Origin of the sequence: Polynucleobacter sp. MWH-Braz-FAM2G, assembly GCF_018687635.1 — a bacterium.
Taxonomy (GTDB): Bacteria; Pseudomonadota; Gammaproteobacteria; order Burkholderiales; family Burkholderiaceae; genus Polynucleobacter.
Genome location: NZ_CP061300.1, coordinates 1,836,524 through 1,894,194 on the forward strand (window position 1 = coordinate 1,836,524; position 57,671 = coordinate 1,894,194).

The following is a 57,671-nucleotide window of genomic DNA, read 5'->3' on the forward strand; positions in this document are numbered from 1 at the left end:
TTAATGATTCCCAAAACGCCATACACCATGGTGTATCCCAACGCAATTAACGCATAGATGCTACCTAGCACTAAGCCGTTAATAATCTGTTGAAGAAGGATATCCATTAAGTAAAGGAATATTAGTCTTAATAAAAAAATAGCACCGCAGTAGCGGCGCCATTTTTTCTTAAAAAGTCACTACATCTTGATGACATCAAAAACCGTTTTCTTCTTATCTTTAAAGTCGTACAAAGTAATCACGCCTTCCTTCATATCTCCCTTGTTATCAAATGCAATATTACCAACGAGACCTTGCATTTTGGTGTCAGGCATTACCGCCAATATCTTCGCCGGATCAGTTGAATTTGCACGCTTCATGGAGTCAACTAAAACATAAACAGCATCATATGTGAAAGGTGCATAAATCTGAACATCTGAATTAAAGCGTTCTTTATAACGTTTCTGGAAGTCGGCGCCTTGCGCCATCTTAGATAGAGCCATACCCGCTTCAGAGCAAGTCACATTAACAACTGCTTCACCTGCCAATTCAATTAACTTCTCGGTGCACATGCCGTCACCACCAACTACCTTGGCTTGTATCCCAAGCTCTGCCGCTTGCTTTGCCAATGGACCACCTGTAGCATCCATGCCGCCATACATAATGACATCAGGCTTACTGCCTTTTACTTTAGTCAAAATCGCTTTGAAATCAGTTGCTTTGTTATTGCTTGCTTCGCGCGTTACTACCTTTAAACCAGCTGCCTTAATAGTTTTTTCAAACTCGTCAGCCAAACCTTTTCCGTATTGAGTTGAATCATCAATGATGGCAACCGTTTTTGCCTTCAAAGTATTAATAACGTAATTCGCCAATGCGGGGCCTTGCTGCGCATCTGTGGCTACCAAACGATAAGTAGTTTTAAAACCTTGCTTTGTGTAGTCAGGGTTAGTTGCAGATGGAGAAACCTGAGTAATTCCTGCATCACTATAAATTTTTGAGGCCGGAATACTAGTGCCAGAATTTAAATGCCCCACCACTCCAGCCACCTTAGCATCAACCAATTTTTGGGCTACTTGAGTTGCCGTTTTAGGATCTTCCGCGTCATCTTCAGGAACTAGGGTAAGCACAACTTTTTTTCCATCAATAGTTAGCCCTGATTTATTAATTTCCTCAATCGCTAAGCGAGCACCATTCTCATTGTCTTTACCCAAGTGGGCAATTGGTCCCGTTAGAGGGGCGACATGTCCAATCTTTACCTCTACTGCATCAGCAGGAGTTGCTGCAGTTTTATCGCCACCCTTACCGCAGCCTGCCAAAATCAAAGTCGCTACCGATATTGCAATAGCACTTTTCATAAAAATTACTTTTGACGCTTTTAAATGAGTCATGTAAAGCTCCTCTGTTATGAATAAATACTTCAGTCAACTAAATTTTTAGGTAATGAAAAAGTGACATCCTCTACCACTCCATCCAAAGCACGAACCTGTCTTGGGCCAAACTCTTGAATGCGTTGAACAATAGATTGGGCCAAACTCTCTGGAGCCGAAGCACCGGCCGTTAAACCAACGCGCTTTTTGCCCACAAACCACTCAGGCTTTAATTGCTCGGGGGAATCCACCATGTAAGAAGGAACGCCTAGCTTTTCAGAAAGTTCACGCAAGCGATTGGAGTTCGAGCTAGTCGCACTTCCCACCACAATGACCACCTCAACTTGGGGCGCCATAAATTTGACCGCATCTTGACGGTTCTGGGTGGCATAACAAATATCTTGTTTGCGAGGCTGAACAATATTGGGAAACTTTTTCGTTAGTGCTTCAACAATTTCTTTTGTCTCATCTACTGAGAGTGTTGTCTGGGTAACGAAAGCAATCTTCTCATCGGCAGGGAACGGCAAAGAGTCGACATCGCCAACCTTCTCGATTAAGAAAACACCTTCCTTAACTTGACCCATGGTCCCTTCAACCTCAGGATGCCCAGCGTGACCAATCATCAACACTGTATAGCCATCCTTACACATCTTAACGACCTCAAGATGAACTTTAGTCACCAAAGGACAAGTTGCGTCATACACCTGCAAACCTCGCTCCTGAGCATCTTTGCGCACCTCTTGAGAAACGCCATGCGCACTAAATACAACAATGCCACCCTTGGGAACTTCATGCAATTCATCAACAAATACTGCGCCCTTCTCCCTCAATTCATTCACAACATAAGCGTTATGAACAATCTCGTGACGAACATAAATTGGCGCACCGAAACGATTAAGAGCTTCATTCACAATATTGATTGCACGATCTACGCCCGCACAAAAACCACGCGGCTGAGCCATCAAAATTTCAGCGTCATCAGAATGCATCATCACTTACAGAATCGCCACAATTTCTGCTTCAAAGGTCACGGGCCTGCCTGCAAGAGGATGATTAAAGTCAAACCACGCACCCTCTGCATCAATCGATTGCAATACACCCGCATATTGAGCACCACCAGGTGCATTGAATTCAATCACATCACCAGGATTAAATTCGACATCATCATCGCGACCTTCTTTAAGCGCTTTCAAAGAAACCCACTGCACTAAGTCTTCTTTACGCTCGCCAAAACTTTCTTCGGGCGCAAGTACTGCACTTTTTTTCTCGCCAACACCTAAACCTAGCAATACCTTTTCAAAACAAGGAGCAAATTGTCCAGACCCCATCAAAACCGTAGCAGGACGATCAACAAAGGTGTTGATGTAATCCTCCCCATTAGGCAGAGTGAGCCGATAGTTGAGAGTCAAATAGGAATTAGGCAAAACAGTAAGCTTAGTCATAAGGTGATTGTATCTAGGCACGCGGCAGATGTGCATTCCCCGATAAGCAACTGGCCAAAAAATGAACAACCCAGAGAGAAATTACGCCTAAATGGGGCAGCAACACTCTCAGACGCAGAATTATTGGCCATCTTCTTGCGAGTGGGGGTCAAGGGCAAAAGCGCAGTAACTCTAGCCAAGGATCTACTCCATCATTTTGGAAGCCTACCCAGGCTACTAGCGTCCACCCCTGAAGAATTAACACGCATTCACGGCATGGGAATCTCCAAATGGTCGCAAATTCAAGCTGCCTATGAACTGGTTAAGCGCAGTCTTAAAGAAAACTTGAGTACAGACCCTATTTTTTCCTCACCAAACCATGTTAGAGAGTTCTTGCAGGTCAAAATTGGACGACTACCCCATGAGGTATTTCTGTGCCTTTATTTAGACTCTCGATTACATCTCATTGAATGTGATGAACTTTTTAGGGGCTCCATTACCCAAACAGCTATTTACCCCCGAGAAATCCTCAAGGAAGCCTTGGCTAAAAATGCCAGCGCCCTGATCGTGGCTCACAATCACCCCAGCGGCAATCCTCTTCCTAGCGAAGCAGACCAAGAACTCACCAAGGTGCTTATTAATGCCCTGCAATTAGTAGATATTCAGCTTTTGGATCACTGCATTGTGAGTGGTAGCGGATTTTTCTCGTTTTCCGATGCAGGCCTTATGAATAATTAGATAAATTGAAAGTGATTACTAACTTATAAGACTTTTTTGCCAGTATTGACCCTTTTCGCATGCAATTCCCACTAAACAAGCCTAATTAGGGCTAGCCCAAAATACCTTAGGACTGATACAATCTTCTTTTTTCGCAATTAATGGAGTTATGTCATGGCAAAAGTTTGCCAAGTCACTGGGAAGAAGCCGATGGTTGGCAACAATGTATCCCATGCAAACAATAAAACAAAGCGTCGCTTTTTGCCGAATTTGCAAAACCGTCGTTTCTGGGTTGAATCTGAAAACCGTTGGATTAGCTTGCGCTTAACCAATGCTGGTTTGCGCGTAATCGACAAGAACGGCATCGATGCTGTGTTGTCTGATCTCCGTGCACGTGGCGAAATTTAAGGAGCGCACAAATGGCTAAAGGCGGCAGAGAAAAAATCAAGTTGGAGTCATCAGCAGGTACTGGTCACTTCTACACTACTTCAAAAAACAAGCGTACTAAGCCTGAGAAAATGGAGATCATGAAATTTGATCCAACCATTCGCAAGCACGTCGCTTACAAAGAAACAAAGCTCAAGTAACATTACTTACAGCAATAAAAAACCCGCTAAGTAGCGGGTTTTTTATTGTCGAGAAAATATAAAAATTATTACTGGCTATGACTTGCTTTTAAGCTCAAGCGTAGCGACGCAACCTCAGAGAGAAATCGCGCAAGTTACTTAAACCACTTTCTTCGGCGCGTTGACACCATGCATGTAACTGCGCAAGAAGCTGCTCTCTCGAAGCCGAAGAACGGCCCCAAATTGCTTGCAGTTCACGGCGCATTTCAATCATCTTGCGTAACTGAGCATTAGTTGCCATCAGCTCTTCAAGGTTTGCCTTCTCTTGCTCAGTCAAACGAGACTCGTCTTTGGCCAACCAGGTGCGTGCATCGCTTAAATGCGCTGCCAAAACCTGCATATGCTGAACTTCATTGCTAAAGAAGCTGCGTAGCGTCTTACTATAGCGCGCCATGATTTCATAGCGGTTTGCAATGATGGCTTCTAAAGTATTTTGATCTGCTGGACGTAAATCGCTTAGCACAGGCTTAGGCGGAGTCTTCTTCACAGTAGCCAAGCCAACAGCGCTCATGAGCTTGATGTACATCCAACCAATATCAAATTCGTACCATTTGTTTGAGAGCTTTGCACTTGTTGCAAAAGTATGGTGATTGTTATGGAGCTCTTCACCACCAATCAAAATTCCCCACGGCACAATATTTCTAGAGGCATCTTCGCAATCAAAATTACGATAACCCCAATAGTGACCGATTCCATTAATGATGCCAGCGGCAGTAATTGGAATCCATAGCATTTGAACCGCCCAAACAGTTAGGCCAATCGCACCAAACAACACCACATCAATGATGAGCATGATGGCTACACCCTGCCAAGAAAACTTGGAATAAATATTGTGTTCAAGCCAGTCGTCTGGAGTGCCATGGCCATACTTCTCTAGAGTCTCTTTATTTTTTGCTTCTTTTTTATAGAGCTCAGCACCTTGGTAGAGAACGGTATTAATCCCTAAAACTTGTGGACTATGGGGATCATCAACAGTTTCACATTTAGCATGGTGCTTGCGGTGAATGGCGGCCCACTCTTTAGTAACCATCCCCGTGGTTAACCAAAGCCAAAATCGGAAGAAATGAGAAACAACTGGGTGCAGGTCCAAGGCGCGATGCGCCTGGCAACGGTGCAAGAAAATAGTGACTGCGGCAATCGTGATGTGGGTTGCTACCAGAGTAAAAATGGTAATTTGCCACCATGACCAATCCAAATATCCATTAGCAAGCCAGTGGAGAAACAAATCAAAACCTGAAACTGTATTCAAAAGGGAATCCCTCAAGAGGTTTAAAGTTCTATTTTAGTTCTTCAGCAGACTTCTTGTTTTTGACCTTAGTCGTCTTTTGATCATCTTTATTCAATATCGACGTCTGAGCTAAAGCCTTCTTTTGAAAGACAGCGCCAAAAAAACCATCTGTTCCGTGAATATGCGGCCATAACTGCCACCAAGGATTATCAGGAATGCATCCTAAAGGTAATTTATCCTTTGGAAACAATGGCTTAAGAACTTCTGCTGCTGGAACAGCCTCAAATTGCGGGTGTTTTGCCAGAAAGTCCTCAGCAATAGCTTGATTCTCCTGAGGCAATAGACTACAGGTGGCATAAACCAAGCGTCCACCAGGTTTTAATAAGCGGGCCGCAGAAGACAATATGCTCATCTGCTTTTGATTGAGCTCTAAAACCCCATCGGGAGTTTGGCGCCACTTTAAATCTGGATTGCGTCGCAAGGTGCCCATGCCACTACAAGGGGCATCAACTAGAACGCGGTCAATTTTTCCAGCTAGACGTTTGATCTTGGCGTCATTTTCACTATCTATCCACACAGGATACACGTTAGAAAGCCCGCTGCGCGCCTGTCTTGGCTTCAAATTGGCCAAACGACGCTCCGATGTATCCAAAGCGTACAAACGACCTGTAGAGCGCATAAGCGCTCCAATCGCCAAGGTCTTTCCACCGGCGCCAGCACAAAAGTCCACAACCATCTCACCACGTTTAGGCGCAAGGAGATAGGCCAGGAGTTGACTACCTTCATCTTGGACTTCAAACATGCCAGCCTTAAATCCAGCAGTGTTTTGTAAAGCAGGCTTACCCATAATGCGTACACCATCAGGTGCATATGGAGTGGGGATTGCCTGATAACGTCCACCCAATGCATTCATCTGCGCCAACAATTCCTCGCGATTGGTTTTCATGGTGTTCGCACGCAAATCTAGGAGAGCTGGATGCATTAAAGACTTCGCTAATTCCTCACGACTTTCTTTGCCGGGATATTCACCAAATGCATCCCACAACCATTCAGGTAAATTATTACGAACGAGCGGATTTAATGCGGCGGGATCAACCATTGCAAAACGCTGCAACCATTCATATTCACCTGGCTTCAGTACATGCGCCAAATCAGCAATAGCACTCTCTGCCCGATTCGCGGAACCTAAGCCACCTTCAGACAAAGCAGACAGCAAACCCAATAGAGCTAAGCGTCTAGCCTGAGAACCCTCGCCACTGGAGGCAAATTGAGAGAACTCATTTTTTCGACGCAAAATAGCAAATGCACTTTCAGCAATCAAAGCACGATCGCGGTTACCAAGCTGAGGTTCTGTTCGGAAATAACGGCTGACTACTCGGTCGGCAGGCTGATCAAATTTGAGCAATTCGGGCAGCAATCGCTCAAGATGAATCGCATGCTGCGGCAAAGCTTTTGCGTTTGAAAAATTCTTTTGGCCTTCTGGTGCAATCAAATTACCGCTGGCATTACGACGTTCGGGACGTCGCAATGGATCTTTCGATTTCGCTGCGTAACTTTTATGCGGAGCAAGTCTCTTGCCGGGCTTACGGGTTGGACGTTCTGCGCTCATAATTTAAAAAATTGCGATTCTGGGGGTTGTAACTTCACTTGATTACCTTCTATTCGCAATCGTCCATCAAGGAACCATTTTACGGCCCGCGGATATATTTGATGTTCAGCAGCCAAAACACGGGCTGCCAAGACGTCCGGATTATCGCCCTCCAGCACTGGAACTGAGGCCTGACAAATAATAGGACCCTCATCCACCCCCTCATTGACAAAGTGGACAGTAGCCCCATGCTCTTTCACTCCAGCCTCCAAAGCGCGCTCATGAGTATGCAAGCCAGGGAAAGCAGGCAATAAGGCGGGGTGAATATTGATTAATCGGCCCTCAAAATGACGAATAAACCCAGGTGTCAAAATTCTCATAAAGCCTGCTAGAACCACCAAATCAGCCCCTAAAGCATCAATCTGCTCAATTAGAGCCCTATCAAAGGATTCTCGACTCGGATGCTCCTTATGTTCAATTACATAAGCTGGAATGCCCTGAGAGCGAGCAAAATCAAGGCCTTTAGCCGCAGAATGATTGGCGATCACCCCCGCGAAAGTGACTGGCCAATGCTCTTTTTGAGCGGTTTTGACAATGGCTTCGAAATTAGATCCGCGGCCTGAGATTAAGGTAACGATAGAAGGCATGCCCACAATATAATTGATGGCTACCCTGAAAGCGATTTTGTGAACGTATTCCGTGGCCCCAACCAGTTTTCTGCAGGACAAGCTTGTGCCTTAACCATCGGCAATTTCGATGGCGTGCACAGGGGTCATCGCGCCCTACTCAAAGAGCTAGTGGATGGCGCCAAGGAACGCGGCCTGATAAGTTGCGTGATGACATTTGAGCCGCATCCCAAGGAATTCTTTTCTCCAGAGCAAGCCCCACCACGCATTCTCAATTTGCGCGATAAATTAGCTGCACTTGCAGGGCTCGGCATCGACCGAGTTGTAGTGGAGCATTTCAATACGGCTTTTTCGAAACTCTCACCTGAAGAGTTTGTCGCCGAAATTATTGTGAAGCGCTTAAATACAAAATGGATTTTGATCGGTGATGATTTTTGCTATGGAGCAAAACGTGCTGGTAATTTTGCAAGCTTAAAAGCTGCTGGTGAAAAATTTGGTTTTGAAGTTTCTAGCATCCAAACTGTTCAAGAAAATGGCGAGCGGATTTCAAGCTCTGCTTTGCGTTCTGCCTTAGCCAATGGTGATATGAAATTAGCCGAAATATTATTGGGTCGCCCTTACGCAATTTCTGGACATGTGATTCATGGTCAACAGCTTGGGCGTCAATTGGGCTTTCCAACCCTAAACCTAGCAGTAGCAAACCATCTGCATCATCGCAAACCAGCGACTACAGGTATATTCACTGCGCAAGTAGTAGGTTTGGCTGACAATCCCCTGCCTGCCGTGGCTAGTTTAGGAGTAAGGCCTACTGTTGAAGATCAAGGTCGCGTACTTCTTGAGACGCACATCTTTGATTACCAACAAGATGTTTACGGAAAAATTATCACCGTTGAACTCTTAGAAAAAATTCGTGACGAGGAAAAGTACGACAACCTCGATGCGCTTACCAATGCTATTGCGGCAGATGCAAAGCATGCCAGAAATTATTTCCAGAAAAAAGCTTATGTCTGATAAAGAAAACTCTTATCCCGTAAACCTGCTTGACACATCGTTTCCAATGCGCGGAGACCTTGCAAAACGTGAACCGCAATGGGTAGCGCAATGGCAAAAAAATAAGATTTATGAAAAGATTCGCGCAGCCCATGCAAATCAACCAAAGTTTATTTTGCATGATGGGCCTCCTTACGCCAACGGTGATATTCATATTGGTCATGCCGTAAATAAGATTTTGAAAGACATGATTGTCAAATCTCGCTGGCTCATGGGCTTTGATTCCGTCTACGTTCCTGGCTGGGATTGCCATGGCATGCCAATCGAGATTCAGATTGAAAAAGAATTTGGCAAAAATCTACCGACCGCAGAAGTTCAATCTAAAGCCCGTGCTTATGCGCACGTTCAGGTAGAGAAGCAGAAGAAGGATTTTGAGCGCTTAGGAGTTTTGGGAGATTGGAATAACCCATACCTCACGATGAACTACCGTAACGAAGCTGATGAAATCCGCGCATTAGGCAAGATTTGGGAAAAAGGTTATGTTTTCCGCGGACTAAAACCGGTGAACTGGTGCTTTGATTGTGGTTCTGCACTTGCAGAAGCTGAAGTGGAGTACCAAGATAAAACTGACCCCACGGTCGATGTCGGTTTTGCTTTTGATGATGCGCAGCGTCCACTACTAGCCAAAGCTTTTGGACTCTCCGAGCTTCCCAATAAACCAGGTCAAATTGTGATCTGGACAACTACTCCGTGGACCATTCCTGCTAACCAAGCAATGAACGTCCACCCTGAGCTCACATATGCTCTCGTTGATGTTGGTGATAAGTTATTGATCCTCGCAAAAGATCGCGTAGAGCCTTGCTTACTAGACTATGGCTTGGAAGGTAAAGTAATTGCTACTTGCAACGGCGCCCAACTAGCTAACATTTCTTTCTGGCACCCCCTTGCATCGTTACATGATGGCTACAAGCGCCTCTCTCCAATTTATCCGGCTGAGTATGTCACCTTAGATACTGGTACTGGTATTGTGCATTCGGCGCCTGCTTATGGCGAGGAAGACTTTAAGTCTTGCAAAGCAAATAAACTTGCCGATAAAGATATTTTGAATCCAGTAATGGGTAATGGCGTGTATGCATCATGGTTACCTCTTTTTGCCAATGAGTACATCTGGAAGGCGAATCCCAAGATTGTCGAAGCTATGCGTGAAGCTGGCAGCCTGCTTAGAGATAAAACCTACACTCACTCTTACATGCATTGCTGGCGCCATAAGTCGCCCATTATCTATCGCGCAACCTCGCAATGGTTTGCAAGTATGGATAAAAAACCTTCAGATGGTAAGGCTAGCTTGCGGGAATCGGCCTTAGCAGGAATTGATAGCACCGAGTTTTTTCCAGCTTGGGGCAAACAACGCCTTCACAGCATGATTGCCAACCGTCCCGATTGGACCCTTTCTAGACAACGCCAATGGGGCGTTCCAATGGCCTTCTTTGTGCACAAGGAAAGTGGTGAGCCACATCCACGCACTATTGAGTTGCTTGAGGAAATTGCCAAGCGTGTAGAAAAGGAAGGTATTGAAGCTTGGCAAAAATTAGAGGTTGCTGAACTGCTTGGCGAAGAGGCAAATCAGTATGAAAAGAACCGTGACACTTTAGATGTGTGGTTTGACTCTGGTACAACGCACTGGCATGTGATTCGCGGTTCGCATCGCGACGAGTTATTAACTGCAACTGCAGAAACCCCAGACGGTCGCTTAGCAGACTTATACCTAGAAGGCTCAGATCAACATCGCGGCTGGTTTCATTCATCATTACTGACTGGTGCGATGCTCGACGGCAAGCCGCCATACAAAGCACTCCTCACTCATGGCTTCACCGTGGATGGTCAGGGTCGAAAAATGAGTAAGTCGGTAGGCAATGTCATCGCCCCACAACAAGTCGCAGACAAGCTAGGCGCTGAAATCATTCGTCTTTGGGTAGCCTCTACAGACTACTCGGGTGAAATGACTATCTCCGATGAGATTCTGAAGCGAGTGACTGAAAGTTATAGACGTATTCGCAATACCTTGCGCTTCTTGTTGGCCAACCTATCTGATTTTGATCCTAGCCAACATACGATGTCAGCGGACCAATGGCTTGAGATTGATCGCTATGCGGTAGCCCTTGCGAATGATTTGCAAAACGATATAGAAACGCATTACAAAGCATATGAATTCCAGCCTGCGGTTGCACGCATGTTGACTTTCTGTTCTGAGGATTTAGGCGGCTTCTATTTAGACATTCTTAAAGATCGTCTCTACACCAGCGCACCCAATTCATCTGATCGTCGCACTGCTCAGAATGCTCTATTTCATATTACTCGCAACCTTTTGAAGTGGCTGTCTCCATTTCTTTCCTTTACTGCTGAAGAAGCTTGGAAAGACTTTCCACATGGGTCAGAAAACAAACCTGCTGAATCCATATTTATGGAAGAATTTGGCCAGTTCCCAGAAATTACTCATGCTGATGAACTACTTGCAAAATGGAATCGCATTCGGGAAATTCGATCCGAAGTTACCAAAGCAATCGAAATAGAGCGTGAGGCAGGTAATGTTGGATCATCTTTACAAGCTGAACTCACAATTAAAGTGGGTGATGTAGATTTCGCTATTCTCCACTCGCTGGAAAATGACTTGCGTTTTGTCACGATTACTTCTAGCGCCAATATCGAACTTAGCAATCAAGGTCTAGAAGTTTTGGTGCGCGGCAGCCAATACAAAAAATGTGGTCGCTGCTGGCATCACACTAAAGATGTTGGGAACAATACTGATCATCCTGAATTATGCAGTCGCTGTATTAGCAACTTATTTGGTGATGGTGATCATCGCCTCTTTGCCTAAGAATGCTCTTAATGAATAGCCTAACCCTGCTTCGCTATCTCGCAATTGCCACGATCGTGCTCTTGCTTGATCAACTTAGCAAGTGGTCAGCGCTAAGTTATTTGCAAATGGGTGTACCCGATCCCGTACTACCTTTTATGAACTGGTTGCTTCTTTTTAACCCAGGTGCAGCATTTTCATTTTTAGCTCAAGGCTCTGGTTGGCAGCGCTGGTTCTTCACCATTCTTGGCATAGGCGCATCTATCTACATTATTTATTTGCTCTACAAAAGCCAAAGCGACAAACTACTCTGCATAGCCTTAAGCCTGATCCTAGGTGGGGCGCTTGGTAATGTCCTTGATCGATTCATGTATGGCGCAGTAGTGGACTTTATTGACCTCTATTACGGTAACTGGCATTGGCCAGCATTCAATATCGCTGATAGTGCTATCTGTATTGGTGCCGCCCTCATTATTTGGGGGGAGTTGCGCAAGTCATTTGGCAAATCTGCCCAATCCCATTAAGCTGGCGCCATGCAATCACTTTTAAATAAAAAGATCGTTCTTGGAATCTCTGGCGGCATCGCAGCCTATAAGGCTCCCGAACTTGCACGTCAATTGATGCAAGAGGGCGCAACCGTTCAAGTGGTGATGACCGAAGCTGCACAGCAATTTGTAACTCCCGTGACAATGCAGGCCCTTACTGGAAACCCAGTTTATTTAAGTCAATGGGACAGCACTATTCCAAATAATATGGCGCATATTGAGTTATCGCGCTCTGCCGATGCCATTTTGATTGCGCCTGCGAGCGCTGATCTGATGGCTAAGCTTTCATTAGGTATAGCTGATGACCTATTAACAACGCTTTGTTTGGCGAGAGATTGTCCCCTGCTGCTAACCCCAGCAATGAATAAACAAATGTGGGAACATGCGGCTACCCAAAGAAGCGCAAAAAGACTAATGGATGATGGCGTTGCCCTTTTAGGCCCCGCAAGCGGCTTTCAAGCATGTGGGGAAGTGGGTATGGGCAGAATGCTCGAGCCATCAGAAATTACTGAGCAAGTCATTGCCTATTTCCAGAAAAAATCGCTAGCTGGCAAAAAGATATTAATAACAGCAGGGCCCACGTTTGAGGCAATCGATCCAGTACGAGGCATCACCAATCACAGCTCAGGAAAAATGGGTTTTGCTATTGCACGAGCTGCTATTGAAGCTGGCGCTCAAGTCCATCTAATTGCGGGTCCTTGCGATCTTGAGACCCCGCTACTGGCGACCGGACAAATTATTCGCACGAATGTCATCAGCGCAAAAGAAATGCATGCGGCTACGCTTAGCGCAACCGACTATGATGTCTTTTTTGCAGTAGCCGCTGTAGCTGACTGGGGCATCGCCAAACCAGCAAAAGAAAAGATGAAACGCCAAGGCAATCAGGCGCCCACCCTCGAATTTGTTGCCAACCCAGATATTCTTCTAGATGTCGCAAAAACAGTGAAGACGAAGTCAGGCAAACCTTATCCTTACTGCGTCGGTTTCGCGGCTGAGTCAACTGATCTTGAAAAACATGCTACCGAGAAACGCAAACGCAAAGGCATTCCAATGGTTGTTGGCAACATTGGCCCAGATACCTTTGGCAGCGATCTCAATCAATTATTGGTCGTTGATTCTGCTGGTAGCAAAAAAATTGCTAAGGCTGAAAAACTTCAGCTTGCCCGTCAACTCATTCAGTTAGTTGCCAAGAAAATCTAAATTCAATTCTTTGTAGTTCATTTTTTACCTACCTGCTTTAGGACATCTCATGCAATCACTTCAAGTCAAAATTCTCGATGAACGGATGCGCGATCAGCTACCTACTTATGGCACCCCTGGTAGTGCGGGATTGGATTTACGCGCCTGCATAGATGAAACAATTGAAATTGCGCCAGGTCAAACAGTTTTAGTACCTACTGGTTTGGCAATCTACGTAGAAGATCCACGCTACGCTGCATTTATTCTTCCTCGCTCAGGCCTTGGCCATAAGCACGGCATCGTCTTGGGCAATCTCGTAGGCTTAATCGACTCTGACTATCAGGGGCAGTTGATGGTAAGCACCTGGAATCGCGGATCTACGCCATTCAAGCTTGAACCCATGGAGCGCTTGGCTCAGTTAGTTGTAATGCCAGTTCAACAAGTCGAACTTAAGGTTGTTGAAGAATTTACCGAGAGCAGTCGTGGCGCAGGTGGATTTGGTAGTACTGGGCGGGGCTAACTAAAATCAACCAGCCCTAGTTAACGCTCTTTTGCGATTTAGTACTAAAGGCAGAAAACCCAAAAGTAGGCCACCAACCCCCATCATGACCGTAAACGAATCAAATGTAGGGATGCTGTAAATTGCAACAAAGACCATAAATATGCCGGAAGCGCCTGGCCATAAGACATGTACTATGGCCGAACCCAAACCAGCATTTAATCTCTCTCGGTAATGCCATGCACAAGCAAAGCCAGTGAGACTCATGTAAAAACAAATCTGAAAACCTATAGCCAAAATTGAGCTAGTCAAGATAGCTTTAACAGAGGGCATAAAGGAAGAAGAAAAAAGCAAAGTCACACCCAAAAACCAGATAACAAAAGTTGCAACCCACGGCGTTTTATATTCCTCATGAATCCTTGCGTAGATAGGGTGCAACATACCATCACGAGCCATAGCAAACATGCTGCGGCTAAACTGCAATATCTGTGTTTCTATCGTCCCTACCGTACTTAATATGGTGCAAAAAACAGCCAGATAATTCCATGGAGTCGGAAATAATTTGCTGGAAATTGCAAAAAGTATATTTGTTCCAGATTCAGCAATCTCTTTATCAGTCAGTGCTATTAGAACTACAACCATCATCAATACAAAAAAGAGCATCATATTTAAGACCGACCAAAAGGCTCCTTTGCCAGCAGCTCCATCCGAATTCTGACCCCCTTCCTTACTCTCCTCGCTTAAATTCATAGTGACATCCCATCCCCAAAAGAAAAAGATGGCTGTCAAAGCGCCTGTAGCAAATACCTGTGGCGTAAATGAGAGTGGAGAAATCCATACAAAAGAAGGTGGATGCGCAGGAGTTGACCAATAGCTGATTAACCCACCAACAATAAGCGAAATTAAAATTAAAGACTCAAAAAGAGTGAGGGTAATTTGCATGAAGCTGGAATGTTTTATTCCGCGACCAACGATCAGAGAAACCATGGTTAACCAACCAGCAGCTATTACCGCAATGTATTTCGTGTTCTCAGCATAATCAGGGGCAATTAATAATAAGGTAGAGCTAGCAGCAGGAATAGTGGCCGACACCATAAAAAATATAGAGGCTATCAATAGACCCCAGCCAGCGAAGAACCCCCGAGTTGGCCCAAATACATGACCAACCCAAGCATATGCTGCGCCAGCATTTGGCTGAATTCGGCTTAAATTAATAAAGGCCAAGGTGATACCAAACATGATTAGGCCGCAATACAAAATACTGCCTACAGATAAAACGCCTACAGAAGCTACAATCGCAGCGCTTGTCACAGCTACACTAAATGCAGGTGCAGTCCCTGCAATCCCCATAATGATTGACTCAAATACACCTAGAGAATTTTTTGCCAAGCAACCAGATGTACTCATATATCAAAACCATCACGCAAGTTGTCTAAAGGTGAATTCTATTGGTAATTAATAAGAAAAAATAAAAAAGCCACCCAGAGGTGGCCTTTTTTAAATACGCATGCTTATTTACGAATATGCGCTTTGCGAGCTGCATCTTGTGACATGCCAGCACCAGCGCCTTCACGAGACTCTTTTTCAGCAGTAATTTCCTTGCGGCGCTCCTTGCAAGATCCAGCAATTTCTTGCAAAGCCTTACGAGCACGGGCAGCAGATGCTTTAATGCCTTTACCTTGAAACTTTTCGTTTTCAGCCTTGTAAGTTTCAAAAGCTTCTAATAATTTATCGTGATGAGACATATTTTCCTTTTTGGTTTTATCTATTCAATTCGTTAATCAATTAAATTTCTTCGGCTGGTGCTACATCAGCTTTTGTTGCCTTTCCTGGCAATATAGGAGCATCAAAATTCAACAGCACCTTACCATCGGCATCAATATCAACATCTACATGTCCACCTTGGGCCAACTTGCCAAACAAAAGTTCGTCGGCAAGGGCTTTACGAACAGTATCCTGAATAATGCGCTGCATTGGTCTTGCGCCCATTAATGGGTCAAAACCATGTTTAGCCAAATGCGCCCTTAGTGCTGGACTAAAAGTGGCATCAACCTTCTTCTCATGAAGCTGCTCTTCAAGCTGCATTAAGAACTTATCAACGACGCGCATGATGATGGACTCATCCAGCGCTTTGAAGGAAACAATAGCGTCCAAACGATTGCGGAACTCAGGAGTAAAGAATTTCTTAATATCCGCCATCTCATCGCCAGATTCACGTGCATTGGTAAAGCCAATAGTCGATTTTTGCATCGCCTCAGCACCAGCATTCGTAGTCATGATGATGATTACATTACGGAAGTCGGTTTTACGACCATTGTTATCAGTCAATGTTCCGTGGTCCATCACCTGCAAGAGGATATTGAAAATATCTGGGTGAGCCTTTTCAATTTCATCGAGCAAGAGTACGCAATGCGGCTTTTTATTAACGGCCTCAGTAAGAAGACCACCCTGATCAAAGCCTACGTATCCAGGTGGCGCACCAATCAAGCGACTAACTGCATGACGCTCCATGTACTCAGACATATCGAAACGTAAAAGCTCAATACCAAGAATGTAAGCAAGCTGCTTTGCAACCTCAGTTTTGCCAACCCCAGTTGGTCCAGAGAACAAGAAGGAGCCAATTGGACGATCAATCTTACCGAGACCAGCGCGAGTCATCTTAATAGCACTGGCCAAAGCTTCAATAGCTGGATCTTGTCCAAACACCACACTCTTAATATCGCGGTCTAAAGTCTGTAACTTGCTGCGATCATCAACAGTGACTGATTGAGGCGGTATGCGTGCAATCTTGGCAACAATCTCTTCAATCTCTGGCCGACCAATAGTTTTCTTCTGTTTCGATTTTGGCAAGATACGTTGGGCCGCCCCTGCTTCATCAATTACATCAATTGCCTTATCAGGTAAATGACGATCATTGATGTAGCGCGCAGAAAGCTCTGCCGCGGCAACTAACGCACCCGCCGCATACTTCACACTATGATGCTCTTCAAAGCGGGATTTCAGACCACGCAAGATCTGCACGGTTTGATCCACTGTTGGCTCTACTACGTCAACCTTCTGGAAACGACGAGATAAAGCTGCATCCTTTTCAAAAATACCGCGGTACTCTGTAAAAGTAGTCGCTCCAATGCACTTGAGCTGACCATTAGACAAGGCAGGTTTCAAAAGATTGCTTGCATCTAAAGTTCCGCCAGATGCAGCCCCTGCACCAATCAACGTATGAATCTCATCGATAAACAAAATGCCATGAGCATGATCTTTGAGGGATTTGAGAACACTCTTTAAACGCTGCTCAAAATCACCGCGATATTTAGTGCCTGCTAATAAGGCGCCCATGTCTAATGAATACACGGTGGCATTGGCCAAAATGTCAGGCACATCGCCTTTAACAATTCTCCAGGCCAATCCTTCAGCGATCGCAGTCTTGCCAACACCTGCCTCGCCCACCAATAACGGATTGTTCTTGCGGCGACGGCAGAGGACTTGTATCACACGCTCTACCTCGCTCTCACGACCGATGAGTGGATCAATCTTGCCTTGCCTTGCCATAGCATTCAGATTTTGCGTGTACTGCTCTAAGGGACTTTCTTTGCCTGAAGATGCAGCCTCCTCAGTCTCTTGAGTGGACTCAACTGGCTTAACATGCTCAGCCTGATCCTTACGTACACCATGACTAATGAAGTTCACCACATCCAAGCGAGTAACTCCCTGTTGTTGCAAGAAGTACACCGCATGAGAATCTTTTTCACCGAAGATTGCAACCAATACATTTGCACCGGTAACTTCTTTTTTGCCATTTGATGTGGACTGCACATGCATGATGGCCCGCTGAATCACACGCTGAAACCCTAGCGTTGGCTGCGTGTCAACTTCATCGTTACCAGGCACCACTGGGGTGTTGTCATTGATGAAATTTTTCAATTGAGCCCTCAGCTCTGCGATATTGACTGCGCAAGCCTTTAAGACTTCAACAGCTGTCGCATTGTCCAATAAAGCGGCAAGCAAATGCTCAACAGTAATGAACTCATGTCTTGATGCCCTAGCGTCAACAAACGCCATGTGCAAACTCACTTCTAATTCTTGGGCAATCATGCTTCCTCCATAGTGCACTGTAGTGGGTGGCCCGCTTCACGGGAGAGTTCAATAACTTGATGCACTTTGGTGGCAGCAACATCGCGGGTAAAAATCCCGCAAACACCTTTGCCAACTAAATGTACCTGCAACATGATGCGCGTAGCTGTTTCATGATCTTTATTAAAATACTCTTGAATCACCATCACTACAAATTCCATTGGTGTGTAGTCATCATTCAAGAGCAAAACCTTATACATCGAAGGAGCCTTAACTTGCTCGACCTGCTTTTCAAGAAGAATAGTGTCATCGGCATATGGATTACTCGGTATGCCTGTAGTGGGATTTTTAGGTTTGCGACTCATGAGAAACATTCTAAACACAGATGCTGAAACTTTTATTTACTGGGGTCTTGTTGCGTAAAACCCGCAAAAACCCCTCTTAATAACCATATTGGGGCATTTTTCGATAAAAAAAGGGGTATTTACTAGGGGGGATGCCTATATAACTCCTTGACACCCCTCCAAAAAGGGCAAACAATCAGGGGGTAGGCCTTTAAAGAGGTTCTATTTAGGCGTGTTGTGGATTGAGACTGATTAAAAAGTATTTACCCTCATCACGGTTGTTTTAAGTTTATGTAATGGAGTTCGCATGGCGACCGGAATTGTTAAGTGGTTCAATGATGCAAAAGGTTTTGGCTTTATCAAACCTGATGATGGTGAAGAAGAGTTGTTCGCGCATTTCAGCGCAATTACTATGCCTGGGTTCAAAACCCTCAAGGAAAACCAAAAGGTAACGTTTGACATTACCCAAGGTCCTAAAGGCAAGCAAGCTACCAATATCCAAGCGGCTTAATAGTCCTTAGATCATTATTAAAAACCCAGGACTTGTTCCTGGGTTTTTTTCGTCCGTAGTTTGTCTAACTTAAAATGAGCCAATGAAAATCTCCACCCATTTTTTTCGCAAACTACTCTTATCACTTCTTTGGCTTGGCTCAAGTTTTGCATCAGCTCAGGTTAATGTTGGCCTGCCCATCATCGAACTGAAAACTGGCATCTATCGTATACAAGCGGAGGTTGCTGACAACCCAAAGGCAAGAGAAGTTGGCCTCATGAATCGCACGAGCATGCCTATGAATTCTGGAATGCTATTTATCTTTGAACAAAAAGCGGGGCATTGCTTCTGGATGAACAACACCAAGATTCCACTCTCTATTGCTTTCATTGCGGATGACGGCAAGATTGTGAACATAGAAGAGATGCAGGCAGAGACAACCAATAACCACTGCCCTAAAGCAGCTGTGCGTTATGCGCTTGAAATGAATAAGCAATGGTTCTCAGAGCGGGCGATCGTACCCGGAAGCGTGATCACCGGTTTACCAAAAAAATAGAATTACTCTAATTTTTTAATATGAACTGGGCTACAACTCTAATTAACTCAGACTCCCTTTGATTAAATCCGTGGTATGCCTTTGATCCGCACACGTCACCTTCGCTAATGCCACCATCAATTTGTATAAACTGAGAATTAGACTGCTTTGGTCGGCTATCAATAATTCTCTCTGATGTAGCAATTGGCGTGGATGCACAGCCATCGTCTACATGATGCACCGCCAACACTGGCACTTTGACATCTGAATCTATCGTTGCAGAACGATATGTTCCTGCAACGATCACTCCAGCAATTAACTTCTCTTTTTCTTTGCCACCGTTAACAAATTCGGTAACGCTGACTGTTCCCATGCTGTGCCCAAAAATCCACACAGGCAAATTGAGCTTTTCTTTGTAGTAATTAACCACATTCAAAATTCTTTGCTGATGGTCTCTGATAGATCGAGAATTGCGCATACCTCCGCCTAGGTCATAGGGGGTATCTACCAAGACCGAATCAATTCCATATTGAGCCCAGAGATCTTTCGACCTCACAAATGTGTGAAAGTTCTTAGTTGAACCGTCATCTTTCAAATTTAAAACACCACCCCCGCCAGGAAACAAAAGGACGACTGCTTTGGCATTCTTCACTGGGGTCAATAGCGTTCTAGTGGGGGCATCATCCTTGTAAGGAACATCAATAACCTGAGAATAAGCAGAGGATGTTATAAATAAAACCAACGCGACAAGGAAGTGAATAAGCCTCATGCTCGGATTCTGACATGGCAAAAAATAAAAAGCCACCCTTGGGTGGCTTTCTCTGAAGCAGCTTCTAATTACTCGAAGTGGCAAACATAGTGCACTGGTTGCTCGGCACGAATAATGAAGTAACCACCCTTTTCCACTTCCCAACTTTGACCGGATTTGAACTCTTGCTCTGGGGCGCCATTGATGCTGACGAAAGCAGATCCATCAACTACTTCCATGACTTCCTTAGTGCTCAAATCAAAACGTAAAGTGCTTGGTAACACTACGCCAACAGACTTACGCACACCATTAGGTAATGTCACAGTATGAGAAACACACTTACCGTCAAAAAATACATTGGCTTTTTTGCCGACTGACACTTGATCAAATTGCATTTGGTTTTCCTATTCTTAATTTCTAATATCGATTATCACTTAGCGCGCTTACGTTTGGCCGTTTCAGCAATACGCATACGTAAAGCATTGAGCTTAATAAAGCCGCCAGCGTCTGCTTGGTTGTATGCGCCGCCATCATCATCAAAAGTTGCAATATTTTGATCAAACAAAGTATTTGCTGAATCACGTGAAATCACAGATACAGAACCCTTATAGAGCTTCAAACGAACAACCCCATTGACAGCTTGTTGCGTATGATCAATTAAAGTTTGCAAGGCAATGCGCTCTGGCGCCCACCATAAGCCGTTATAAATCAAGCCGGCATAACGTGGCATCAAGTCATCCTTCAAATGAGCGACTTCACGATCCAATGTAATACTTTCAATGCCGCGATGAGCTTTCAGGAGAATAGTGCCGCCTGGGGTTTCATAGCAACCACGACTCTTCATACCTACAAAACGGTTTTCTACCAAATCGAGACGACCAATACCATGCTTACCACCAACGCGGTTTAATTCAGCTAACAACTCATGTGGCTTATACGCCTTGCCATTAATAGCCACTGGATCGCCGGCCTTGAATTCAATCTCAATAATTTCTGGAGCGTCTGGTGCTTTTTCAGGAGAAACCGTCCAACGCCACATAGATTCCTCTGCTTCGGCATTCGGATTTTCTAAGTGACGACCTTCGTAACTAATATGCAAGAGATTGGCATCCATTGAGTATGGTGAGCCGCCTTGCTTGTGTTTCATTTCAACTGGAATGCCATGCTTTTCAGCATAGGCCATTAACTTTTCACGAGACAGCAAATCCCATTCGCGCCAAGGGGCAATCACTTTGATTCCTGGCTCTAAAGCGTAATAACCCAATTCAAAACGCACTTGGTCATTACCTTTGCCAGTAGCGCCATGCGATACAGAATCAGCGCCAGTCAAGCGAGCAATTTCAATTTGACGTTTTGCGATTAATGGACGCGCAATGGAAGTGCCTAATAAATACTCGCCCTCGTAAATAGTATTGGCGCGGAACATTGGAAAAACAAAATCGCGCACGAATTCTTCGCGCAAGTCATCAATAAAAATATTCTCTGGCTTGATGCCAAATTGCAAAGCCTTAGCACGCGCGGGCTCTAACTCTTCACCTTGGCCCAAGTCAGCCGTAAAGGTCACGATTTCACAATCATAAGTGTCTTGAAGCCATTTCAAGATAACACTTGTATCGAGACCGCCAGAGTACGCTAAGACTGCTTTTTTAATATCGGACATTTTTCTTGTTCAATCAAAATTAACTAAATTTTCACTAGGACAAACTACTTCTTATTTTATTGCTTACGTCTTAATACTTAATCCAAACGCCCGCAAAGCAAATACTCCATCAAAGCCTTTTGGACGTGCAAACGATTTTCCGCCTCTTCCCACACAATACTTTGTGGACCATCAATCACGCCAGCTGATACCTCTTCTCCACGATGCGCAGGTAAACAATGCATAAATAAAGCATCTGGCTTAGCTAAAGACATCAACTCCTCATCAACCATCCAGTCCTGAAAGGCATGCATACGCGAGGTATTTTCTGCTTCATATCCCATGCTGGTCCAGACATCGGTGGTGACTAGGTCGGCACCTTTGCATGCCTCTCTAGGATCAGAGCAAATGGTGAGATGTTTTGCTGCCTCTGGCGTCAAACGTGCTGGATCTAACTGATAACCCTCGGGAGCTGAAAAACGTAATTGAAAATCTAAACATTCGGCTGCTTGGAGCCAGGTATAGGCCATATTGTTGGCATCACCCACCCAAGCTACTGTCTTCCCTTGAATTGGCCCACGTGCCTCAACCAACGTAAAAATATCAGCCAGTACTTGGCAAGGGTGAAATTCATTAGTAAGGCCATTGATTACTGGAACGCGAGAATTCGATGCAAAGCGCTCAATAATCTCCTGACCAAAAGTGCGGATCATGATGATGTCCGTCATACGCGAAATCACCTGAGCAGCGTCCTCTACAGGCTCGCCACGACCCAACTGAGTGTCCCGTGTGTTGAGGTATACGGCATGCCCACCAAGCTGGTGAATGCCTGCTTCAAACGATAAACGAGTGCGGGTGGAATGCTTCTCAAAAATCATCGCTAGAGTTCGATCATGCAGAGGATGCCAAGTCTCATAACTCTTGAATTTGGCCTTGAGCCATGCAGCCCGCTTTAGTAAATAGTCATACTCTTCACGAGTTAGGTCAGAAAACTGCAGGTAGTGTTTTACCTGACCGGGCACTTGAGGCTTTGCCAGAGATGTCATAGTTGAGTTTTCTACTAAAGTTTTGGCTTGCATTTTTTTCTTCAAATTTTCGTCTGCACGAAAATAGACCCTAAAGTCATCTTACGATCAACTCAGGCTGTTAAGCTTGAGGACTTAGCAATACTATTTCTTACGACCATCATTACGCGAACTTGAACCACAAAAAGCTTTTCATTCAAGGCATTACCACTTCCGGCAAACCATTTAGGCCCAGCGATTGGGCGGAGCGTCTGTGCGGGGTAATGGCTACTTTTCGCCCACCCGGTGACTCCGGGGACCCTCGCTTCACTTATTCGCCCTATGTCAGACCAGTGCTAATTGCAAAAGTGAAATGCGTTGTTATCGATACCAGACTAGGTGATCTTGATCCTAGAGCGCTAGACTTTGTCATGAACTTTGCCAAAGACAACAGCCTACCGATCGAAGAGGCATGTGAGTTCAACCCAACAAGCTCAACCCAGTCTTAAAAACAAAAACCCGCCCTGATAAGGAGCGGGCTTAGATCGAAACAAATCGATCAGCCTAAAACTAAATTCGTATTACGCTGCCATCGCCTTAATTGCTGCAGACAAACGTGACTTCTGACGAGCTGCAGTATTTTTGTGAGCGATCTTTTTATCGGCAATCTTATCGATTGTTGATTGAGTTGCTGCGAAAACTTTCGCTGCAGCAGCTTTATCACCAGTTTCGATAGCTTTACGAACTGCCTTGATGGAAGTACGAAGCTTAGAACGCAAACTGGAGTTGTGTTCGTTTTGTTTTACTGCTTGGCGTGCACGCTTGCGCGCTTGTGCTGTATTGGCCATCTTTAAACCTTGCCTCTATAAATTGCAAACTACGATTAGTTAAAAATCTCGCGGACTTGCTAGATTCCCAAGCAAGCTCGCCAAAACCCAAGATTTTACCTTAAAGGGCCAAAAAAGCCCAGCCGACCGATAAATAGGTGAAAATCGGCTCATGAATCTGCTTTCTGCCGCTGCCAAGGTTAGTTCCCTGACCATGCTGTCCCGTATTACGGGCCTGCTTCGGGAGACTCTGATTGCCCGTAGTTTCGGGGCCTCAGAGTGGACTGATGCCTTTAATGTGGCTTTTAGGCTGCCAAACTTACTGCGTCGACTCTTTGCGGAAGGGGCCTTTTCTCAGGCTTTTGTACCCATTTTGGGCGAAATTTCTACCAATGGGGATCAAAAACAGGCCCAAATCCTCGTCAATGCGGTTGCCACCCTCTTATTTTGGGCTTTGCTCATTACGGTATTGGCGGGGGTTATTGGGGCTCCAGTACTGATCCTAGCCATTGCTACGGGCTTTAAAGGGGGGCAAGCATACGAAGCCAGCGTAATCATGACTCGCATCATGTTTCCTTATATCGGCCTGATTTCCCTGGTTTCACTATCAGCAGGGATTTTGAATACATTTCAGCGTTTTGCCATACCGGCCTTTACTCCAGTTTTGCTGAATTTAGCCCTTATTGGTAGCGCACTGTTCTTAGCACCCCATCTTGAACAACCTATCTATGCCTTAAGTATTGGCGTCTTGCTTGGTGGCATATTGCAATTGGCCATTCAGATTCCAGCCCTCTCGAGAATTGGCTTACTGCCACGTATTGGCTTGTTACCGGGCGCTGTGAAGGCTGCCGCCAATAATCCAGATGCAAGACGTGTATTACGGTTAATGGGGCCCGCTGTATTTGCTGTGTCGGTAGCTCAAATCTCCCTGATCATCAATACCAATATTGCCTCACGCCTTCAGGCAGGAAGCGTGTCGTGGCTTTCCTATGCCGATCGTTTAATGGAGTTTCCAACGGCACTTCTCGGCGTAGCATTAGGCACAGTGCTCTTGCCTAGCCTAAGTAAAGCCAATGCTAAAAATGATCTAGTCCATGCCGGCGAGTTACTCATCTGGGGATTGCAACTCACCTTTTTACTGGCTGCACCTTGTGCGCTCGCACTCTTCCTCTTTGGAGAACCACTAGCTGCCGTTCTTTATCACTATGGAAAATTTAATGCCTTAGATGTCTTAATGACACAACGTGCTTTAGCAGCTTATGGAGTTGGCTTAATCGGCTTAATTCTTGTAAAGATTTTGGCGCCAGGCTTTTATTCTCGCCAAGATATTCGCACTCCAGTGAAGATTGGTTTACTCGTGTTGATAGCCACCCAACTAGCAAATGTCATCTTTGTTCCTTGGCTTGGTCATGCAGGACTGGCATTGTCTGTAGGTACTGGAGCCTGCCTTAACGCTGCGTTATTGTGGGTTGGTCTGCATCGACGTGGGGCACTACCCAACTCTGGCTGGACAAAGTACTTGGGTCAATTACTTCTGGCACTCATTCCTTTCTCAGCAGTATTGCTTTATGCGGCTAATGCACATAATTGGATTGCCCTACAGGCTGAACCCTGGCTTCGCATAGGCCTAGTGGCTGCATGGTTGGGAATTGCTGCCGTTGTTTACTTTGCATCTCTAGGGTTAGTTGGAATTCGCTGGCAAAAATTCTTGCGTCATGCAAAATAGGCTTATGCCAACACAACAACTTGACTATTTCACATCCCTTGTTGCAGAAGACGAACACCTCCCTTTAACGGAGGCGGCAATCGCTGTTGCACAACACGCCTATCCTGACCTAGATGTGCAGGGAGTACTAGATCGCCTTGATCAATTGGGAAATAAATTAAAGCTGCGCATTACTCCTGATACATCGCCTATTCAGCGACTGCAAATTCTCAAGCATTTCTTTTATACCGAATTGGGCTTCGGCCCAAACCCGAATGATTTTTATGCCCCTGAAAACTCATACTTGCACCATGTACTTGAGAATCGCAGAGGCATTCCAATTTCACTAGCCATTTTGATGATTGAATTAGGCAATCAAATCGGCTTAAAAATTCGTGGTGTTTCTTTTCCCAACCATTTCATGATGCGCATCTCTTTACAACAAGGTGAAGTAATCATGGATCCCTTAACTGGCGATTCGCTTTCCAAAACCCAGTTACAAGAGATGCTCGACCCTTATCTTGATGCAAAGGGCTATCGGGGTGAACTCAGCCTGCCTCTCAATATCTTTTTACGCGCTTCTAGCTCAAGAGAAATTTTGTCGCGCTACTTAAGAAACCTCAAAATGATTTATTCCGAGCATGAGCGCTGGGAGCGCCTGCTAGGCATTCAGGAGCGCTTAGTCATTTTGCTGCCTGACTCCATCGAAGAAATTCGTGACAGAGGATTAATTTTTGCTCAACTTGAATATTTGCGCCCTGCTTTAGCTGATATGCACCGCTATCTCAGTGAAGTGCCAGAGGCAGAGGATGCAAGCGATATACGTGAGCATATCGCCACGCTAGAAAGCCAAACCAAGTTGCACTAAAGCCAATTAACCATGGCTTTAGCTTGGTTTACCTCATTAATTTTTCTTGCGCTGAAAAATCTTGTAAATCGCAGCAAATAGAACTGGTACTGCAGCAGCGCCAACGCCAACCAAGACGATTACATTCAGATTTTGGCGAATAATGGGAATATTTCCAAAGAAATAGCCAGCAATTACTAAGCCAAAAACCCATAACGTAGCGCCAGTAATATTAAAAAACTGAAAGCGTGAAAAATTCATTTCCGATACACCTGCAATAAAGGGTGCGAAAGTTCGAATGATCGGCAAGAAACGGGCAAGGATAATGGTCTTGCCACCATGCTTTTCATAAAAAGCGTGCGTCTTTAGCAACGCGCCCTGATCAATCCAGCGCGATTGGCTACTAAAAACTTTTTTTCCAATCCAGCGACCAATGAAATAGTTCACTGTATTACCGGCAACTGCAGCAATTAATAAACCAGTACATAAGGTCCATATATTGAAATGCTCGGTAGCGCAGTAAGCGCCCGCAATAAATAAAAGAGAATCACCAGGCAAAAATGGCGCGACCACCAAACCCGTTTCTGCAAAAACAATAGCGAATAGAAGGCCGTAGGCCCATGGGCCATATTGCTGAATCACCACATCTAGATGTTTATCAATGTGTAGCAATAAATCACTGATTTGCAAAAGGGTATCCATCAACTCACTCTCAAACTAATTGGTTGTTGCGGATATTAACAGGCTCTTATAATCGGGCATGCCAACTGAACCTTACATTCAGCCTATGCAAGCCCCAGACGAAACCCCTACTCTTTGTATTGTTGGGCCTACAGGTGCTGGCAAGACCCATCTCGCAATGACTTTGGCGACCTATGCCCAATCTATTGGCCTAACTATTGAACTCATCAGCATGGACTCCGCATTGGTCTATCGCGGTTTAGATATAGGAAGCGCGAAGCCGACTAAAGCCGAACAAGCCGCGGTAACACATCATTTAATAGACATTATTGAACCTACTGAGGTGTATTCCGCTGCTCGATTTGCTACGGACGCAAAACGTCTTTGCAAGGAAATTCGTGAGCGGGGCAATATTCCAGTCGTTGTAGGTGGAACGATGCTGTATTGGCGCGCATGGGCGCATGGTTTATCTTCACTACCAACAGCAAATCCCGAAATACGAGCTAGATTGGATGAGGAAGGTAAGTCAATTGGTTGGCCAGCAATGCACGCTAAGCTTGCGCAGATTGATCCCGAAACTGCGGCTCGCTTAAAACCAAATGACTCACAACGAGTACAACGCGCACTAGAAGTTTTTGAAATCACAGGCAAACCAATGTCGGCAATTTTGGCAGACTCACCAAGTGAGGATGGCAGAGAAGGTTCTGCAATTCCGCCTTGGATTAAATTAGTTTCTCTCGAGCCAAGCGATCGGAAACGATTACACCTCAATTTAGAAAAGCGGTTTGATGAAATGCTCGCCGCCGGTTTTATCGATGAGGTCAAAATGCTTCACACCAACACTGAATTACACGCTGACTTACCAGCGATACGCTCAGTGGGCTATCGTCAAGCCTGGGAATTTCTTAATGGAGAAATTGACGCCGAACAAATGCGCTACAAGGCTTTGGCTGCGACCAGACAGCTTGGCAAAAGACAATTAACATGGTTGCGAGCCATTGAAGGAAGAAAAACATTTGACCCCTTCAACCCCGTAGAGCTGAAGGCGGCTCTAGATTACTGCAAAAGTAACTTGAAAAAATAAGTTAATAACTATCGCTTTAGATAACGATAGTTTGTGGGGCATCCTTTGGACGCTCAACCACTTCACCCACTGTCCATGCTTTGAGACCTTGAGCAGTTAATGATTGGATAGCAACGTCCACTTCATTAGGCGCAACAATGACCACCATGCCGATGCCGCAGTTAAAGACCCGCACCATTTCAGCATCAGCTACGCCGCCCTTCATCTGCAACCAGCGGAAGAGTTCTGGCATTTGCCAACTATCACGATGCAAAACTGCCTGCGTATTTTCTGGGAGCACACGCGGCACGTTATCCACCAAACCACCACCAGTAATATGCGCCATGCCTTTTACATTGATTTCAGAAATCAATTTAAGCAGTGGTTTCACATAAATTTCGGTTGGCGCCATCACGACATCGCCAAGAGGACGACCACCTAAATCATCCGTCGGCTTTGCACCAGCGCGTTCAATAATTTTGCGCACTAACGAATAGCCATTAGAGTGGGCTCCACTTGAACCAATAGCCAGCACTACATCGCCAGGGACTATCGTTGCCCCAGTAATAATTTTGGATTTCTCAACCGCACCCACCGCAAATCCAGCTAAGTCATATTCGCCTGGCGGATACATGCCAGGCATTTCTGCAGTCTCACCACCAATCAAAGCGCATCCAGACAGCTCACATCCCTTGGCAATGCCACCAACAACTGTTGCCGCGGTATCCACAGTTAACTTGCCACAAGCAAAATAATCTAAGAAAAAGAGGGGTTCGGCACCCTGCACCAGAATGTCGTTGACGCTCATAGCCACGAGATCTTGGCCAATGGTCTCATGACGATTCCATTCAAAAGCCAATCTGAGCTTAGTACCAACACCGTCAGTACCCGAGACCAACACTGGCTCTTTATAACGCTTAGGCACCTCAAAAAGAGCGCCAAAGCCGCCAATTCCTGCCAGAACACCTTCGCGCATAGTCTTTTTGGCAAGCGGCTTGATGCGGTCAACCAAATCGTCCCCAGCGTCAATATCGACGCCAGCGTCACGGTAGGAAAGGCCTTTTGAGGGGGAATTAGTAGATGAAGTCATATCAGAGCCGGAATATTAGTAAAAAATGCTACTTCGTCAGTAGAATCATTGAATTCTAGAGGATTGAAGCAAGATGGCTGAAATTTTTACCCCTTTTCTCACTGCATTCATTCTGGCGTATGCCTTACGCCCTGTTTGCCTATGGCTTGAGCAGCGTCGTTTACCCCAAGCTCTAGCGGCAGCTTTATCCATGCTAGTTGGAATAGGTCTTCTCTTGGGCATCCTCAGCCTGTTAATTGGCCTTCTAAGGTATGAAATCCCCCTCATCAAAGCCCAACTCCCTGATTGGATTGCCAATACCCAGGCCTGGCTAGGCCCAAAACTCAGTGAATTTCATATTGATGTGGATTGGGGAGACTTAAAGGCGAGCGCCACCCAAAAAATCACCGAACACATTAATGACAATGCTGACAGTTTGATGTCATCGACCATCAGCACAGTTTTGATGTCTGGTAGCTCTGTGATCGCAGGATTCGTTAATGCGGTCCTTATTATTTTTGTGATGTTTTATTTGCTGATGGACTGGAATCATTTCTTCAGCTTAGTAAAAAGTCTTGTGCCTGTACGTGCGCAAGAAACCGTTCATCACTTAGCGATGCATACCGATGGATTGCTTTCTCAGTACTTACGCGGCATGTTGATTGTGATCTCGATCATGGCAGTCTATTACAGCGCGGGTTTAAGCCTGATTGGTGTCAAAGGTGCCGCAGCACTTGGAGTATTTACTGCCCTCATGATTGTGATTCCCTATATCGGCATCACCTTGGGCCTTACTCTATCCACCTTGTCAGCGCTGCTTCAATTTGGTCCTGGTAGCGAAATTATTATGGTGTTGATTTTGTTTGGTATTGGTCAGTTCCTAGAAGGCTTCTTCTTAACACCCCGTCTTGTTGGCGAACGTATTGGTCTACATCCAGTTGCAGTTTTGTTTGCGTTATTGTTATTTGGCAAACTGTTTGGCTTCTTCGGGGTCTTACTTGCTCTACCAATTAGCGCGGTGAGCTTAGTCTTGGTCAAGTATTTTTGGTCTCTCTATACGCAAAGCTCTTGGTATCAAAAATAAGTTTGGTAGTAATGAATACAATCCCACTCCCAAAACAATTTGCGCTAGATATCAGTCACTCACCTACTGCTAGCTTAGAAAATTATCTTCCCGGAAAAGATCTCGCATTAATTTCTACCCTGAAGGAGATTGAGGGATCTTGGGGTAGAGCTCCTGAAAAGTCTGCCAACAACCCCCTTAATCAGCGGTGGATTTACTGGTGGGGTCCTGCAGGCTCTGGGCGTAGCCATTTACTAGCTGCCATAGGAAATGCAGCCCAGCATGCGGGCTTAGAACATGTTTCATTAAGCTCTGCAGAACCCGCTTCATGGGTTCGACTAGAAGATAACATCAGCGAGATGGCTCAAAGAGATAATCCTTCAGTTATTACCGTAGACGACGTTGATCATCTGGATGATCGTCTCCTAGGATCACTCTTTCGCATTCTCAACGTGGTCCAAGCCAGCAAAGCAATTCACATATTCATGACAGGCAAGGCGGCGCCTGCAAACTTAAAGATTCGGGAAGACCTACGAACTCGCTTGGGCTGGGGCCTAGTCTTTCAGACACAACTTTTGGATGATGATGAGAAAATACAAGCATTGAGCGAAGCCGCTAAAGCACGCGGGCTAGTTTTATCTCCCGAAGTTTTGCCATGGCTACTAAATCGCTTTTATCGAGATATGCCGAGCTTAATGGCATTGATTGACGCATTAGATGCATATTCACTAGAAACAAAACGTGCTGTAACCTTACCTTTAGTACGCGAGCTCTTGCAGCCCAAATAATTTAATAGATATTCAATACGTGACTCAGTTAGCCCTCTTCGACTTAGACCATACTCTTTTGCCCTGCGATAGCGACTACGAATGGGGTCAATTTTTAGCCCGTATCGGCGTTGTTGATAGCGAATACTATGCCCGCCAGAATGAACGTTTTTATCAGGACTATAAAGAGGGTAAGCTGGATATTCATGAGTTTCTTCGCTTTGCTTTAAAGCCACTCTCCGAACACTCCCGCGCGCAGCTCAAAGAGTGGCACGATGCTTTTATGAAGGAAGTAATTCATGGTCAACTACGTCAAGAAGCTATTGATCTTGTAAAGCAGCACCAAGATGCGGGAGATCTTTGCTGCGTAATTACCGCCACCAATAGTTTTGTAACTCGCCCAATTGTTGAAAGTTTTGGCATTGAGCATTTAATCGCTACAGAACCAGCTACGATAGATAATCAGCCATTAGCCAGCTACAACGGCGAAGTCAAAGGCATTCCTAATTTTCGCGAAGGCAAAATACAAAATTTGCACAACTGGTTGGCTTCTCAAAAACTATCATTAAGTACCTTGCCACGTAGTTATTTTTATTCAGACTCGATGAATGATCTTCCTTTGCTAGAAGAAGTAAGTCATCCTGTCGCCACCAATCCAGATGACCGCCTTCGCAATGAAGCAAATAAGCGCAACTGGCCTATTCTTGAATTATTCGCATGATCGCAAAATTTATTAAACGCATTCTGCGACGTGACCCCATGGTCAAACACACGCAGGCGAACAAAACTGGCGCACCGAAACGTATTCCCAAAAAAGCGCATCACATCGACCCTCATTTGCTCTCAAAAAATGCAGTTAAGGTAACGCAAACATTACAACAAGCGGGCTTTGAGGCCTTTATTGTTGGTGGCGCAGTTCGGGATCTTGCTCTAGGCATAAGTCCAAAAGATTTTGATGTCGCAACCAATGCAACGCCTGATCAAGTACAAAGACTATTTCGAAAAGCACGCCTCATCGGTCGTCGCTTTCAGATTGTGCATGTAACTTTTTTTGGTAAAGGCCACCCTGAAATTATCGAGGTCTCAACCTTCAGGGCCTTATTAGATAACGCTGGAGACCATGTTGCCGAAAGCGGACGAATCCTACGAGACAACGTTTGGGGATCCCAAGGGGAAGATGCGGCAAGACGTGACTTCACAATCAATGCAATGTATTACGACCCATCCTCAGAAACCGTTCTCGACTATCACGGTGGCATGGCGGATATGCAAAAGCGAACCCTGCGCATGATTGGAGATCCCGCTAAGCGCTATCGCGAAGATCCTGTTCGCATGCTCAGAGCTGTTCGTTTTGCAGCCAAGACTGGTTTTCAGCTAGATAGCGCCACACGCGAACCGATTGCAAATCTTGGGAAATTATTAAACGACGTTCCTTCAGCTCGACTCTTTGACGAAATTCTGAAACTCTTAATGTCTGGCTACTCGTGGGCAGCAATTCAGGGGTTAAAAGAAGCTGGACTTCATCATGGTCTACTTCCACTGCTTGACCATATTCTTGACGAGGGCGAAGATTCCAAAGGAGCCAATAATTTTGTAAAGCTTGCTTTGGCTAACACCGATCAACGCATTCAAGCTGGAAAAAGTGTTTCTGCTGGATTCTTATTTGCCACTCTGCTTTGGCCTGATTTATTGAAAAATTGGAAAGCCAATACAGCCAAGGGTATGGCTAATATTCCCTCCCTTCATGATGCGATGGATGTCACGATTGCCACCCAAAGCAATGGAATGACTATTCAACGGCGCTTTGAAAGCGATATGCGCGAGATTTGGTCAATGCAGCCACGTTTTGAAAGACGTGTTGGTCGTTACCCATACCGCTTAATTGAATCCCCTCGTTTCAGGGCGGGGTATGACTTTATGTTGCTTCGTTGCGCAACCGGGGAGCTGAATCCAGCGATTGGCCAATGGTGGACTGACTTCATAGCGGCTGATCCAGCAGGCCAAGATGATCTGATGACAAGCGTTAAAAGCGAGCCCGGCAATAATCCAAGCCCAACAAAAAGACGGCGACGCAGAAAACCGAAATCATCGCTGCCCACGGAAAGTGCGTCGAGCTAAGCAAACTTAGAGAAATTTCAGTAAAGTAGTTTTATCTCTAGTTTGGAAGCATATGGCACTGGCATACATCGGATTTGGCGGCAATATCGGCGACACACGTCAGCTTATTACTGATGCGATTGTTTGCCTAGCATTGCGCTCCGAAATTCAAATTTTGGCAAAAAGTTGCTTTTATCAAAGCGCGCCCGTTGAAGCCCTTGGCGGGGACTATATTAACGCCGTCATAGAAGTTGAAACTGAGCTAAGTCCCTACGGCTTATTACATGTTTGCCAAGCGATCGAGCAGGAGTTTGGTCGTGAGCGACCCTATGCAAATGCACCTCGCACACTAGATCTAGATATTTTGTCTTACGAGGGTGTTACTCAAAACGAAACTGAGTTGATGCTTCCACACCCCAAGATTATCGAACGCTCTTTCGTACTTTTGCCCCTACTTGAAATTGCCCCAGATTTCTTTTTACCCAAATGGGGCGAGCTCAAAGCCTATTTACCTCAAGTTGCGCACCAAAGAATTGAAAAATTAGCCTGCAGGAACTGCAATTGCGGCGAAAAAGACATTTATAGCCAATCGGCACATTAATTCATTAAACTCTCGCCATGGGTTACTTACAAGGCGATAAGCCAATCACGATTTCCAAGCTCCTCGCGATGCATGCCGAGGGTGAAAAAATTTCTATGCTTACGGCATACGATTCAACTATGTCTGCGCTTCTAAATCGTTGCGGGGTTGAAACTATCCTGATTGGCGATTCTTTAGGTAATGTGATTCAAGGACATTCCAGCACAACGCCAGTGACCGTAGAGCAGGTGGCCTATCACACCGAGTGTGTAGCCCGCGCTAATACTCATGCTTTTTTGATTGCCGATCTTCCTTTTGCAAGCTATGGTGATCCATTTCAAGCACTGGAGTCTTCTGCCCAACTAATGCGCGCTGGCGCAGATATGGTCAAACTTGAAGGTGGTGGTGAGTGGCAAGTTGATGTAATTCGTCACTTAGTAGAGCGTAGCGTACCCGTTTGCGCTCACTTGGGATTGCTGCCTCAATCAGTTCATGTATTGGGTGGCTATAAGGTTCAAGGCAAGTCAAAAGATGCAGCCCATGTCATGCTCGAGCAAGCACTTGCTTGCCAAGCTGCTGGCGCACAAATGGTCGTGCTAGAAGCGATCCCCTCTTCATTAGGCGAAAAAATTACTGCTGAACTTCATATTCCTACTATCGGAATTGGTGCTGGCCCAGATTGCTCTGGTCAGGTATTGGTATTACAAGATATGTTGGGCATCAGCCCTGGTAAGCCGCCCAAGTTTGTCAAAAACTTTATGGACGGTCACCACTCTATCGAGGCAGCTATCAAGGCTTATGTACGTGAGGTAAAGTCCGGCAAATTCCCCGGACCCGAACATGGCTTTGCTGGCTGAATTCTAGCCAAGTAGTTTTAACTAAAAAAACTTTTCACACCCTCAAACCAACCCTTTTGTTGGGGGCTATGTTTATCACCGCCAGATTTCAGGCTGTCATCAAACTTCTGTAGCAATTTCTTTTGCTCTTCCGTAAGTTTGATAGGCGTTTCCACGACAACGTGCACAAAAAGATCTCCGACTAAAGTAGAGCGTAAGCCCTTGATACCTTTATGACGTAAGCGGAAAGTTTTACCAGTTTGAGTTCCCTCTGGAATAGGAAACTCAACACGACCAGTAAGGGTTGGCACCTCTATCTCTCCACCAATCGTTGCCGTTGCAAATGAAATTGGCATTTGTACATGCAAATCACTACCGTCACGTTCAAATACTTTATGAGGCTTCACATGCACCTCTACATAGAGGTCACCTGACGGCCCACCATTAATGCCTGGCTCACCATTACCAACTGAGCGCACTCGCATGCCATCATCAATACCTGCTGGTATTTTGATTTCAAGTGTTTTTTGTTCTTTATGCTTACCGCTGCCATGACATGTTTTGCAAGGCTTAGGAATGTACTCACCAGTGCCACGACATTTAGGGCAGGTTTGCTGCATTGAGAAGAAGCCCTGTTGGACACGAACCTGACCATGGCCATCACAAGTGGTACATTTCTCTGCTTTAGTTCCCGGCTCGGCACCAGTACCATGACAAGGCTTGCAATTACTCCAACTTGGCACACGAATTTGTGTTGTATAGCCCTCAGCAGCTTGCTCAAGTGTGATATCCATGTTGTAGCGCAAGTCGGCGCCTTTATACACTTGTGGTCCAGAATGACGGCCACCACCTTGACCGAAGATATCGCCGAAGATATCGCCAAACGCATCGGCAAAACCACCCCCGCCAAAGCCTCCGCCACCAAATCCACCACCCATTGAAGGATCTACACCAGCGTGACCATATTGATCATAAGCAGCGCGCTTATTGGGATCAGATAAGGTTTCGTAAGCTTCTTTTGCCTCTTTAAATTGCGCTTCAGCAGTTTTGCTATCGGGGTTGCGATCGGGGTGATATTTCATTGCAAGCTTACGATAGGCTTTTTTAAGCTCATCATCGCTGGCACCTTTTGCTACACCAAGCACTTCATAAAAATCGCGTTTACTTTTAGGCACGGCCTATTCCTCTCAACAACCTCAATGACACAAGTCGGCACGAGGCCGACTTGTTGTTTAAGTACATCAAAACTACATTTATGAATATCTGATTACAAAATTACTTCTTGTCATCAACCTCTTTGAAATCTGCATCAACCACATCAGCATCAGGAGCAGAACCAGAAGCTGCACCGCCAGGCGCGGCACCAGCTGCACCGCCGCCCGCTTTAGCCTGTTCAGCAGCCATGACTTTTTCGCCAAGCTTCTGACTTGCCTTACCCAAAGCTTCGGTCTTCGCTTCAATCGCTTCCTTATCACTGCCTTTGATTGCTTCATCCAAATCTTTGAGTGCGGTTTCAATCGCTTCTTTCTCTGAAGCTTCTAAGCTGGCACCATGTTCCTCTAATGCTTTCTTAGTAGAGTGAGCCAAAGCATCAGCAGTGTTGCGCGCAGTCACCAACTCAAGTGCTTTTTTATCTTCAGCAGCATTGGCTTCAGCATCCTTGACCATGCGTTGAATTTCTTCTTCGGTCAGGCCAGAGTTTGCCTTGATGGTGATCTTGTTCTCTTTACCAGTGGTTTTATCTTTTGCTGTTACATGCAAAATACCGTTGGCATCAATGTCAAAGGTCACTTCAATTTGCGGCAAACCACGTGGTGCAGGAGCAATACCTTCGAGGTTAAATTCGCCAAGCAACTTATTAGCAGCAGCCATTTCACGCTCGCCTTGGTAGCACTTAATGGTTACTGCAGGTTGGTTATCTTCCGCAGTAGAGTAAACCTGTGAATGCTTAGTAGGAATCGTAGTGTTCTTTGGGATCATCTTGGTCATTACTCCGCCAAGGGTCTCAATACCCAATGACAATGGAGTCACATCCAATAGCAATACGTCTTTACGATCACCAGACAATACAGAGCCCTGAATTGCAGCACCAACGGCAACCGCTTCATCTGGGTTAACGTCTTTACGTGGCTCTTTGCCAAAGATTTCTTTCACTTTGTCTTGAACCGCAGGCATACGTGTCTGACCACCGACCAAAATGACGTCATCAATATCAGCCACATTCACGCCAGCATCTTTAATGGCAGTCAAGCAAGGACCAGCTGTACGGTTAATCAACTCTTCCACCAAAGACTCCAACTTGGCACGAGTCAATTTCAAGTTCAAATGCTTAGGGCCGCTGGCATCAGCTGTCACATAAGGCAAATTGATTTCTGTTTGTTGAGCAGAAGACAACTCGATCTTCGCTTTTTCTGCAGCATCTTTTAAACGCTGCAATGCCAATACGTCTTTACTCAAATCAACGCCTTGCTCTTTCTTGAACTCAGCAATGATCCAGTCGATGATGCGTTGGTCAAAGTCCTCACCACCCAAGAAGGTGTCACCGTTGGTAGAGAGCACTTCAAATTGCTTCTCGCCATCAACGTTAGCAATCTCAATAATGGATACGTCGAATGTACCGCCACCCAAGTCATACACAGCAATCTTGCGGTCTACCTTGTCTTGCTTGTCTAGACCAAAGGCCAAAGCAGCAGCAGTTGGTTCATTGATGATGCGCTTTACATCCAATCCAGCGATACGACCAGCGTCTTTAGTAGCTTGACGTTGACTATCGTTAAAGTAAGCAGGAACAGTAATCACTGCCTCAGTCACTTCTTCGCCGAGATAGTCTTCAGCAGTTTTTTTCATTTTGCGCAGAATTTCAGCGGACACTTGCTGTGGCGCCATTTTCTTATCGCGTGCCTCAACCCATGCATCGCCATTGTCGGCTTTGATAATTGCATAAGGCATGAGACCAATATCTTTTTGTACTTCTGGATCTTCAAACTTACGACCCATTAAACGTTTTACTGCGTAGATAGTATTTTTAGGATTAGTTACTGACTGACGCTTTGCAGGTGCACCAACCAACACCTCACCATCTTCAACGTAAGCAATGATGGATGGAGTTGTGCGAGCGCCTTCGGCATTCTCGACAACTTTAGGTGCATTGTTTTCAACGACTGAAACGCAAGAATTCGTGGTTCCTAAGTCGATACCGATAATCTTTCCCATAATGGCTCCAAAAAATTAAATAGTTATGTTGGACTGCTAGATATTTCAATAATCAATAAATGGGGCCAAAAAAGGGGAATTCAAGGGGTACAAATAGCAAAAAAGGCAGAAATCTGCCCTTTTTATGTATTTTTGGGGTTCCCCCTGACTGATTTGCCTATTTCGAGGCGCTAACGGTCACTAATGCTGGTCGCAACACCCTATCTGCCACCGTATAACCTCGCTGTAGAACAGAAACCACTGTATTTGGCTCTTGTTCTGAAGGTACCGAAGCAATCGCTTGATGGTGGTGAGGATCGAATTTATCACCCACTGCAGGGTTAATTTCAGTCATTCGACCTTTTTCAAAGGCAGAAAGCAGTTGTTTCAGGGTAATTTCCAAACCCTCTTTAAAGGCTTTAGCGTCGCCAGCATCTGTACTCAATGCAGCATAAAGACTGTCGGTCACTGGCACCAAATGCTCTGCAAAACTTTCAATTGCAAATTTGTGCGCTTTAGCAATATCTTCCACAGCGCGTCGGCGGATATTTTCGCCTTCAGCTTTTGCACGCAAGAAGTTATCTTGTAGCTCACCAATCTTTTGGTTGAGCTCAGCAATTTCCTGCTCTGGAGTTTTTACAGCTGGAGCTTCTGTCGCAGTTTCTGCTACAGGCTCCACTGAAGGATTCTCTTGCTCTGGTGTTGGGTTTTGATTTTCTTGTGTCATGAGCGCTATTTTACTTTTCTAAAAGATGACTATTACTTTCCAATATGGGGCTGTTTATTGCAATTTCAAGACTTGGCTCTTTCCGCGAGCTCAGCCCTTTCATTACGCTTCGCCAAATCGGCCTCAGATTCCACACCCAAATACCAGCCCTGCAAATGATGTTGGGCAATATCCCGCAATGCCTCTATCCACTTGGGATTGCTGTTTAAGCAAGGGATATAGCGATAGTCCTTACCGCCGTGCTCCAAAAAGATTTCACGAGCTTCCATAGCGATCTCTTCAAGGGTTTCCAAACAATCAGCCGGAAAACCAGGACAGAAAATGTCGATGCGCTGACAGCCTTCTTTAGCTAACTTTTCTATAGTCGGCGCTGTGTAGGGCTTCAACCATTCAGCCTTACCAAAGCGAGATTGAAAAGTCACAATGTATTGGCCTGGCACTAAGCCCAATGACTCTGCGAGTAAACGCCCAGTTTTCAAGCACTCGCAGTGATATGGGTCGCCCTTCATTAAGTTGCGCTTTGGCAATCCATGAAAAGACATGACAAAACGATCACCCCGATCAAAATCTGGGCGCCCATCATTTTCCCAATTCACTAAAACTTGATCACGTAGAGCGGCAATGTAAGCTGGATGATCGTGATAGTGTTTCACTAATCGCAACTCAGGTTGATCACGCCAAGTACTTAAAACACGAAAAACTTCATCGAAGCTAGAGGCTGAAGTAGTTGCAGAATATTGCGGGTATAGAGGCAATAACAATAAACGCTCCATGCCTTGTGTCTTCAGGCTCTCCAGTACAGATTGTGTGGATGGCTGACCATAGCGCATTGCCAAATCAACCAATACAGTATGCCCCTTATTTGCAAATTGATCGCCCAGCTCTTTTGCCTGTAGACGTGAGTAGTGCATCAAAGGTGAACCTAATTTTGGCAACCAAATGGATGCATACTTCTTTGCTGATGCGCTACTACGAATCGGCAAAATAATGCCATTCAAAATGCACCACCAAATGATTCGCGGAATTTCCACAACGCGAGGATCAGAAAGAAATTCTTTTAAATACGCACGCACTGCTTTAGGTGTTGGTGCTGATGGCGTACCTAAATTCAATAGTAAGACTGCTGTTTTAGCTGCGCGCAAATGCGGGTTCTGATTCAAGATAAGTTGTCTCTAGTAAATAAATAGTTATTAGTAAATGTTTAGGAGCTGAGCGCTCCAGACAGTAATTTAGAAGTGATATCGACTATCGGAATAACTCTGTCATACGCCATCCGAGTTGGTCCTATCACACCAAGTGTTCCTACTATTTGGCCATCAACACTATAGGGAGCACTGATCACAGCCAGATCTTCATAAGGCAACAAATCACTCTCACCGCCAATAAATATCTGAACGCCATCTGCATGACTAGACACATCGAGTAATTGCATGAGCACCGATTTCTGCTCCAACATATCAAACATTTTGCGCAGTTTATCGAGGTTAGAGCTTAAGTCGCCAACATTCAACAAGCGACGCTCGCCAGACAAGACCATTCCAGCTGCACCTCTATCGTAATCAGAGACGCCACTTTGAAGGGCTAAAGCCATCAAACCAGAAATATCAGCACGTAAATTATCTAAGTCTGAAATCAGATGCGCCCGAACTTGATCGAAACTTTTCCCTGCAAACTGGGTATTAATAAAGTTACTTGCCTCAATCAATTGGCTGGGCGTGTAATCCTGAGTTGTTGGCAAGATGCGATTCTGCACATCGCCATCTGGGGTCACCATGATGAGCAAGATTTTGCCCTCCCCTAAGCGCAAAAACTCAATATGCTTAAAAACTTGGGTGCGTTTAGGCGTCATCACCACCCCAGCAAAATGGGTCAGGTTGGACAAAATTTGAGCCGCTGAATTTAAGACTCGCTGTGGAGAGTCAGGTAAAAGCCCTTTTTCCACCTCTCGAGCCGCAATTTCTTCCAAGGGGCGGACTGTCACCATGGTATCCACGAATAAACGATAGCCCTTGGGAGTCGGAATGCGACCCGCCGAAGTATGGGGGCTGGTCACCAACCCCATTTCCTCCAAATCAGCCATGACATTACGAATAGTGGCTGCCGAGATGTCTAAACCCGAGAATCTGGAAAGGGTGCGCGAGCCAATAGGTTGCCCCTCCTCGATATATCGCTCGATGAGGGTTTTCAGCAGTGCGCGGGAACGTTCGTCCATGGTGGAAGGGATTTTATGCCTATGGTTTAATCGTTATATGTTAAGCCCATCCCCAAATTCCACCAAGAAGGCATTTAGCCGAGTTGCGCTCGTCGGAAAATTTCATGCGGATGGCATTGATGAGCACCTAAAAGACCTGGCCGTACTAGTCAAAAGCTTGGGATGCGAGGTATTTCTAGAGGCTGCCACAGCACAACATCTGGATTTAAAAGACTTTCCAATCAAGACCGCAGAGGATTTTGCTGGGGCAATTGATCTGGTTGTCGTTCTTGGAGGCGATGGCACGATGTTGGGTATTGGTCGCCAACTAGCGGGTAGCAATGTGCCGCTTGTGGGCATCAATATGGGTCGACTTGGGTATATGACGGATATTCCCATTCAGTCTGTGCAAACTATCCTCCCCAAAATTATTGCTGGAGACTATGAAGCTGATACTCGCACTCTTCTCGCTGCAGTCGTCATGCGTGATGGTAAAGAAATTAATCGCGCTCTGGCATTGAATGATGTTGTTGTAAACCGATCAGGTATTTCTGGAATGGTTGAACTGGCAGTACATGTCAATGGCTCTTTTATGTACAACCAAAGATCAGATGGCTTAATCGTTTCAACCCCCACTGGCTCAACTGCTTATGCACTCTCAGCTGGTGGCCCTATCTTGCATCCCCATGTGGCAGGTATTTTGCTGGCGCCAATTGCACCGCACTCGCTTTCTAATCGACCAATCGTTCTACCCCAAGATAGCGTTACCGTGATTGAAGTTGTTGATGGCAGAGAAGTGATTGTCAATTTTGATATGCAATCTCAAACGAATTTGCAAAGCGGTGACAAGATTGAAGTGCGCCAATCCGACAAAACCATTGCGCTTCTTCATCCAAGCAAACATAGCGACTACAAAACATTGCGCGAGAAACTGCATTGGAACGAGTACCCATCGACATTCTAATGTCGAGTTTTTTGCTACGCTAATACATGCTTCAAACTATCTCACTTCGTGACTTTGTCATTGTTGATCAGCTTGAATTAGATTTTTCTTCGGGCTTTACGGTGCTTACTGGTGAAACCGGCGCTGGTAAATCCATCCTACTTGATGCACTTGGCTTAGTGCTTGGCGAACGCGCCGATAGTAGCCAAATTCGCGAGGGCAGCAATCGAGCAGAAATTTCTGCGCTCTTTCGTATTGACCCTGAGCAAGTGAAATCTTTTAACCATTGGTTGGATGAGCAAGGCTTCCCTCTAGAAGATGAAGGTCGAAGCTTACTTCTCAAAAGAACGGTCGAATCCAATGGTCGTAGCCGCGCCTTTATTAATGGAAGCGTAGCTACCTTAACCCAATTATGCGAAGCAGGCGACCAACTTGTCGATATTCACGGGCAACATGCACATCAACTTTTATTAAAGGGTGGAGCACAACGAGAACTTCTTGATCGTCATGCAGGCTTAATACCGCTTGCGACAGAAGTTTCCCAATCATTTAAAATTGTTGCCGAATCCCGACGCCGTTTGGAGCAAGCTGAAAACGCTGGTCAGGATATCGAACGCGAACGAGAGCGTCTTGAGTGGCAACTTGAAGAGTTAACTGAGCTCTCACCACAAGAAGGTGAATGGACAAGCATTCAAAGTGAGCATGCAAAACTAGCTAATGGCGCCAAACTGATTGAAGGTTGCCAAGAGGCTATTAATACTTTAAGTGATGCAGACAATTCGCTTGCATCTAGCTTAACTAAAGTTTGCAGTTCTATTGATTCATTAGTTGCACATGACTCAGGTCTTAGTGATATTAGCCAAGCGCTTGAATCAGCCAACATACAATTAGACGAAGCTATTCATGGTCTCAATCGCTATCTTCAAAAGCTTGATTTAGATCCAGCCCGACTAGCGCAAGTCGAGGAACGCATGCAAGTCCTGCACAGCACTGCAAGGAAATATCGCACCGAACCTGACGAGCTTCCAAAGCTTCTAACTGAAACCTCAGAACGCTTAGACGCACTGACAGCCTCGCAAAATATTGATGCTCTCCGTGAAAAAGTAAAGCAAGAAGAGGCCGCTTATCTCAAGTTAGCTAAACAGCTCTCACAAAAACGCGCCCAAGCATCATCCAATCTAAGCAAGCTTGTCACAGAGGCTATGCAAGATTTATCTATGGCAGGCGGCCGTCTTGAGATCACTTTAGTGCCACTTTCTGAGGGCGGATCACATGGTCTAGAACAAATAGAATTCTTAGTAGCAGGGCATGCTGGAAGCACCCCTCGACCACTTGCAAAAGTAGCCTCTGGTGGGGAATTGGCGCGTATCAGCCTAGCAATCAGCGTCATCACCAGCAAGGCTTCATTTATGCCCACACTCATTTTTGATGAAGTGGATGCTGGCATTGGCGGAGCAGTAGCCGAAACTGTCGGGAAACTCTTGCACCAGCTAGGTCAGTCACATCAAATTTTATGTGTCACTCACTTACCGCAAGTAGCAGCACAAGGCAATCACCACTTTAAGGTCAGCAAATCACAAAGTGGTGAGAAGACGGTCTCGCAAGTACAGATCTTGGGCAGGGCTGAGCGCGTTGAAGAGGTTGCACGTATGCTGGGTGGCGCCACGATTACGGATACCACCCGACGTCACGCACGCGAATTACTAGAGCAAAACTAACGAAGTTTGTGTGATCTTCTGAGGCATTAAGCCACGCTAGGCACTATCAGAAGATGCATTAAAAATTTGCAGCCAAAGCGCTTGCACTACATCTTTAGCAGCGATTAACTGGTGCTCATTTTCTAGATTAATACGAGTCTTTTCAGCCCCGTCTAAGCGCAGACGATGTTGACGCGCCCTCAGCAATCGATAGGCATCTCCTACAGAATGAGCAAGGTCTAACGAGATTAAACCTGCCTCACCAGCAATTCTGAGTAATGCGATATTGCCAAGATTGCCAAGTAGCTGAGGATATTGATGTGCATAAGCTAGCACCAGAAACTGCACAATAAACTCAATATCGACCATGCCACCAGAATCATGCTTGAGATCAAACTCTGTGTCCGTATTGGGATGGCCAGCATGCACCTTACGTCGCATCTCTAAAATTTCAAATCGAAGATGTTCAATGTTCCGTTTCTGACTTAACACCTCGGAGCGTACTGAGTCAAAAAAGTTGCCTACATTTGAATTGCCTGCAGAAAAACGGGCTCTAGTTAGAGCCTGATGCTCCCAGACCCAAGCGGCATTATCACCTTCGCGGAGTTGGTATTTTTTAAAAGCATCGGCATTCGTAACCAAAAAACCAGCTGATCCGTTCGGGCGAAGACGAGTATCTATTTCAAATAAGCTACCTGTAGATGTATATGCAGTTAGCCAGTTAATCATTCGCTTAGCCAGTAACGCATAGACCTCCTGCGCAGCATAGTCAGAATCCTCGGCTTGATACAAAAATACGAGATCCAAATCAGAGGCATAGCCCAATTCTTTTCCCCCCAATTTGCCATAAGCGATGATGGCAAATGGCGGAATGACTTCGGAAGATAATTCAAATTTTTTGGCCACCCCAGGCCAGACACGCTCAAACGTGGTTTGCAAAATTAAGTCCGCAAGCGCAGACAAATGGTCGCTCACCTTTTCTACTGGCAAAGCCTGTTTTATCCCGATTCCTAAATCCGCCAACAAGGTAATAAAGGTTTCGTTGTGATGAACAACACGCAGGATATCCATAGCCTGTTCAGAGCCATCATCCGCAGACATCACATCATCTAACCTCATGTTGAGATTGGACTTTACTTCTGCCCAATATTTCTCTGGATTATCAATTAATGCCCTCTCAATTTGCGAGTTCAGCAAGTGATCGAGCAAATGGGGATGGCGGGTTAAATATTGGGCTCCCCACTGTGACGCTTTTAGTAACTCCAATACATTAGACAAAGCCTTTGGGTATTCAGCCAAAATTGAAAGATAAGCACTGCGCCTAGCTATAGCCTCAAGCAAGTCAAAGAAACTCAATAAGGTATGATCCGCATCAATTGGGCTAGCGCCATTACTCTGCAGATTGCGTGCAGCGCTACACATCAAATTGTCGACAATTAAACGACTCTTCTCAGGCAAGAGTTTTTGCTTTGGGCTATCAACCCACGCCTCCCAACGAAGAAACGATTCAGGAAAAAAAGATTTGTCTGGAGCCCAGTTGTTTGCTAAAGGCGTAATTTCAAGGCGTGCATCATCATCTAATAAAAAGGCTTTTTCAAAAAGCTGTGCCACATTATTTTGATGACGATCAAGTTCAGCAATAAATGAACTTACTGGCGTATTTAAACCTTGCATCGAAATCGCCAAGCGTGAACGGGCCTCAGCATCGTCGGGAAAATAATGGGTTTGCTGGTCATCCCACACCTGAATCCGGTGCTCTAATCGCCTCAAGAAAACATAGGCTTCTTGCAGAGACTCCACTTCATCCGCGTTCAAGATGCCATTTTGCTTAATAAGCTCTAATACCTCCAAGCTTGGGCGCACTCTAAAGCGAGGATCAGTACCACCACGCATCAGTTGGAACATTTGCGCTAAAAACTCAATCTCTCGAATGCCACCACGTCCCAACTTAATATCTCGTGAGCGCCCCTGATGACCAGAAGAGCGCTTCTCCGCTTCTGCTTTAATTTGCGCATGCAAATCTCGAATAGCTGCAATCACGCCGTAATCTAAATATCGGCGATACACAAAAGGACGAATCAATTGATCTAATTCTTTTTGGCAATGAGCAAAATCTGGAGAGTTCGGCAAAGGCGCAATCAATCTGCCCTTAATCCATGCGTAACGCTCCCACTCTCTCCCCTGAACCAAAAGATACTCTTCTAGCATATCGAGACTACATACAAGGGGTCCAGAGTCCCCATTGGGACGAAGGCGCATATCTACTCTGAATACAAAACCATTGGCATCATGCTCAGCAAGTAATCTAATGAGGCTTTTACCCATTCGGGTAAACCACTCCTGATAAGACAAACTTTTTGGGGCACCGTTAGTTTCACCATCGTGCTCATATAAAAATATTAAGTCGATATCAGATGAAAGATTCAATTCCAAGCCACCTAATTTACCCATTCCAACAACCATTAACGGCATTTCAGAATTTGTGGTTCGACTCCAAGGTAGGCCAAAGCGATTTTTCAGATCCTCGCGGACAAATGCAATCGATGCAGAGACTGCTAATTCAGCAAAATGGCTTAGCGCATGTGTAACCTCTTGAAGGTCGGCCATGCCATTTAAATCCCGAAATGCCACCCACAACATTAAGCGCTGTCTTGCCAAGCGCAAATTGGACATCCATAAGACCTCATCCCGCTCTTCAACTTGCTGGTATACAGAACAGTCATTCAGCAAATGCTGAATACCCTCTATGTCGATTTTTTTCCGCCCCTGAATACGAAGCCATTCAAGCCACTCGGGGTGCGCACCGAGCCAGCGTCGAGCATAGGTTGAGTGTTGCTCTAGAAAATCAATCTGTTGGGAAAATTCATCCATCCCCCCATCTTAATCCGACCTAGAAGACCTAGCCAGAAGCTTGGCGATGAAGCCAAGGCTGACGGATAATAGATGCCATGCTGCAAAATATTATCCCTCCTCGCCTCAAGAGCGTGTTTGCTAAACGTCCTCAAGGGTTGGGTGGGACGTGGCGCAAGCGAGCCCTGATATTGGCAGGATTTGTCTTAGTACTTTTTGTGCTGGGTCATATAGGGGTGCGTTTTGTACTTTGGCCACAAATCGAGAAATCCAAAGCATCAATTGAGAAAGTTCTGAGCGCCCGTCTCGGAACTGAAGTCACAATGGATTCCTTACAGGTTTCATGGACAGGCATTAGGCCCGACTTTGAAATTGAAGGCCTTCGCTTCAGTGGCCCCGATAAAACAAAACCCCCACTCTCCATTCAGAAGATTAATGGACAACTTAGCTGGGCATCCTTTTATCATCTTGCGCCCTATTTCCATGAACTTAATGTTGAAAGCGCTGAAATTTATGCTCAACGCAATAGCAATGGAAAAATCACCATTGCCGGCATTTCAGTTGATGGAAACACCAATGACTATTCAGCAGAAAATTGGCTTTTTGCGCAAAACGATATTCGCATTAGTGACGTTCAATTATTTTGGGATGACCAACTCAAAAAGAAAGCAATTGCTTCGATAGAGATTAAAAATCTTTCCCTTAGCAATGGCATACGCAGTCATACAGGCTCATTAAGCGCAATCACACCCTGGACCAAAGACCCTGTCTCGGCAGAGATTGACTTGGTTCATCATATTGGTGGTCAAGCTGGCAATTGGCGCGATTGGATTGGCACTATCTCATGGAGCCTAAATGAACTTCAACTCGGTCAAATTGCAAAAGAATTTGTTCTACCTCTTAATACCTTGACAGGAGTATTGAACTCCAAAGGGAAATTAAAAATCGATAACGGCAAGCCAGATGGTGGAGAGGTTTATCTCGCTGCTGATAATTTAACTCTGCAACTCTCCAAAGGCGAAGATGCGATTGCGCTCGGAAGGCTTGAAACCAATCTCACCCAAGAAACTGATGGTGGCTTGATATCGATCACAACCAAAACCTTTGCTTGGCGTGACTTTGACAGCCCCAAATCAACCCCGCTTGAGAATTTAAGTCCAATGACATTCCGCTGGAGGCCACCAGCTGGTGACGGAGAAATTAAAGAATTTGGCTTCTCATCACCTAAGATCCTTGTTGAAGATGTAGCTCTGTTTGCCCTTAATCTTCCGCTGTCGAAAAAAGTTCATCAATGGATTAAAGCTTCACAGGCTGAAGGTGAACTACAGAATTTGGATATTAATTGGTCTGAAAGTAAATCGCCTTTATCTGCATTAAATATTCCTGGAGGATGGTTTAAATCAAACAAAGTCGACTTTACGGTGAGCGCGAAACTAGTCAATTTAAGTTTCGCGGGAATTAGCAAAATAATTCCTTCAGTAACAAATCTTTCAGGCTTTCTCACTGCAGACCAAAACAAGGGCAGCTTCTCTGTCAAATCGAATGATCTTGAAGTTGAAATCAATGATTTATTGGTTGACCCTAAAATCAAGCTTGATCAAGCGTCCGGCCAAATTTCTTGGGCAAAACAAAAAGGTAATTGGGTCATCGATACGAAGCAACTCTCGCTTAGCAACCCTGAAATATCTACAACGCTCAACTTAAATTACATCATCGGTGATGCTAAAAATCCTGACGTAATGAGTCTTGACATGAATTTTGCACAAGCAAATCTTAAGACGGCTCATCGTTATTTGCCAGTGGGAATGAGCGGCGATGCCAAATCTTATTTAAGCAAAGCTTTTGATGCTGGGACCATCAAAAATGGTAACTTACACATTAAAGGGGATCCTAGCGAAGTCCCGTTTGCTAAAGCGGGCACCGGAGAATTCACTCTCAAACTACCAATTGTTAGCGCTATCTTTCATCCTGTACCAAGCACCAATGTCGCTGATGGAGTTTGGCTGCCATTTAGTGAGGTGAATGGCATTATTAGCATGCAAAACGCCAACCTAGTAATTGACATTGCTCAAGCCAAATACAAGCAAGTTGCCCTCAGTCAATTTCATGCGGAGATTCCGAGCGTTAGCGCGAAGCAATTAATTCTTGCCGTGAACGGAGAAGCACAAGGTGATGCGCCCCAATTGCTAGACTACTTATTTGCCTCACCTGTTGGCAAGAGCAAAATTGCTCTTGAGCATAATTTGAAAATTTCAGGATCTACCAATCTAAGCCTAGGACTAAAGATTCCTTTAACCGGGAGCGGAGAAACTAGTACTGATATCAGATTGAGCTTTCCAGGAAATAGAGTGCAATGGGCGGATTTACCTCCTTTTGAAAACCTCAAAGGAAGGATGAGAATTACCGAGGTTCATCCTGAGTTTGAAGATATCACCGCCAATTTTCTTGGTGGCGCCATCAAGATTTCAAGCGCGTCCTCTAACCAAAGCTACAACATTTCTGGGGATATAGCGGCCAACTTTATTAAAAACTATTTTTTAAATGATACGGCGATACAAACGATTCCAATTCTTCAATCACTTAGCGGTATTGCAAGATATGAAGGCAGCATCAACTTCAATAAAGGAAATAGCGAAACCAACCTCAAATTTGATATGCGAGATTGGGCTAGTTCTGCCCCTATCCCCGTTAAGAAGCAGCTTGGCGTTCCCATGACTGGTCAGGTAGTTCTAAAAACCACCCCAAAGACTAAAACCAATTTAGGAAGCTTTTCTTGGGATGGAAAATTTGGTGATGCCTACTTTATTAAAGGCGAAATTAGTGGAGATGAAAATCTTCGCCACGCAATCGGAATTGGAGCCCCTGCAATTACACCTACTCAAGGATTTCAGCTTAATTTAACTTCAGCAGAGCTGGATCTAGATGCTTGGCAGGACTATCTTGATAATCAAAAGAAAAGGGGCGCCCCCAGCAAGACAGAAAATCCGAGCGCAGGAAATGTTCAACTCAACGCAGATGTAAAGAAGGTTATATACCTGAATCGTAAATGGCAGGATATGAGTTTTTCTGCAAACAATAAAAATGTATCTTGGCAAATGCGTTTTAACTCACCATCCATTGCCGGCCAAATTCAATATTCTGGTCCCGATAAATTGCAGACAAGCGGCCTAATTAGTGGACATTTGACGCGTCTTAAAGTGCCACCTGAAACTACCGTTTCGATTGAGACTACCAAGCCTACTCAGAAAAATACTTTGCCAAAGGCTAAGAAAAGCCCTGAGTTAATTCCCAGTTTTGATCTGGTAATTGATGATTTTTCATGGTCAAAAGGCCAGCTAGGGCAAGTGAAGCTCAAGACCAAAACAAGCAATAATGTTTTGGTAATGGATTCTCTTCAAATTAATCATCCGCAAGGCAGCGGCACTCTCTCCGGCAAATGGATAGGCGCAACAGGAAAAGACATCGAACATACAAGCTTCAATGGCGAACTAATCATCAAAGATGCCGGACAGATCATTGCACGCTGGAGCGATCAAAAATCTGTAGAGGGTGGACAAGGCAAATTAACAGCAAATTCTGAGTGGGACGGATCTCCTTTTGATCCTAATTACGAAACCCTCACTGGTAAGGCAGTATTGAACCTAGAGAAAGGTCGATTGCTGGAAGTGAATTCTAGCGGCGCTAAACTTCTTGATGTACTTAGTTTGCAAAGCTTATTTAAATTTGCAACTCTCGATCTCAAAGGAGGCCTTGGAAATATTGTCACAAAAGGCACGCCTTTTAATTCGATTGATGCGTCTTTTGATATCAATTCTGGAATAGCTCAAACCAAAAAATTCAATATGGCTCTTGATCAAGCAAGAGTTGCCATGTCTGGGCAAATTAACATTGCCAAACATACACAAGATTTGCGAGTTACGATATTTCCTACAATTGATGCAACGGCTGGTTCATTGGCTGCTTTTGCCATCAATCCGATTGTTGGTCTCGGAGCATTGGTTGGCCAGTACCTAATTACTAGTCAAATTAATCGCAATCTTCAATCCGATTATTTGGTGCAAGGATCTTGGGATAATCCTGAAGTCATTCCACTAGACCAACAAGGGCAGCCGCTGGATCCGAAATCACTAGATACCATCAGAAGCAAAGATTTACTCAAAGAGCAAAGTAAACCGAGCAATGACAATTCAGAGCAACAAAATAATCCAAGTAATTTAATTAAAAAGCCCAATTGATCATGATGAGCGCCTTAGCAAGCACTGGAAAACTGAAGATTGCCTCCATTCAGATGATCTCCACTCCAACAATCCATGAGAATCTCTCTACGGCAAGCAGGCTGGTGAAGGCGGCAGCGGATGAGGGTGTAAAGCTAGCGGTACTGCCTGAATACTTTTGTTTAATGGGCCTGAAAGATACCGATAAAGTACATGCTCGAGAAAAGCTGGGTAACGGCCCCATTCAAGCTCATCTCTCACAACTTGCCAAAGAAAATAATCTTTATTTAGTCGCGGGTACCATTCCACTTGAAGCTTCTGATCCCAACAAGGTGCTCAACACCATGCTTGTTTTTGATCCTTCAGGTAAGCAAATTAATCGCTATGACAAAATTCATTTGTTTGGATTTCAGACTGCTACTGAGCGTTACCAAGAATCAGAAACAATTGAAGCAGGAAATGAACCGGGCCTCTTCAAAATCTCAGTTGATGGAATTGAATGGACTTTTGGTATGAGCGTTTGTTATGACCTACGCTTTCCCGAACTTTATCGAACCCTTGGAACAGTTGACTGCCACATAATTCCTGCTGCATTTACTTACACCACCGGCAAGGATCATTGGGAGGTTTTACTACGCGCTCGAGCTATTGAAAACCAATGCTATGTGTTAGCTTCAGCACAAGGTGGGACACACATAAATCAACGTCGCACGTGGGGAAACAGCATGCTTATTGACCCCTGGGGCAATATCTTGACCAATCTCCCCGAGGGAGAGGGCTTTATTTCTGGGGTTTTGAGCAAAGATAAATTAAACGAGGTACGCTCTAAGCTACCAGCACTTGCACATCGCAAGCTTTAGAGAAAGATTTGCCAAACTACATGAATGCACCAGAAGCACTATTTCCAGCTAATTGGACAAAAGCTAAAAAACAATCAGATCTAATCAAATTAGCAAAATCGATCCTACTTGAGCCCACAGGTTTATCCGAGCAAGACCTACACCGCACTTTTGGCAATCTATTCACCCACCGCCTTGATGATGCAGACCTGTATTTTCAGCATACTCGAAGCGAAAGTTGGAGTCTTGAAGAGGGAATTGTTAAGTCAGGTAGCTTCAATATTGATCAAGGCGTTGGTGTGCGAGCGATCTATGGTGATAAGACTGCTTTTGCCTACTCGGATGAAATTAATCTAGAAGCTCTAAATAAGGCTTCCACCGCTACACGAGTCATTGGTCCTGAGGGCGGAAAACAATCAGTGGCCAGCAAGTTATTTAACCCTGTTTCTAATAAGCTGTATTCAGATATCAATCCTCTGGATTCCCTCCAACCAAAAGAAAAGATTGCATTACTTGAGAGTATTGAACGTCGTGCTAAAGCACGAGATCCACGCATCATTCAAGTGATGGCAAGTTTGGCAGGTGAGTTCGATGTGGTGCTAGTGGCACGCGCAGATGGATTATTAGCTGCTGATGTTCGACCACTAGTACGTGTTTCGGTACATGTCATTGCCGAACAAAATGGTCGTCGCGAATCTGGATCCTCAGGTGGTGGTGCTCGTCACGACTACCTCTATTTTGATACTGAGCTCATTAATCGCTATGTTGATGAAGCAGTGGATGGTGCCTTAATCAATCTTGAATCTCGGGCTGCCCCTGCGGGCCCAATGACTGTAGTGATGGGACCAGGTTGGCCCGGTGTTCTCTTGCATGAAGCAGTAGGACATGGATTAGAGGGAGACTTTAATCGTAAGGGCTCCTCCGCATTTGCTGGTCGTATTGGGCAACGGGTTGCGGCTAAGGGAGTCACGGTTGTGGATGATGGCACCCTATCCGGCCGTCGTGGATCTCTGAATATCGATGACGAGGGAACGCCAACGCAATGCACCACTTTGATTGAGGATGGCATCCTCAAGGGGTATATCCAAGATAGCCTGAACGCACGCCTCATGAAGATGCCGCTAACTGGAAATGGGCGTCGCGAAAGCTTTGCATCACTTCCAATGCCTAGAATGACCAATACCTACATGCTGGCAGGAAAAGATGATCCCCAAGAAATCGTAGCGAGCATTAAACGTGGCTTGTATGCAGTTAATTTTGGTGGCGGCCAAGTAGACATCACCAGTGGGAAGTTTGTTTTTTCTGCCTCAGAAGCCTACTGGGTGGAAAACGGCAAAATTCAATATCCTGTTAAAGGCGCAACGATTATTGGCAGTGGCCCAGAGTCCTTAAAACAAGTTTCCATGATCGGAAATGACCTCAAACTCGATGGCGGCGTAGGGGTTTGCGGCAAGGAAGGACAAAGTGTTCCGGTCGGGGTTGGACAGCCTACACTGAGGATTGATAGCCTCACCGTAGGTGGAACCGCCTGATTAAGTCAAATTACGGCTTAAAATAGCCGTATGAGCCAACAAAATACGAATCCCGCCAATTGGTACTCCGCTGTTGATAAAACCTCGGATACTGACGATCAACGCATTGATAACATCTCTGTTCTGCCTCCGCCAGAGCATTTGATCCGCTTTTTCCCAATCGCGGGAACGCCTACCGAAGCGTTAATTAGTAAAACGCGCAAAAAAATCCGCGACATTATTCATGGCAAAGACGATCGCTTACTCGTTGTCATTGGACCATGCTCTATTCATGATCCAAGAGCAGCACTTGAATACTGCCAACGTCTTTTAGCAGAACGTAAGCGTTTCGCAGGTGAGCTAGAAATTGTGATGCGGGTATATTTTGAAAAGCCACGAACCACTATTGGTTGGAAAGGTTTGATTAACGACCCCTATCTCGATGAAAGCTATCGCATTGAAGAGGGTCTGCGACTCGCTCGCCAAGTGCTCATGGAAATTAATCGTCTCGGAATGCCAGCTGGTAGCGAATTCTTGGATGTGATTTCCCCACAATATATTGCAGACTTGATTTCTTGGGGCGCAATTGGCGCACGTACTACTGAGAGTCAAGTACATCGCGAACTCGCTTCAGGTTTATCTGCGCCTATTGGCTTTAAGAACGGTACTGATGGCAATATCAAAATTGCTACCGATGCTATTCAAGCTGCAGGTCGCCCACATCACTTTTTATCCGTTCATAAGAATGGTCAAGTATCTGTTGTGGAGACCAAGGGTAATAAAGATTGCCATGTGATTTTGCGTGGTGGTAAAGAGCCGAACTACGAAGTAAAGTTTGTACAAGCCGCCTGCTCTGAGCTCGATGCTGCCAAGCTTCCAGCCAGTTTGATGGTTGACTTATCGCATGCCAATTCCAGCAAGAAGCATGAGCGTCAAATTATTGTTGCTGATGATGTTGCTCAACAAATTGAGTCTGGTTCACATCAAATTTTCGGCGTAATGGTTGAAAGCCATCTGAATGATGGTGCGCAGAAATTTACACCAGGAAAAGATGATCCGAACAATTTGGAATACGGCAAAAGTATTACTGATGCTTGTATTAACTGGGATGATTCAGTTCAAGTACTAGAACGTCTTGCTACCGCTGTTAAGAAACGCAGAAGCAAGAAAAAATAATACAAAAATAAATTTAAAAGTCGTACACCCTAAAGAGACTAATTTATTTGGTCTCTTTTTTTTCGTGCTTCCAAAGCACATCTGTGCCACCAGCAGCCAGATTTAAAATACGAGCAAGTACAAAAAGTAAATCGGATAATCGATTTACATACTGACGCGGGGAATCGTACAAAGACTCCTCCCAACCCAAACGCACAATCGAACGTTCCGCTCTACGACATACAGTTCTGCAAACGTGTGCTTGTGCGGCTGCTCGTGTGCCACCTGGCAAGATAAATTCAGTTAACGGAGGCAATTGCTTGTTGTATTTCTCAAGCCAAATATCGAGTTGGGCAACATGCTCAGGATTGAGTAACTTGTAATTAGGGATACAAAGCTCACCACCCAAGTCAAATAAATCATGCTGCACCTGCAGAAAAAGCTCATGCAACTCGGCAGAAATTTTTTCTGGGATCGCCTCGGTCATTAAAACCCCGATTTCAGAGTTCAGCTCATCTACATCACCCATGGCACAGATTCGCAGATGATCTTTCTCAACGCGACTCCCGTCACCCAAGCCGGTCATGCCCGCATCACCGGTTCTAGTAGCGATTTTTGATAGTCGATTTCCCATAAGCTTAATTATAGGTAAATGGCTAAAATGAATCTTATGAATATGGTGACCCCACCCCCCGATATAGCCGCTATTAGCGCCCTACAATCCAAATTGGTTTCGGCCCTGCGCCCAATCCTGCCGGAATATGCCCTTTTGTGGGAACCGGAAGACACTATTCCTTATGAATGTGATGGTTTAGCCGCCTACAGGCGGATGCCTTTAGCCGTAGCCCTCCCCGAGACAGAGGAACAAGTCGCGAAGATTCTGAAAATTTGCTACGAGATGAAAATCCCCGTAGTTCCTCGTGGATCAGGTACTGGTCTCTCTGGTGGCGCCATGCCCCTCTCTCAAGGATTGGTATTGTCTTTAGCCAAACTCAAGAAAATTCTAAGTATTGATCCATTTACTCGAACTGCTGTAGTTCAGCCTGGTGTACGCAATTTGGCCATTTCTGAAGCGGTTGCGCATCTTGGCTTGTATTACGCACCAGACCCCTCATCACAAATTGCTTGCTCTATTGGTGGCAACGTCAATGAAAACTCGGGTGGCGTTCATTGTCTAAAGTATGGCCTCACTCTTCATAACGTTCTGCGAGTTCGAGGAATACTCATGAATGGCGAGATCGTTGAATTTGGCGGCTTAGCACCTGACGCCCCCGGTCTAGATTTATTAGCCATCATGATGGGCAGCGAGGGAATGCTTGCTGTGGTGACAGAAGTTACAGTCAAATTGGTAGCTAAACCAAAGTTGGCGCGTGTCATTATGGCTAGCTTTGATGACATCGAAAAAGGTGGTAACGCAGTTGCTGCCATTATTGCTGCTGGCATCATACCTGCTGGGCTAGAGATGATGGATAAAGCCACCACTCGTGCAGTTGAAGAGTTTGTACATGCTGGCTATGACTTAAATGCTGAAGCAATTCTGCTCTGTGAATCAGATGGCACGCCCGAAGAGGTGGCAGAAGAAATTGAACGCATGACTAAGGTGCTCGAAGAAGCAGGTGCAAGTGGTATTCAAATTTCCAAGGATGAAAGTGAGCGCTTAAAGTTTTGGAGTGGTCGTAAAAATGCTTTCCCGGCTGCAGGTCGTTTAGCGCCTGATTACTATTGTATGGATGGCACTATTCCTCGTCGCCATATAGCCACCCTTCTCAAGCGCATACAAGGTATGGAGGCAAAGTATGGCCTTGGTTGCTTAAACGTCTTTCATGCAGGTGATGGCAATATGCATCCCCTGATATTGTTTAATGGAGCGGATCAAGAGGAATGGCACCGCGCCGAAGACTTTGGTACTGAAATTTTAGAGGCCTGTGTTGAACTCGGCGGCACCATCACTGGTGAGCATGGTGTCGGTATTGAAAAAATTAATTCGATGTGTGTGCAATTTGGCGAGGGCGAACGTGAATCATTTTGGGGTGTGAAAAGCGCCTTTGATCCAGAAAAACTCCTCAACCCAGACAAGGCCATCCCCACCTTAAACCGCTGTGCAGAATATGGCCGCATGCGCATTAGTGGCGGTCAGCTGCCTCACCCAGAATTGGAGCGCTTCTAATGAGTCACTCCAATGCACAAATTAATGTATTTCGCGAACAAATTCTGAATGCCGCCAACAATAAGATATCTCTTTCAATTGAAGGTGGCGGCACAAAATCTTGGTACGGAAATGCAAATAACTACGCCAAGCTAGATACACGTCCTTATGCTGGTATTTTGGAATACCAACCAGAAGAACTAGTTATCACTGCTTGTGCTGGCACACCACTAAAAGAAATAACAGCGGCCCTCAAAGAAAAAAATCAGGTGCTCGCTTTTGAGCCACCTTATTTTGGTGATAACGCAACTTTTGGTGGCGCAATTGCCGCTGGCTTAGCTGGACCTGGCCGCATTACAGTTGGTAATTTTCGTGACTTTGTACTAGGCGCCCGTATCCTTGATGGAAAGGGTCAAGACCTTTCTTTTGGCGGCAAGGTTATGAAGAATGTAGCTGGGTATGACGTTTCTCGTTTGTTGCCTGGCTCTTTGGGAACTCTTGCGCTTTTATTAGAAGCTTCAGTCAAAGTTTTACCTAAGCCTGCCGCAACAGCGACCTTGCGTTGCCAAATCTCTCAAGAGAAAGCTCTAAAGATTCTCAATGAGTGGGCGGGTCAACCACTTCCACTCTCAGCAAGTTGCTGGATTGGTTCAACCAAAGGCGGTGATGGTGAGCTCACGATTCGACTTGCAGGTGCGGTTGCGGCTGTGAAAGCCGCTATTCCACTGATGAGCTCGTTGGCAATGGCCATTGAAGTAAATGACGAGATTGCTGAAAACTTCTGGAATGATTTGCGCGAGCAAAAACTATCCTCATTTACAAATCTCAGCGCCGATCAAACCCTATATCGCCTAGCGCTTCCTGCGGCTTGCGGACCAATTTCAATTTCTGACGCTGACGATGAAATCGTTTTGGAATGGCATGGCCAGCAACGCTGGATCAAAGCGCCTGGCGATGAAGCTACTTTTACAAGTCTTAAGGCACTTGCCAATACTCATGGCGGACATGCCACTCGCTTTAGACAGGGCGCTAATGTAGACCCTTCTTTTCAGCGTTTTACATTACTCTCCGAGCAAACCCATTCCAAAGCACTTGAAGCGGTGCAAGAACGTTTGAGGTCCGCTTTTGATCCTGCTGGTGTATTTGCCACTAAACGCCTTCCATAAGTATTCATATGCAAACTCAACTCGCCCCTCAATTTGCCAACACGCCGGAAGGTATCGAGGCAGCCCGCATTCTGGGTAAATGTGTTCACTGTGGCTTTTGTACTGCTACCTGTCCAACCTATCAGTTACTCGGCGATGAATTAGATGGTCCTCGTGGGCGTATTTATCTTATTAAACAAATTGCTGAAGGCCAAGCACCTACCGAAAAGACTCGCCTTCATTTAGATCGCTGCTTAACTTGTCGTAATTGTGAAAGCACTTGCCCTAGTGGAGTGCAATACGGGAACCTAATCGATATCGGCCGTAAATGGGCAGAAGAAAATACACCTGAGCGTCCGCTTGCTCAAAGACTTACTCGCTGGGCGTTAAAAGAAGGCTTAACCAAACCCGCTTTATTTAATTCAGCGATGACATTGGGTCGCTTGGTGCGCCCCTTGATGCCTAAGGGCATCCAGAGGAAGATTCCTCTGACACTAAATAAAGCTCTAGCAAAATCTACTGATCCGTATGCAAGGCCAATAACTACGCATCAACGCAAGATGGTTTTATTAGAAGGCTGCGTGCAGCCTGGCATGTTGCCTAACATCAACTCTGCAACGGCTCGTGTGCTCAATGCATTAAAGATTCAGTTAATTAGCGCTCCTAGTGCAACATGTTGCGGAGCCCTGCGTTATCACTTGAATGATCAAGCGGGAGGCTTGATTGATGCGAAGCAGAATATTGATGCTTGGTGGCCTTTGGTTGAAAATGGGATTGAAGCGATTGTGATAACGGCATCTGGTTGCGGTGTGATGGTGAAGGATTATGGCCATCTGTTTGCAAACGATCCTGTATATGCGGCAAAAGCTAAGAAGATCTCTGACTTAACCAAAGATATCTCAGAAATTCTGCCTTCATTGCAAAACGAGCTTATGCAACTTGTAGGTACAGACCCTAAACCAGGTGTGGTGTATCACCCACCTTGCACTTTACAGCATGGACAACAAATCCGTGGCAAAGTCGAGGCGGTGCTCTCCAGTATTGGCATTGGTGTACGTCTGTGTTCGGATAGTCAT

The 57,671-nt window shown here is 45.3% G+C and carries 54 protein-coding genes (2 of these 54 running past the window's edge); 29 read left to right on the forward strand and 25 right to left on the reverse strand.

From position 1 onward, the window contains the following. The 4 genes from FD973_RS09305 to FD973_RS09320 form a co-directional block, all read right to left on the reverse strand. On the reverse strand, nt 1-107 hold the 5' end (the start) of the coding sequence (locus FD973_RS09305; RefSeq protein ID WP_215323158.1) for a branched-chain amino acid ABC transporter permease. Its footprint begins 829 nt before the window's first position; only the first 107 of its 936 coding nucleotides appear in the window; the start codon lies at nt 105-107; its stop codon lies off the left edge, out of view. A 72-nt stretch (nt 108-179) separates the two neighbouring features. Continuing rightward, the gene (locus FD973_RS09310; RefSeq protein WP_371816885.1) at nt 180-1,334 is read right to left on the reverse strand and encodes a branched-chain amino acid ABC transporter substrate-binding protein; all 1,155 of its coding nucleotides are present in this window, start codon (nt 1,332-1,334) and stop codon (nt 180-182) included. A 62-nt stretch (nt 1,335-1,396) separates the two neighbouring features. After that, complete coding sequence (gene ispH / locus FD973_RS09315; protein ID WP_215324775.1) at nt 1,397-2,338, reverse strand: 4-hydroxy-3-methylbut-2-enyl diphosphate reductase; 942 nt, start codon at nt 2,336-2,338, stop codon at nt 1,397-1,399. Between the two features lie 3 nt (nt 2,339-2,341). Then, nucleotides 2,342-2,788, reverse strand: a complete 447-nt coding sequence (locus FD973_RS09320; protein ID WP_215323160.1) for a peptidylprolyl isomerase — start codon at nt 2,786-2,788, stop codon at nt 2,342-2,344. A 30-nt stretch (nt 2,789-2,818) separates the two neighbouring features. Here FD973_RS09320 and radC point away from each other — a divergent pair, with 30 nt between their 5' ends. From radC to rpmG, 3 genes are all read left to right on the forward strand, one after another. Continuing rightward, complete coding sequence (gene radC, locus FD973_RS09325) at nt 2,819-3,505, forward strand: DNA repair protein RadC (RefSeq protein ID WP_251368766.1); 687 nt, start codon at nt 2,819-2,821, stop codon at nt 3,503-3,505. Between the two features lie 153 nt (nt 3,506-3,658). After that, a complete protein-coding gene (gene rpmB, locus FD973_RS09330) occupies nt 3,659-3,892 on the forward strand; it encodes a 50S ribosomal protein L28 (protein ID WP_011903570.1) in 234 nt (77 codons plus the stop codon). 11 nt (nt 3,893-3,903) lie between these two features. Further along, nucleotides 3,904-4,071 (forward strand): 50S ribosomal protein L33, encoded by a 168-nt coding sequence (gene rpmG / locus FD973_RS09335; RefSeq protein WP_015421876.1) that lies wholly within the window; start codon nt 3,904-3,906, stop codon nt 4,069-4,071. 94 nt (nt 4,072-4,165) lie between these two features. Here the strand turns inward: rpmG and FD973_RS09340 are convergent, their stop codons facing one another. From FD973_RS09340 to purN, 3 genes are read right to left on the reverse strand one after another with little or no spacing between them, the layout of a single operon-like run. Next, nucleotides 4,166-5,359, reverse strand: a complete 1,194-nt coding sequence (locus FD973_RS09340) for an acyl-CoA desaturase (RefSeq protein ID WP_215323164.1) — start codon at nt 5,357-5,359, stop codon at nt 4,166-4,168. 28 nt (nt 5,360-5,387) lie between these two features. Further along, complete coding sequence (locus FD973_RS09345) at nt 5,388-6,947, reverse strand: RsmB/NOP family class I SAM-dependent RNA methyltransferase (protein WP_215323166.1); 1,560 nt, start codon at nt 6,945-6,947, stop codon at nt 5,388-5,390. Next, nucleotides 6,944-7,573 carry a phosphoribosylglycinamide formyltransferase gene (gene purN, locus FD973_RS09350; protein ID WP_215323167.1) on the reverse strand — a complete coding sequence of 210 codons (630 nt, stop codon included), beginning with the start codon at nt 7,571-7,573 and terminating at the stop codon, nt 6,944-6,946. The genes FD973_RS09345 and purN overlap by 4 nt, the downstream gene beginning before the upstream one ends. 39 nt (nt 7,574-7,612) lie before the next feature. Between purN and FD973_RS09355 the strand changes: the two genes are divergently transcribed. Genes FD973_RS09355 through dut form a run of 5 tightly spaced genes read left to right on the forward strand, consistent with a single transcriptional unit; the run spans nt 7,613 to nt 13,640 of the window. After that, nucleotides 7,613-8,563, forward strand: coding sequence for a bifunctional riboflavin kinase/FAD synthetase (locus tag FD973_RS09355; RefSeq protein ID WP_215323168.1), 951 nt, complete (start codon nt 7,613-7,615; stop codon nt 8,561-8,563). After that, a complete protein-coding gene (ileS, locus tag FD973_RS09360; protein WP_371816886.1) occupies nt 8,538-11,417 on the forward strand; it encodes an isoleucine--tRNA ligase in 2,880 nt (959 codons plus the stop codon). The genes FD973_RS09355 and ileS overlap by 26 nt, the downstream gene beginning before the upstream one ends. Nucleotides 11,418-11,428: 11 nt before the next feature. Further along, complete coding sequence (lspA, locus tag FD973_RS09365) at nt 11,429-11,920, forward strand: signal peptidase II (protein ID WP_215323170.1); 492 nt, start codon at nt 11,429-11,431, stop codon at nt 11,918-11,920. A gap of 9 nt (nt 11,921-11,929) precedes the next feature. Further along, on the forward strand, nt 11,930-13,141 hold the full coding sequence (gene coaBC / locus FD973_RS09370; RefSeq protein ID WP_215323171.1) for a bifunctional phosphopantothenoylcysteine decarboxylase/phosphopantothenate--cysteine ligase CoaBC: 1,212 nt from the start codon (nt 11,930-11,932) through the stop codon (nt 13,139-13,141). Nucleotides 13,142-13,190: 49 nt separating this feature from the next. After that, nucleotides 13,191-13,640 carry a dUTP diphosphatase gene (dut, locus tag FD973_RS09375; protein WP_215323173.1) on the forward strand — a complete coding sequence of 150 codons (450 nt, stop codon included), beginning with the start codon at nt 13,191-13,193 and terminating at the stop codon, nt 13,638-13,640. Nucleotides 13,641-13,646: 6 nt separating this feature from the next. Here the strand turns inward: dut and FD973_RS09380 are convergent, their stop codons facing one another. From FD973_RS09380 to clpS, 4 genes are all read right to left on the reverse strand, one after another. Next, nucleotides 13,647-15,026, reverse strand: coding sequence for an APC family permease (locus tag FD973_RS09380; RefSeq protein WP_215323175.1), 1,380 nt, complete (start codon nt 15,024-15,026; stop codon nt 13,647-13,649). A gap of 104 nt (nt 15,027-15,130) precedes the next feature. Further along, nucleotides 15,131-15,364, reverse strand: coding sequence for a hypothetical protein (locus tag FD973_RS09385; protein ID WP_068320954.1), 234 nt, complete (start codon nt 15,362-15,364; stop codon nt 15,131-15,133). A 40-nt stretch (nt 15,365-15,404) separates the two neighbouring features. After that, nucleotides 15,405-17,711, reverse strand: coding sequence for an ATP-dependent Clp protease ATP-binding subunit ClpA (clpA, locus tag FD973_RS09390; protein WP_215323177.1), 2,307 nt, complete (start codon nt 17,709-17,711; stop codon nt 15,405-15,407). Next, on the reverse strand, nt 17,708-18,064 hold the full coding sequence (clpS, locus tag FD973_RS09395) for an ATP-dependent Clp protease adapter ClpS (protein ID WP_371816887.1): 357 nt from the start codon (nt 18,062-18,064) through the stop codon (nt 17,708-17,710). The genes clpA and clpS overlap by 4 nt, the downstream gene beginning before the upstream one ends. A gap of 277 nt (nt 18,065-18,341) precedes the next feature. Here clpS and FD973_RS09400 point away from each other — a divergent pair, with 277 nt between their 5' ends. Both FD973_RS09400 and FD973_RS09405 read left to right on the forward strand, forming a co-directional pair. After that, nucleotides 18,342-18,545 carry a cold-shock protein gene (locus FD973_RS09400; protein WP_011903586.1) on the forward strand — a complete coding sequence of 68 codons (204 nt, stop codon included), beginning with the start codon at nt 18,342-18,344 and terminating at the stop codon, nt 18,543-18,545. A gap of 82 nt (nt 18,546-18,627) precedes the next feature. Beyond that, entirely contained in the window at nt 18,628-19,080 is a 453-nt protein-coding gene (locus tag FD973_RS09405) for a DUF192 domain-containing protein (RefSeq protein WP_215323179.1), read from the forward strand. 7 nt (nt 19,081-19,087) lie between these two features. Here the strand turns inward: FD973_RS09405 and FD973_RS09410 are convergent, their stop codons facing one another. The 4 genes from FD973_RS09410 to argF all read right to left on the reverse strand — a co-directional run bounded on the left by FD973_RS09410 (nt 19,088) and on the right by argF (nt 22,492). Then, nucleotides 19,088-19,828: an alpha/beta hydrolase gene (locus FD973_RS09410; RefSeq protein ID WP_215323181.1), complete on the reverse strand. Its 741-nt coding sequence runs from the start codon at nt 19,826-19,828 to the stop codon at nt 19,088-19,090. Nucleotides 19,829-19,896: 68 nt separating this feature from the next. Continuing rightward, complete coding sequence (locus FD973_RS09415; RefSeq protein ID WP_215323183.1) at nt 19,897-20,202, reverse strand: pyrimidine/purine nucleoside phosphorylase; 306 nt, start codon at nt 20,200-20,202, stop codon at nt 19,897-19,899. A gap of 35 nt (nt 20,203-20,237) precedes the next feature. After that, nucleotides 20,238-21,467: an argininosuccinate synthase gene (locus FD973_RS09420; protein WP_215323184.1), complete on the reverse strand. Its 1,230-nt coding sequence runs from the start codon at nt 21,465-21,467 to the stop codon at nt 20,238-20,240. Nucleotides 21,468-21,544: 77 nt separating this feature from the next. Next, on the reverse strand, nt 21,545-22,492 hold the full coding sequence (gene argF, locus FD973_RS09425) for an ornithine carbamoyltransferase (protein WP_215324777.1): 948 nt from the start codon (nt 22,490-22,492) through the stop codon (nt 21,545-21,547). Nucleotides 22,493-22,644: 152 nt separating this feature from the next. On the opposite strand from argF, the gene FD973_RS09430 reads away from it, so the two are divergent. Next, nucleotides 22,645-22,959, forward strand: a complete 315-nt coding sequence (locus tag FD973_RS09430; RefSeq protein WP_215323185.1) for a DUF3579 domain-containing protein — start codon at nt 22,645-22,647, stop codon at nt 22,957-22,959. 72 nt (nt 22,960-23,031) lie between these two features. On the opposite strand, the gene rpsT is transcribed toward FD973_RS09430, so the two are convergent. After that, nucleotides 23,032-23,298 (reverse strand): 30S ribosomal protein S20, encoded by a 267-nt coding sequence (gene rpsT, locus FD973_RS09435; protein ID WP_062310407.1) that lies wholly within the window; start codon nt 23,296-23,298, stop codon nt 23,032-23,034. Between the two features lie 151 nt (nt 23,299-23,449). Here rpsT and murJ point away from each other — a divergent pair, with 151 nt between their 5' ends. Both murJ and FD973_RS09445 read left to right on the forward strand, forming a co-directional pair. Further along, nucleotides 23,450-25,003, forward strand: a complete 1,554-nt coding sequence (murJ, locus tag FD973_RS09440; protein WP_215323186.1) for a murein biosynthesis integral membrane protein MurJ — start codon at nt 23,450-23,452, stop codon at nt 25,001-25,003. Between the two features lie 4 nt (nt 25,004-25,007). Further along, complete coding sequence (locus FD973_RS09445; RefSeq protein WP_215323193.1) at nt 25,008-25,850, forward strand: SirB1 family protein; 843 nt, start codon at nt 25,008-25,010, stop codon at nt 25,848-25,850. A gap of 36 nt (nt 25,851-25,886) precedes the next feature. Here FD973_RS09445 and FD973_RS09450 read toward each other — a convergent pair whose 3' ends face one another. Continuing rightward, nucleotides 25,887-26,531, reverse strand: coding sequence for a VTT domain-containing protein (locus FD973_RS09450; RefSeq protein WP_215323197.1), 645 nt, complete (start codon nt 26,529-26,531; stop codon nt 25,887-25,889). Nucleotides 26,532-26,589: 58 nt separating this feature from the next. Here FD973_RS09450 and miaA point away from each other — a divergent pair, with 58 nt between their 5' ends. Next, entirely contained in the window at nt 26,590-27,594 is a 1,005-nt protein-coding gene (miaA, locus tag FD973_RS09455; RefSeq protein WP_215323198.1) for a tRNA (adenosine(37)-N6)-dimethylallyltransferase MiaA, read from the forward strand. A gap of 16 nt (nt 27,595-27,610) precedes the next feature. Here the strand turns inward: miaA and purM are convergent, their stop codons facing one another. Beyond that, nucleotides 27,611-28,663 carry a phosphoribosylformylglycinamidine cyclo-ligase gene (purM, locus tag FD973_RS09460; protein WP_215323199.1) on the reverse strand — a complete coding sequence of 351 codons (1,053 nt, stop codon included), beginning with the start codon at nt 28,661-28,663 and terminating at the stop codon, nt 27,611-27,613. A 73-nt stretch (nt 28,664-28,736) separates the two neighbouring features. Between purM and FD973_RS09465 the strand changes: the two genes are divergently transcribed. Genes FD973_RS09465 through panB form a run of 6 tightly spaced genes read left to right on the forward strand, consistent with a single transcriptional unit; the run spans nt 28,737 to nt 34,006 of the window. Continuing rightward, nucleotides 28,737-29,726, forward strand: coding sequence for an AI-2E family transporter (locus FD973_RS09465; protein WP_215323202.1), 990 nt, complete (start codon nt 28,737-28,739; stop codon nt 29,724-29,726). Between the two features lie 11 nt (nt 29,727-29,737). Continuing rightward, nucleotides 29,738-30,493: a DnaA regulatory inactivator Hda gene (hda, locus tag FD973_RS09470; RefSeq protein WP_215323204.1), complete on the forward strand. Its 756-nt coding sequence runs from the start codon at nt 29,738-29,740 to the stop codon at nt 30,491-30,493. 19 nt (nt 30,494-30,512) lie between these two features. Then, a complete protein-coding gene (locus FD973_RS09475) occupies nt 30,513-31,193 on the forward strand; it encodes an HAD family phosphatase (RefSeq protein ID WP_215323206.1) in 681 nt (226 codons plus the stop codon). After that, a complete protein-coding gene (pcnB, locus tag FD973_RS09480; RefSeq protein WP_215323216.1) occupies nt 31,190-32,590 on the forward strand; it encodes a polynucleotide adenylyltransferase PcnB in 1,401 nt (466 codons plus the stop codon). The genes FD973_RS09475 and pcnB overlap by 4 nt, the downstream gene beginning before the upstream one ends. 52 nt (nt 32,591-32,642) lie before the next feature. Further along, nucleotides 32,643-33,170, forward strand: coding sequence for a 2-amino-4-hydroxy-6-hydroxymethyldihydropteridine diphosphokinase (gene folK, locus FD973_RS09485; RefSeq protein ID WP_215323219.1), 528 nt, complete (start codon nt 32,643-32,645; stop codon nt 33,168-33,170). 17 nt (nt 33,171-33,187) lie between these two features. Next, a complete protein-coding gene (gene panB, locus FD973_RS09490; RefSeq protein ID WP_215323220.1) occupies nt 33,188-34,006 on the forward strand; it encodes a 3-methyl-2-oxobutanoate hydroxymethyltransferase in 819 nt (272 codons plus the stop codon). A gap of 17 nt (nt 34,007-34,023) precedes the next feature. Here panB and dnaJ read toward each other — a convergent pair whose 3' ends face one another. The 5 genes from dnaJ to hrcA form a co-directional block, all read right to left on the reverse strand. Then, entirely contained in the window at nt 34,024-35,160 is a 1,137-nt protein-coding gene (gene dnaJ, locus FD973_RS09495) for a molecular chaperone DnaJ (RefSeq protein WP_215323222.1), read from the reverse strand. Nucleotides 35,161-35,260: 100 nt separating this feature from the next. Continuing rightward, nucleotides 35,261-37,198 carry a molecular chaperone DnaK gene (dnaK, locus tag FD973_RS09500; protein ID WP_215323224.1) on the reverse strand — a complete coding sequence of 646 codons (1,938 nt, stop codon included), beginning with the start codon at nt 37,196-37,198 and terminating at the stop codon, nt 35,261-35,263. Between the two features lie 157 nt (nt 37,199-37,355). Next, entirely contained in the window at nt 37,356-37,904 is a 549-nt protein-coding gene (grpE, locus tag FD973_RS09505) for a nucleotide exchange factor GrpE (protein WP_215323228.1), read from the reverse strand. 65 nt (nt 37,905-37,969) lie between these two features. Next, on the reverse strand, nt 37,970-39,064 hold the full coding sequence (gene hemH, locus FD973_RS09510; protein WP_215323230.1) for a ferrochelatase: 1,095 nt from the start codon (nt 39,062-39,064) through the stop codon (nt 37,970-37,972). Between the two features lie 41 nt (nt 39,065-39,105). Then, nucleotides 39,106-40,116 carry a heat-inducible transcriptional repressor HrcA gene (gene hrcA / locus FD973_RS09515; protein ID WP_215323232.1) on the reverse strand — a complete coding sequence of 337 codons (1,011 nt, stop codon included), beginning with the start codon at nt 40,114-40,116 and terminating at the stop codon, nt 39,106-39,108. 37 nt (nt 40,117-40,153) lie between these two features. Here hrcA and FD973_RS09520 point away from each other — a divergent pair, with 37 nt between their 5' ends. Both FD973_RS09520 and recN read left to right on the forward strand, forming a co-directional pair. Continuing rightward, entirely contained in the window at nt 40,154-41,059 is a 906-nt protein-coding gene (locus FD973_RS09520; RefSeq protein ID WP_215323234.1) for an NAD kinase, read from the forward strand. A 26-nt stretch (nt 41,060-41,085) separates the two neighbouring features. Further along, nucleotides 41,086-42,756, forward strand: a complete 1,671-nt coding sequence (gene recN / locus FD973_RS09525) for a DNA repair protein RecN (protein ID WP_215323236.1) — start codon at nt 41,086-41,088, stop codon at nt 42,754-42,756. 36 nt (nt 42,757-42,792) lie between these two features. Here the strand turns inward: recN and glnE are convergent, their stop codons facing one another. Next, nucleotides 42,793-45,606, reverse strand: a complete 2,814-nt coding sequence (glnE, locus tag FD973_RS09530; RefSeq protein WP_215323238.1) for a bifunctional [glutamate--ammonia ligase]-adenylyl-L-tyrosine phosphorylase/[glutamate--ammonia-ligase] adenylyltransferase — start codon at nt 45,604-45,606, stop codon at nt 42,793-42,795. A gap of 77 nt (nt 45,607-45,683) precedes the next feature. Here glnE and FD973_RS09535 point away from each other — a divergent pair, with 77 nt between their 5' ends. The 4 genes from FD973_RS09535 to FD973_RS09550 are packed head-to-tail and all read left to right on the forward strand — an operon-like array spanning nt 45,684 to nt 53,325. Further along, complete coding sequence (locus FD973_RS09535) at nt 45,684-49,820, forward strand: YhdP family protein (RefSeq protein ID WP_215323239.1); 4,137 nt, start codon at nt 45,684-45,686, stop codon at nt 49,818-49,820. Nucleotides 49,821-49,825: 5 nt separating this feature from the next. Beyond that, nucleotides 49,826-50,659, forward strand: a complete 834-nt coding sequence (locus FD973_RS09540; protein ID WP_215324778.1) for a carbon-nitrogen hydrolase family protein — start codon at nt 49,826-49,828, stop codon at nt 50,657-50,659. Nucleotides 50,660-50,679: 20 nt separating this feature from the next. Next, a complete protein-coding gene (gene tldD / locus FD973_RS09545; protein WP_251368768.1) occupies nt 50,680-52,170 on the forward strand; it encodes a metalloprotease TldD in 1,491 nt (496 codons plus the stop codon). A gap of 30 nt (nt 52,171-52,200) precedes the next feature. Beyond that, nucleotides 52,201-53,325: a 3-deoxy-7-phosphoheptulonate synthase gene (locus FD973_RS09550; protein ID WP_215323241.1), complete on the forward strand. Its 1,125-nt coding sequence runs from the start codon at nt 52,201-52,203 to the stop codon at nt 53,323-53,325. Between the two features lie 43 nt (nt 53,326-53,368). Here the strand turns inward: FD973_RS09550 and FD973_RS09555 are convergent, their stop codons facing one another. After that, nucleotides 53,369-53,938, reverse strand: coding sequence for a cob(I)yrinic acid a,c-diamide adenosyltransferase (locus tag FD973_RS09555; protein WP_215323243.1), 570 nt, complete (start codon nt 53,936-53,938; stop codon nt 53,369-53,371). Between the two features lie 42 nt (nt 53,939-53,980). Between FD973_RS09555 and FD973_RS09560 the strand changes: the two genes are divergently transcribed. The 3 genes in view from FD973_RS09560 to glcF are tightly spaced (at most 8 nt apart) and all read left to right on the forward strand, a layout consistent with a single transcriptional unit that may run on beyond the window. Next, nucleotides 53,981-55,471 carry an FAD-linked oxidase C-terminal domain-containing protein gene (locus FD973_RS09560; protein WP_215324780.1) on the forward strand — a complete coding sequence of 497 codons (1,491 nt, stop codon included), beginning with the start codon at nt 53,981-53,983 and terminating at the stop codon, nt 55,469-55,471. Beyond that, the gene (gene glcE, locus FD973_RS09565) at nt 55,471-56,616 is read left to right on the forward strand and encodes a glycolate oxidase subunit GlcE (RefSeq protein WP_215323247.1); all 1,146 of its coding nucleotides are present in this window, start codon (nt 55,471-55,473) and stop codon (nt 56,614-56,616) included. The genes FD973_RS09560 and glcE overlap by 1 nt, the downstream gene beginning before the upstream one ends. A gap of 8 nt (nt 56,617-56,624) precedes the next feature. Further along, nucleotides 56,625-57,671: the 5' portion of a glycolate oxidase subunit GlcF gene (gene glcF, locus FD973_RS09570; RefSeq protein WP_215323249.1), read on the forward strand. It continues 231 nt past the right edge of the window; 1,047 of the gene's 1,278 nt are visible here — the first part of the coding sequence; it begins with the start codon at nt 56,625-56,627; its stop codon lies off the right edge, out of view.

Bases quoted from the DNA above. Each gene is read 5' to 3' on its own strand.
- FD973_RS09520 (WP_215323234.1), top strand. From the start codon at position 40,154: ATGTTAAGCCCATCCCCAAATTCCACCAAGAAGGCATTTAGCCGAGTT.
- lspA (WP_215323170.1), top strand. From the start codon at position 11,429: ATGAATAGCCTAACCCTGCTTCGCTATCTCGCAATTGCCACGATCGTG.
- FD973_RS09320 (WP_215323160.1), bottom strand. From the start codon at position 2,788: ATGACTAAGCTTACTGTTTTGCCTAATTCCTATTTGACTCTCAACTAT.
- miaA (WP_215323198.1), top strand. From the start codon at position 26,590: ATGCCAACTGAACCTTACATTCAGCCTATGCAAGCCCCAGACGAAACC.
- FD973_RS09445 (WP_215323193.1), top strand. From the start codon at position 25,008: ATGCCAACACAACAACTTGACTATTTCACATCCCTTGTTGCAGAAGAC.
- purN (WP_215323167.1), bottom strand. From the start codon at position 7,573: ATGCCTTCTATCGTTACCTTAATCTCAGGCCGCGGATCTAATTTCGAA.
- FD973_RS09540 (WP_215324778.1), top strand. From the start codon at position 49,826: ATGAGCGCCTTAGCAAGCACTGGAAAACTGAAGATTGCCTCCATTCAG.
- pcnB (WP_215323216.1), top strand. From the start codon at position 31,190: ATGATCGCAAAATTTATTAAACGCATTCTGCGACGTGACCCCATGGTC.
- clpA (WP_215323177.1), bottom strand. From the start codon at position 17,711: ATGATTGCCCAAGAATTAGAAGTGAGTTTGCACATGGCGTTTGTTGAC.
- FD973_RS09400 (WP_011903586.1), top strand. From the start codon at position 18,342: ATGGCGACCGGAATTGTTAAGTGGTTCAATGATGCAAAAGGTTTTGGC.
- rpmG (WP_015421876.1), top strand. From the start codon at position 3,904: ATGGCTAAAGGCGGCAGAGAAAAAATCAAGTTGGAGTCATCAGCAGGT.
- dnaK (WP_215323224.1), bottom strand. From the start codon at position 37,198: ATGGGAAAGATTATCGGTATCGACTTAGGAACCACGAATTCTTGCGTT.
- argF (WP_215324777.1), bottom strand. From the start codon at position 22,492: ATGACATCTCTGGCAAAGCCTCAAGTGCCCGGTCAGGTAAAACACTAC.
- FD973_RS09535 (WP_215323239.1), top strand. From the start codon at position 45,684: ATGCTGCAAAATATTATCCCTCCTCGCCTCAAGAGCGTGTTTGCTAAA.
- FD973_RS09420 (WP_215323184.1), bottom strand. From the start codon at position 21,467: ATGTCCGATATTAAAAAAGCAGTCTTAGCGTACTCTGGCGGTCTCGAT.
- FD973_RS09450 (WP_215323197.1), bottom strand. From the start codon at position 26,531: ATGGATACCCTTTTGCAAATCAGTGATTTATTGCTACACATTGATAAA.
- recN (WP_215323236.1), top strand. From the start codon at position 41,086: ATGCTTCAAACTATCTCACTTCGTGACTTTGTCATTGTTGATCAGCTT.
- FD973_RS09310 (WP_371816885.1), bottom strand. From the start codon at position 1,334: ATGAAAAGTGCTATTGCAATATCGGTAGCGACTTTGATTTTGGCAGGC.
- FD973_RS09405 (WP_215323179.1), top strand. From the start codon at position 18,628: ATGAAAATCTCCACCCATTTTTTTCGCAAACTACTCTTATCACTTCTT.
- dut (WP_215323173.1), top strand. From the start codon at position 13,191: ATGCAATCACTTCAAGTCAAAATTCTCGATGAACGGATGCGCGATCAG.
- FD973_RS09345 (WP_215323166.1), bottom strand. From the start codon at position 6,947: ATGAGCGCAGAACGTCCAACCCGTAAGCCCGGCAAGAGACTTGCTCCG.
- rpmB (WP_011903570.1), top strand. From the start codon at position 3,659: ATGGCAAAAGTTTGCCAAGTCACTGGGAAGAAGCCGATGGTTGGCAAC.
- hrcA (WP_215323232.1), bottom strand. From the start codon at position 40,116: ATGGACGAACGTTCCCGCGCACTGCTGAAAACCCTCATCGAGCGATAT.
- FD973_RS09385 (WP_068320954.1), bottom strand. From the start codon at position 15,364: ATGTCTCATCACGATAAATTATTAGAAGCTTTTGAAACTTACAAGGCT.
- FD973_RS09555 (WP_215323243.1), bottom strand. From the start codon at position 53,938: ATGGGAAATCGACTATCAAAAATCGCTACTAGAACCGGTGATGCGGGC.
- murJ (WP_215323186.1), top strand. From the start codon at position 23,450: ATGAATCTGCTTTCTGCCGCTGCCAAGGTTAGTTCCCTGACCATGCTG.
- hda (WP_215323204.1), top strand. From the start codon at position 29,738: ATGAATACAATCCCACTCCCAAAACAATTTGCGCTAGATATCAGTCAC.
- panB (WP_215323220.1), top strand. From the start codon at position 33,188: ATGGGTTACTTACAAGGCGATAAGCCAATCACGATTTCCAAGCTCCTC.
- FD973_RS09465 (WP_215323202.1), top strand. From the start codon at position 28,737: ATGGCTGAAATTTTTACCCCTTTTCTCACTGCATTCATTCTGGCGTAT.
- ispH (WP_215324775.1), bottom strand. From the start codon at position 2,338: ATGATGCATTCTGATGACGCTGAAATTTTGATGGCTCAGCCGCGTGGT.
- FD973_RS09415 (WP_215323183.1), bottom strand. From the start codon at position 20,202: ATGCAATTTGATCAAGTGTCAGTCGGCAAAAAAGCCAATGTATTTTTT.
- rpsT (WP_062310407.1), bottom strand. From the start codon at position 23,298: ATGGCCAATACAGCACAAGCGCGCAAGCGTGCACGCCAAGCAGTAAAA.
- tldD (WP_251368768.1), top strand. From the start codon at position 50,680: ATGAATGCACCAGAAGCACTATTTCCAGCTAATTGGACAAAAGCTAAA.
- grpE (WP_215323228.1), bottom strand. From the start codon at position 37,904: ATGACACAAGAAAATCAAAACCCAACACCAGAGCAAGAGAATCCTTCA.
- glcE (WP_215323247.1), top strand. From the start codon at position 55,471: ATGAGTCACTCCAATGCACAAATTAATGTATTTCGCGAACAAATTCTG.
- glnE (WP_215323238.1), bottom strand. From the start codon at position 45,606: ATGGATGAATTTTCCCAACAGATTGATTTTCTAGAGCAACACTCAACC.
- FD973_RS09550 (WP_215323241.1), top strand. From the start codon at position 52,201: ATGAGCCAACAAAATACGAATCCCGCCAATTGGTACTCCGCTGTTGAT.
- coaBC (WP_215323171.1), top strand. From the start codon at position 11,930: ATGCAATCACTTTTAAATAAAAAGATCGTTCTTGGAATCTCTGGCGGC.
- purM (WP_215323199.1), bottom strand. From the start codon at position 28,663: ATGACTTCATCTACTAATTCCCCCTCAAAAGGCCTTTCCTACCGTGAC.
- FD973_RS09410 (WP_215323181.1), bottom strand. From the start codon at position 19,828: ATGAGGCTTATTCACTTCCTTGTCGCGTTGGTTTTATTTATAACATCC.
- FD973_RS09380 (WP_215323175.1), bottom strand. From the start codon at position 15,026: ATGAGTACATCTGGTTGCTTGGCAAAAAATTCTCTAGGTGTATTTGAG.
- FD973_RS09560 (WP_215324780.1), top strand. From the start codon at position 53,981: ATGGTGACCCCACCCCCCGATATAGCCGCTATTAGCGCCCTACAATCC.
- folK (WP_215323219.1), top strand. From the start codon at position 32,643: ATGGCACTGGCATACATCGGATTTGGCGGCAATATCGGCGACACACGT.
- clpS (WP_371816887.1), bottom strand. From the start codon at position 18,064: ATGTTTCTCATGAGTCGCAAACCTAAAAATCCCACTACAGGCATACCG.